General features: G+C 74.1%; 48 protein-coding genes (2 of these 48 running past the window's edge). 24 read left to right on the forward strand and 24 right to left on the reverse strand.

Annotated elements, in window-relative coordinates; translation table 11 throughout:
• From ACFVQZ_RS11050 to ACFVQZ_RS11085, 8 genes are all read left to right on the forward strand, one after another.
• Positions 1-2,165, forward strand: partial view of a hypothetical protein gene (locus ACFVQZ_RS11050; RefSeq protein ID WP_383621135.1) — the 3' portion only. The gene continues 46 nt to the left of window position 1, outside the view; 2,165 of the gene's 2,211 nt are visible here — the last part of the coding sequence; its start codon lies beyond the left edge, outside the window; its stop codon occupies positions 2,163-2,165.
• 1 nt (position 2,166) lies between these two features.
• Positions 2,167-3,417, forward strand: a complete 1,251-nt coding sequence (locus tag ACFVQZ_RS11055) for a hypothetical protein (RefSeq protein ID WP_030494589.1) — start codon at positions 2,167-2,169, stop codon at positions 3,415-3,417.
• A complete protein-coding gene (locus tag ACFVQZ_RS11060; protein ID WP_383621137.1) occupies positions 3,414-5,900 on the forward strand; it encodes a GTPase-associated protein 1-related protein in 2,487 nt (828 codons plus the stop codon). The genes ACFVQZ_RS11055 and ACFVQZ_RS11060 overlap by 4 nt, the downstream gene beginning before the upstream one ends.
• Before the next feature lie 7 nt (positions 5,901-5,907).
• The gene (locus ACFVQZ_RS11065) at positions 5,908-7,503 is read left to right on the forward strand and encodes a hypothetical protein (RefSeq protein WP_383621139.1); all 1,596 of its coding nucleotides are present in this window, start codon (positions 5,908-5,910) and stop codon (positions 7,501-7,503) included.
• Complete coding sequence (locus tag ACFVQZ_RS11070; RefSeq protein ID WP_030494592.1) at positions 7,500-7,694, forward strand: hypothetical protein; 195 nt, start codon at positions 7,500-7,502, stop codon at positions 7,692-7,694. The genes ACFVQZ_RS11065 and ACFVQZ_RS11070 overlap by 4 nt, the downstream gene beginning before the upstream one ends.
• A gap of 90 nt (positions 7,695-7,784) precedes the next feature.
• Positions 7,785-8,459: a tellurium resistance protein gene (locus ACFVQZ_RS11075; RefSeq protein WP_030494593.1), complete on the forward strand. Its 675-nt coding sequence runs from the start codon at positions 7,785-7,787 to the stop codon at positions 8,457-8,459.
• On the forward strand, positions 8,453-9,439 hold the full coding sequence (locus ACFVQZ_RS11080; RefSeq protein WP_383621141.1) for a PP2C family serine/threonine-protein phosphatase: 987 nt from the start codon (positions 8,453-8,455) through the stop codon (positions 9,437-9,439). The genes ACFVQZ_RS11075 and ACFVQZ_RS11080 overlap by 7 nt, the downstream gene beginning before the upstream one ends.
• Positions 9,436-10,773, forward strand: coding sequence for a protein kinase (locus ACFVQZ_RS11085; protein ID WP_383621143.1), 1,338 nt, complete (start codon positions 9,436-9,438; stop codon positions 10,771-10,773). Before ACFVQZ_RS11080 ends, ACFVQZ_RS11085 begins: the two co-directional genes overlap by 4 nt.
• A gap of 27 nt (positions 10,774-10,800) precedes the next feature.
• On the opposite strand, the gene ACFVQZ_RS11090 is transcribed toward ACFVQZ_RS11085, so the two are convergent.
• The 6 genes from ACFVQZ_RS11090 to ACFVQZ_RS11115 all read right to left on the reverse strand — a co-directional run bounded on the left by ACFVQZ_RS11090 (position 10,801) and on the right by ACFVQZ_RS11115 (position 15,975).
• Positions 10,801-11,139: a hypothetical protein gene (locus ACFVQZ_RS11090; RefSeq protein ID WP_383621145.1), complete on the reverse strand. Its 339-nt coding sequence runs from the start codon at positions 11,137-11,139 to the stop codon at positions 10,801-10,803.
• A complete protein-coding gene (locus ACFVQZ_RS11095; RefSeq protein WP_383621147.1) occupies positions 11,136-12,617 on the reverse strand; it encodes a hypothetical protein in 1,482 nt (493 codons plus the stop codon). The genes ACFVQZ_RS11090 and ACFVQZ_RS11095 overlap by 4 nt, the downstream gene beginning before the upstream one ends.
• 53 nt (positions 12,618-12,670) lie before the next feature.
• Positions 12,671-13,081: a peptide-methionine (R)-S-oxide reductase MsrB gene (gene msrB, locus ACFVQZ_RS11100; protein WP_030494598.1), complete on the reverse strand. Its 411-nt coding sequence runs from the start codon at positions 13,079-13,081 to the stop codon at positions 12,671-12,673.
• A gap of 15 nt (positions 13,082-13,096) precedes the next feature.
• Positions 13,097-14,494 (reverse strand): UDP-N-acetylmuramate--L-alanine ligase, encoded by a 1,398-nt coding sequence (murC, locus tag ACFVQZ_RS11105; RefSeq protein WP_383621149.1) that lies wholly within the window; start codon positions 14,492-14,494, stop codon positions 13,097-13,099.
• 118 nt (positions 14,495-14,612) lie between these two features.
• Entirely contained in the window at positions 14,613-15,083 is a 471-nt protein-coding gene (locus tag ACFVQZ_RS11110; RefSeq protein ID WP_383621151.1) for an indole-3-glycerol phosphate synthase, read from the reverse strand.
• Between the two features lie 106 nt (positions 15,084-15,189).
• Complete coding sequence (locus ACFVQZ_RS11115) at positions 15,190-15,975, reverse strand: pyrimidine reductase family protein (RefSeq protein WP_383621153.1); 786 nt, start codon at positions 15,973-15,975, stop codon at positions 15,190-15,192.
• A 36-nt stretch (positions 15,976-16,011) separates the two neighbouring features.
• Between ACFVQZ_RS11115 and zapE the strand changes: the two genes are divergently transcribed.
• The 5 genes from zapE to ACFVQZ_RS11140 all read left to right on the forward strand — a co-directional run bounded on the left by zapE (position 16,012) and on the right by ACFVQZ_RS11140 (position 21,134).
• Positions 16,012-17,097, forward strand: a complete 1,086-nt coding sequence (gene zapE / locus ACFVQZ_RS11120; RefSeq protein WP_383621155.1) for a cell division protein ZapE — start codon at positions 16,012-16,014, stop codon at positions 17,095-17,097.
• 34 nt (positions 17,098-17,131) lie between these two features.
• Positions 17,132-17,557 carry an OsmC family protein gene (locus tag ACFVQZ_RS11125; RefSeq protein WP_030494603.1) on the forward strand — a complete coding sequence of 142 codons (426 nt, stop codon included), beginning with the start codon at positions 17,132-17,134 and terminating at the stop codon, positions 17,555-17,557.
• A gap of 133 nt (positions 17,558-17,690) precedes the next feature.
• Entirely contained in the window at positions 17,691-19,064 is a 1,374-nt protein-coding gene (locus ACFVQZ_RS11130; RefSeq protein ID WP_383621157.1) for an alkaline phosphatase PhoX, read from the forward strand.
• An 84-nt stretch (positions 19,065-19,148) separates the two neighbouring features.
• Positions 19,149-20,087: a PPK2 family polyphosphate kinase gene (locus ACFVQZ_RS11135; RefSeq protein ID WP_383621159.1), complete on the forward strand. Its 939-nt coding sequence runs from the start codon at positions 19,149-19,151 to the stop codon at positions 20,085-20,087.
• Positions 20,088-20,261: 174 nt separating this feature from the next.
• Positions 20,262-21,134, forward strand: a complete 873-nt coding sequence (locus tag ACFVQZ_RS11140; protein WP_036414652.1) for a polysaccharide deacetylase family protein — start codon at positions 20,262-20,264, stop codon at positions 21,132-21,134.
• Positions 21,135-21,166: 32 nt separating this feature from the next.
• Here the strand turns inward: ACFVQZ_RS11140 and ACFVQZ_RS11145 are convergent, their stop codons facing one another.
• The 4 genes from ACFVQZ_RS11145 to ACFVQZ_RS11160 all read right to left on the reverse strand — a co-directional run bounded on the left by ACFVQZ_RS11145 (position 21,167) and on the right by ACFVQZ_RS11160 (position 23,720).
• The gene (locus ACFVQZ_RS11145) at positions 21,167-21,871 is read right to left on the reverse strand and encodes a bleomycin resistance protein (protein ID WP_383621162.1); all 705 of its coding nucleotides are present in this window, start codon (positions 21,869-21,871) and stop codon (positions 21,167-21,169) included.
• A 73-nt stretch (positions 21,872-21,944) separates the two neighbouring features.
• Positions 21,945-22,133: a hypothetical protein gene (locus tag ACFVQZ_RS11150; RefSeq protein ID WP_030494608.1), complete on the reverse strand. Its 189-nt coding sequence runs from the start codon at positions 22,131-22,133 to the stop codon at positions 21,945-21,947.
• 40 nt (positions 22,134-22,173) lie between these two features.
• Positions 22,174-22,818 carry an ABC transporter gene (locus tag ACFVQZ_RS11155; RefSeq protein ID WP_383621164.1) on the reverse strand — a complete coding sequence of 215 codons (645 nt, stop codon included), beginning with the start codon at positions 22,816-22,818 and terminating at the stop codon, positions 22,174-22,176.
• Positions 22,815-23,720, reverse strand: coding sequence for an ATP-binding cassette domain-containing protein (locus ACFVQZ_RS11160; protein ID WP_383621166.1), 906 nt, complete (start codon positions 23,718-23,720; stop codon positions 22,815-22,817). The genes ACFVQZ_RS11155 and ACFVQZ_RS11160 overlap by 4 nt, the downstream gene beginning before the upstream one ends.
• Before the next feature lie 83 nt (positions 23,721-23,803).
• Here ACFVQZ_RS11160 and ACFVQZ_RS11165 point away from each other — a divergent pair, with 83 nt between their 5' ends.
• From ACFVQZ_RS11165 to ACFVQZ_RS11175, 3 genes are all read left to right on the forward strand, one after another.
• The gene (locus ACFVQZ_RS11165; RefSeq protein WP_383621168.1) at positions 23,804-24,535 is read left to right on the forward strand and encodes a peptidyl-tRNA hydrolase; all 732 of its coding nucleotides are present in this window, start codon (positions 23,804-23,806) and stop codon (positions 24,533-24,535) included.
• Between the two features lie 82 nt (positions 24,536-24,617).
• Entirely contained in the window at positions 24,618-26,072 is a 1,455-nt protein-coding gene (locus tag ACFVQZ_RS11170; protein WP_383621170.1) for a DUF692 domain-containing protein, read from the forward strand.
• Between the two features lie 5 nt (positions 26,073-26,077).
• Positions 26,078-27,091 (forward strand): TIGR04222 domain-containing membrane protein, encoded by a 1,014-nt coding sequence (locus ACFVQZ_RS11175; protein ID WP_036414656.1) that lies wholly within the window; start codon positions 26,078-26,080, stop codon positions 27,089-27,091.
• 200 nt (positions 27,092-27,291) lie between these two features.
• On the opposite strand, the gene hemQ is transcribed toward ACFVQZ_RS11175, so the two are convergent.
• Both hemQ and hemG read right to left on the reverse strand, forming a co-directional pair.
• Positions 27,292-28,005 (reverse strand): hydrogen peroxide-dependent heme synthase, encoded by a 714-nt coding sequence (gene hemQ / locus ACFVQZ_RS11180; protein WP_030494613.1) that lies wholly within the window; start codon positions 28,003-28,005, stop codon positions 27,292-27,294.
• Between the two features lie 17 nt (positions 28,006-28,022).
• A complete protein-coding gene (gene hemG, locus ACFVQZ_RS11185) occupies positions 28,023-29,495 on the reverse strand; it encodes a protoporphyrinogen oxidase (protein WP_383621173.1) in 1,473 nt (490 codons plus the stop codon).
• A 136-nt stretch (positions 29,496-29,631) separates the two neighbouring features.
• Here hemG and ACFVQZ_RS11190 point away from each other — a divergent pair, with 136 nt between their 5' ends.
• Positions 29,632-30,687 carry a DUF4349 domain-containing protein gene (locus ACFVQZ_RS11190; RefSeq protein WP_383621175.1) on the forward strand — a complete coding sequence of 352 codons (1,056 nt, stop codon included), beginning with the start codon at positions 29,632-29,634 and terminating at the stop codon, positions 30,685-30,687.
• A gap of 9 nt (positions 30,688-30,696) precedes the next feature.
• The gene (locus tag ACFVQZ_RS11195) at positions 30,697-32,070 is read left to right on the forward strand and encodes an FAD-dependent oxidoreductase (RefSeq protein ID WP_030494616.1); all 1,374 of its coding nucleotides are present in this window, start codon (positions 30,697-30,699) and stop codon (positions 32,068-32,070) included.
• Between the two features lie 144 nt (positions 32,071-32,214).
• Here the strand turns inward: ACFVQZ_RS11195 and hemE are convergent, their stop codons facing one another.
• The gene (hemE, locus tag ACFVQZ_RS11200) at positions 32,215-33,291 is read right to left on the reverse strand and encodes a uroporphyrinogen decarboxylase (protein ID WP_383621178.1); all 1,077 of its coding nucleotides are present in this window, start codon (positions 33,289-33,291) and stop codon (positions 32,215-32,217) included.
• A gap of 90 nt (positions 33,292-33,381) precedes the next feature.
• Here hemE and ACFVQZ_RS11205 point away from each other — a divergent pair, with 90 nt between their 5' ends.
• From ACFVQZ_RS11205 to ACFVQZ_RS11225, 5 genes are all read left to right on the forward strand, one after another.
• Complete coding sequence (locus ACFVQZ_RS11205) at positions 33,382-34,098, forward strand: DUF3000 domain-containing protein (RefSeq protein ID WP_383621180.1); 717 nt, start codon at positions 33,382-33,384, stop codon at positions 34,096-34,098.
• A gap of 272 nt (positions 34,099-34,370) precedes the next feature.
• A complete protein-coding gene (locus ACFVQZ_RS11210) occupies positions 34,371-35,036 on the forward strand; it encodes a response regulator transcription factor (protein ID WP_015037008.1) in 666 nt (221 codons plus the stop codon).
• An 81-nt stretch (positions 35,037-35,117) separates the two neighbouring features.
• Entirely contained in the window at positions 35,118-36,401 is a 1,284-nt protein-coding gene (locus ACFVQZ_RS11215) for a ribonuclease D (protein WP_030494619.1), read from the forward strand.
• Positions 36,402-36,597: 196 nt separating this feature from the next.
• A complete protein-coding gene (locus tag ACFVQZ_RS11220; protein ID WP_030494620.1) occupies positions 36,598-37,812 on the forward strand; it encodes an acetyl-CoA C-acyltransferase in 1,215 nt (404 codons plus the stop codon).
• Complete coding sequence (locus tag ACFVQZ_RS11225; protein ID WP_030494621.1) at positions 37,809-39,947, forward strand: 3-hydroxyacyl-CoA dehydrogenase NAD-binding domain-containing protein; 2,139 nt, start codon at positions 37,809-37,811, stop codon at positions 39,945-39,947. The genes ACFVQZ_RS11220 and ACFVQZ_RS11225 overlap by 4 nt, the downstream gene beginning before the upstream one ends.
• A gap of 66 nt (positions 39,948-40,013) precedes the next feature.
• Here the strand turns inward: ACFVQZ_RS11225 and ACFVQZ_RS11230 are convergent, their stop codons facing one another.
• From ACFVQZ_RS11230 to ngcE, 10 genes are all read right to left on the reverse strand, one after another.
• Positions 40,014-41,099 carry a hypothetical protein gene (locus ACFVQZ_RS11230; protein ID WP_051787778.1) on the reverse strand — a complete coding sequence of 362 codons (1,086 nt, stop codon included), beginning with the start codon at positions 41,097-41,099 and terminating at the stop codon, positions 40,014-40,016.
• Between the two features lie 117 nt (positions 41,100-41,216).
• The gene (locus ACFVQZ_RS11235; protein WP_036414662.1) at positions 41,217-42,695 is read right to left on the reverse strand and encodes an amino acid permease; all 1,479 of its coding nucleotides are present in this window, start codon (positions 42,693-42,695) and stop codon (positions 41,217-41,219) included.
• Between the two features lie 214 nt (positions 42,696-42,909).
• The gene (dxs, locus tag ACFVQZ_RS11240; RefSeq protein ID WP_030494624.1) at positions 42,910-44,829 is read right to left on the reverse strand and encodes a 1-deoxy-D-xylulose-5-phosphate synthase; all 1,920 of its coding nucleotides are present in this window, start codon (positions 44,827-44,829) and stop codon (positions 42,910-42,912) included.
• Positions 44,830-45,045: 216 nt separating this feature from the next.
• Positions 45,046-46,362, reverse strand: a complete 1,317-nt coding sequence (locus ACFVQZ_RS11245; RefSeq protein WP_383621183.1) for a sugar ABC transporter permease — start codon at positions 46,360-46,362, stop codon at positions 45,046-45,048.
• Positions 46,359-47,147 carry an ATP-binding cassette domain-containing protein gene (locus tag ACFVQZ_RS11250; protein WP_383621185.1) on the reverse strand — a complete coding sequence of 263 codons (789 nt, stop codon included), beginning with the start codon at positions 47,145-47,147 and terminating at the stop codon, positions 46,359-46,361. Before ACFVQZ_RS11250 ends, ACFVQZ_RS11245 begins: the two co-directional genes overlap by 4 nt.
• 236 nt (positions 47,148-47,383) lie before the next feature.
• On the reverse strand, positions 47,384-48,448 hold the full coding sequence (locus tag ACFVQZ_RS11255) for a sugar ABC transporter substrate-binding protein (protein WP_030494627.1): 1,065 nt from the start codon (positions 48,446-48,448) through the stop codon (positions 47,384-47,386).
• A 122-nt stretch (positions 48,449-48,570) separates the two neighbouring features.
• Positions 48,571-49,782 (reverse strand): ROK family transcriptional regulator, encoded by a 1,212-nt coding sequence (locus tag ACFVQZ_RS11260; protein ID WP_030494628.1) that lies wholly within the window; start codon positions 49,780-49,782, stop codon positions 48,571-48,573.
• Positions 49,783-49,940: 158 nt separating this feature from the next.
• A complete protein-coding gene (locus ACFVQZ_RS11265; RefSeq protein WP_383621186.1) occupies positions 49,941-50,873 on the reverse strand; it encodes a carbohydrate ABC transporter permease in 933 nt (310 codons plus the stop codon).
• On the reverse strand, positions 50,873-51,802 hold the full coding sequence (locus ACFVQZ_RS11270) for a carbohydrate ABC transporter permease (protein ID WP_383621188.1): 930 nt from the start codon (positions 51,800-51,802) through the stop codon (positions 50,873-50,875). The genes ACFVQZ_RS11265 and ACFVQZ_RS11270 overlap by 1 nt, the downstream gene beginning before the upstream one ends.
• 102 nt (positions 51,803-51,904) lie before the next feature.
• On the reverse strand, positions 51,905-53,356 hold the full coding sequence (gene ngcE / locus ACFVQZ_RS11275) for an N-acetylglucosamine/diacetylchitobiose ABC transporter substrate-binding protein (protein WP_383621190.1): 1,452 nt from the start codon (positions 53,354-53,356) through the stop codon (positions 51,905-51,907).
• A gap of 512 nt (positions 53,357-53,868) precedes the next feature.
• Between ngcE and ACFVQZ_RS11280 the strand changes: the two genes are divergently transcribed.
• Entirely contained in the window at positions 53,869-54,786 is a 918-nt protein-coding gene (locus ACFVQZ_RS11280; protein ID WP_383621192.1) for an FG-GAP repeat domain-containing protein, read from the forward strand.
• A gap of 108 nt (positions 54,787-54,894) precedes the next feature.
• On the opposite strand, the gene acnA is transcribed toward ACFVQZ_RS11280, so the two are convergent.
• Positions 54,895-57,500, reverse strand: partial view of an aconitate hydratase AcnA gene (acnA, locus tag ACFVQZ_RS11285; RefSeq protein ID WP_383621194.1) — the 3' portion only. The gene runs 109 nt beyond the window's last position; 2,606 of the gene's 2,715 nt are visible here — the last part of the coding sequence; its start codon lies off the right edge, out of view — the gene reads right to left on this strand; the stop codon is at positions 54,895-54,897.

The raw sequence follows: 57,500 nt of genomic DNA on the forward strand, positions 1-57,500 counted from the left end.
GCGCCTTACCCCTCGCCCCGCTGGCCGCCGAGTACCGCGAGCTGGCCGACGCCCAGTCGGCGGCGGGGTTACGGTTCGCCGGCGAGGCACTGACGGATCCTCAGGAAGCTGCCGGTGGGCGGGTGTTCCTTTCCGTGCTCGACGGGGTCGCGCTGGGCACCCCGCGCCGGCGGACCCTGCTCGACGGGCCCGCCCTGGACGCCCTCGCCGACGCCCGGCCCGCGCACGCGCCGGTGCTGCGGCTGCTCGCCGCCCTCCGGCGGCACGACCCGGCCCTCCTCCGGCGGGTCCTCCTCTACCAGCTCGTCCCCCTCCTCCGGCAGGGCGCCACCGGCCTCGGGCTCGACCCCGACGAAGCCCGCGTCCTGGCCGCGGCGGCACCGTCCGTGCCGGTCCTGGACGCCCGGCAGCGGACCGCCGCCGAATCGCTCGCCCGGCTCTGGTCGGCGCGGCGGCTGCGCGGCTGCGCCCGCGCCGTCGCCGCCGTCGGGCCCGCGGCGCTCGCCGCCGACCCGTGGCTCGCCGCGTTCGGCGCGCGGCTGCGGCGGCGGCTCGACCTCTGCGACCGGCTGCTCGCCCAGGCCGCCGGCCCCGGCCCCGACGCCGAGACCCGCTACCTGAAGGTGCTGTCCCTCGCCGCCGACGACGACGAGGCGGTGCGCGGCCTGATCCGGCTCGGCACCGCCCCCGGCGGCGGCGACGCCGGGCTGACCGTACAGCCCGTCGGCGGCGGCGCGGTGACGCTCTCCTGGCCCGGCCGCGCCGGCGTCCGCTGGCGCGTCCTGCGCGACGGGCCCGGCCTGGACCGCCCGGAGCCGGTGCGCGGCGCCGTCGGCGCGGACGGGCCCGACTGCGCCGCCGTCGACTCCGACCCGCCGGTGGGCCACCGGGTGCGGTACGCCGCCTTCCCCGTACGGGACGGGCAGCCCAGCGGGACGCCGTACGTGTCGCGGGCGCTGCTCGTGGCACCCGCCGTCGAGGACGTCACCGTCACGGACGGGCCCGGGCGGCTCACCGTGCGGTGGCGGCTCCCCCGTACGGCCTCCGGAGTCGTCGTGGCCCTCACCGGACCCGGGGGCGACACCCGCCGCCACACCCTGGGCCGCGCCGAGGAGCACGTCTTCACCGAACTCGAACCGGGCTTCTACTCCGCGCGGTTGACGGCGCGTCACCCCGCTCCCGGCGGCGGCACCGTGGACGCGCCGGGGGTCGCGGGCAGCGGGACCGTCCACGCGTGGCCCCGGCCGCTCACCGGGCTCACCGCCGAACCCGGGCCCGAGGACGGGGTGCGGTTCGCCGGGCGGGGCGGCGAAGGGGCCGAGGTGAGGCTCGTGGTGTGGCCCGAGGGGACGGCACCCGCGCCCGGCGCCGAGCTGCGCACCGCCGACCTGCCCGCGCCGCTGCCCTGGGCCCGGTACGGCGACGACCGCTTCACCACGCCGGACCGTGCCTTCGCCGGGCTCGTCAGCGCGGTCACCGTGCTCGGCGAGCGGGCGCTCGCCGGGCCGGGCGTGCGGCTCGACGTGCCCGGGCCGGTCGGCGCGCCCCGCACCGTGCGCGAACCCGGCGGCACCGTCCGGCTGTTCTTCGACTGGCCGCCCGGCGCCGGGACCGTGCGCGCCGCCTGGGACGGCGGCGACCTCACCGCCAGCCGCAGCCGGTACGTCCGCGAAGGGCTCCGGCTGCCCCTCGGCACCGGGCCCGCGCGCGTCACGCTCCAGCCGCTCGCCCACGACGAGCGGACCGGCGGCGCGGCGACCGCCGTCGCCGTCCGCCGCGCGCCCGTCGCCGTCGACGTGCCCGGCGAGGCGGTGGTGCGGTACCGGCTGCTGACCCGGCGGCGCGGACTCGGCCGCCGGCCCGTGCCGTACGCCGTCGAGGTCAGCGCCCACGGGCACGACCCGGCCGTGCCGCTGCCCGCCTTCGTCCTCGTCCACCGGGGCGGCGACCGCGCCTCCGCCCGGCCCCGGCACCCCGACGACGGCACCGCGCTGCTCCGGGTCGACGGCGCCTCGCTCGCCGGCGCCCCGCTCCAGACCCACGGCCTCCCGCCCGCCCCGGACCTGTCCCGCCCGCCCTACGCGCTCCGCGCCTTCCTGCTGGGCGACGGCGCCGGGGCCGTACGACTCGAAGAACCCGCCCTCACGACCCTGGTGGTGCGCTGACATGACGACGGTCATCTGCCCCTACTGCTTTCACCGCGCGCAGGCCGCACGGCTCCCGTACCGCTGCCTGATGGCGCGGACCGGGCTGCGCGGCGGCACGCCCTGCGACCCCGAACGGGACGACCGCTGGGCGAGCTTCATGGGCGCGACTCACGCCCCCGCCGCCTACCTGAAGGGGCCCGTGTTCGTCGCGCCGCGCACCCTCGGCGGGCTGCGCGGGCCCGGGCCGCGCGCCGAGTGCCCGCACTGCGGGGTGCCCACGCCGGTCCGCGTCTGCGCCCACTGCCACAGCGACCTGCCCAGCGACTACTGCGAGCAGGACAGCCGGATCATCGCCCTCGTCGGCGCCAAGGCGTCCGGCAAGAGCACCTACGTGTCCGTCCTCGTCAACGAGCTCCGGCACCGCGTCGGGCAGGCGTACGGGGCGGCGCTCGCCGCCATGGGCGACGAGAGCCAGCGCCGCGACCGGGAGATGGCCGAGGACCTGTACGACCGGCTGCGGCTGCCCGACGCCACCGTCCCGTCCGCCGTCGGCTTCAACGACCCGCTGCTGTACCGGCTGAGCCTCCCCCGCAAGGCCCTCGGCCGCGACGGCAGCCGGCACACGGCGCTGGTCTTCTTCGACGCCGCCGGCGAGGACCTGAAGTCCGCCGAGGCGATGAACCGGTACACCCAGTACCTGAGCGCCGCCCACGGCATCATCCTGCTCGTCGACCCGCTCCAGCTCGGCGCCGTCCGCGACACCCTCGGCGCCGCCGAGGGACAGATGCCCGCCAAGGACATCCCCGCCCTCCAGATCGCCGCCGAGATCGCCACCCAGCTCCGCTCGCACGGCCACGGCGGCTCCCGCGGCCGGGTCGGGATCCCGCTCGCCGTCGCCGTCACCAAGACCGACACCGTGCGCGGCCTGCTCGACCCGCACTCGCCGCTGCTCGCCAACGCCCCGCACTCCGGCGGCCGGTTCGACGAGGCCGACCGGCTCGCCGTCCACGAGGAGACCCGCTCGCTGCTGGAGGGCTGGGACTCGGGGGCGCTGTGGCGGCAGCTCGAACGCGACTTCTCCGACGTGTCCCTCTTCGGGCTGTCCGCGCTCGGCGCGCCGCCGCCCGCCGACGCGCCCGCCGACGTGCCCGCCGCCGGACCCCAGCCGGTCCGCGTCGAGGACCCGCTGCTGTGGCTGCTCGCCCGGCGCGGCCTGCTGCCCGTCGCCCGGCCGCCGCGCACGCCCGGCAAGGGGGTGCCGGCCGCATGAGCCTCCCCCAGATGCACTACACCTCGGCCCCGCCCGGCCCCGACGGCTCCGGCTTCCGCTTCACCGCCGTCAGCCCCGGCGTGCCGCCGTCGGTGCTGCGCGAGGCCGAACAGCTCGTCGGGTACGAGCCGCCCCGGGACGCGCCCTCCCGCCCCACCGATGCCGAACTCGGCTCCTTCCCCGAGATGTTCGGCTTCGCCCGGCTCTCCGACGGCAGCGGGCTGCTGAGCCGCACCGTCTACACCGGCGCCGACTACAGCGGCCGGTGGGGCAACTTCCACGCCCACGCGCTCCTGGTGCCCGCCGGCACGCCGCTCCCCGGCGACCTGCCGCCGATCGCGCTGTGGGGCGCCGCCGAATGGGCCGACCGCACCCCCGAGGACGTGCCGCCGGCCCCGCTGGACCGGCTCACGCCCCGGATCCCGCCCGGCCTCGGCGGCGAACTGGCCGCCTTCGCCGCCGAGCTGGGCCCCCGGCTCGCCGCCGTCCTCGCCGACCTGCGGCGCGTCGCCGAGGACCCCGCCGCCCCGCAGGTGGTGCTCGCCGAGACCGACACCCGCGCGGTCGCCCACTGGCTGATGCTCGCCACCGGGGCGCTGCCCCGCGACGCCGCCCGGGCGCTTACCTTCACCACGTACACCCGGCGGCCCCAGCACGCCCGCCAGCAGGTCGTCGGCGTCCGCCCCGAGGACGCCCGGGCCGTCACCGGGCAGCCGCACCGCTACGCCGTCCACGACCGCGCCGACACCCGCGCCGAACCGCCCGCCACCGGGGACGTGTGGGCGCTCACCGCCGCCGCCGTGTGGGCGGCCGGCGCCGACGCGCTGTTCAAGCGCGCCCAGGAACTGCCGGGCGCCGGGCCGTTCGCCGCCGGACCGCTCGCCGCGCTCGCGCTCGCCGCCGGCGTCCCCGTCCCCGCCGGCGCGTACGCCCCGGCCGCCGCCTGGGCCACCGGCCACCCCGGCGCGCTCGGCGAGGACGAACTGGAACGCTTCCTGCGGGCCGTGTGCGCCGAGGGCCGGCCCGGCTCCCTCGCCCCCGGCGACCTCGCCGCCCTGCTCACCGCGCTGCGCGGCACCGTCCCGCTCGCCGTCACCGCCCCGATAACCGCCCGGCTCGTCGACGCGGCCGTCCGCGACCCCGCCGTCGCGCCGCCGCCGCTGCCGCCCGGCGCGCTGCCGGAACCGCACCGCTCCCGGCTCGCCGCCGGCCTCGGAGAGGCCGTCCGCGCCGGGATCGGCACCCCCGGCACCCCGCTGCCCCGCACCGCCGGACTGCTGCGGATCGCGCGGACCCTCGGCGTCGACCACGGCGACCTGCTGCCCGGCCTCGCCGACCGGCTCTGCCGGCGCGTCGTCGACGGACCCGGCCGGGACGCGGGCGACGGCACCGGGGGCGTACCGGAACTCCCGGACCTGATCGGCGAGTCCGCGCCGCTGCGGGACCTCCTGCTCGACCTGCTGGAGGCCCGGGCCGCCGACCACCCGGTGGCCGTCGCCGACGGACTGCGCACCACCCCGCTGCCGCCCGACGGCCTCGGCGCCCGCCCCCACCTGCGGATGTGCGCGGCCCTCGCACCGCACGCCGCCCGGGCCGGGAACCGCACGCCCGCCCTGCACACGCTGCTGCGCGCCTCCGGCGGCTCGCACCTCGCCGACCCGCGGCTGCTGCGCACCGCCGTCCACCTGCTCTGGCAGGACCGCGGGCCCACCGCCGAGGAGGCGTCGCAGCTGCTCGGCGAGAGCGGCCCCGAGGTCCACCGGGCCGCCGGCACCTGGGACGACCTGGTGAGCGCCGCCGTCGACGCGCCCGCCGACGACACCGCCGCCCCCACCCTCGCCAAACAGCTCCTCACCCACGGCCGCGACGCCGTCGGCCGGGCCGCCTACGGCGACCTGGCGCTGCTCGCCCACGTCCACACCCTGGAACACGCCGACACCGACCCGAGCGCCCCGCACGGCAACCTCGTCGAACGCGCCCGGTCGCTGTCCTCCCAGGCCCGCCCCGCCGCGCAGGCGCGGGCCGCGCGGGCGCTCGCCCGGCTGCTGCTGCGCGCCGACCGGCCGCCGCACGAGCTGCGCGCCCTCGCGTACAGCAACGACCCGGGCCTGATCGACGCGTACGCCGAGGCCGCCCGCTCCCCCGTCCTCACCGACTTCCTCACCGTCCCGTCCCGGCTCGCCGACTGCTACCTGGCGTGGCACTCGCACGAGAGCGCCGGGCCCGTGTGGAACCTGACCCGCCGCGAACTGCTGGAGGAGGTGCTGCGGCCCGCCGTCCGGAAGATGCCGGACGACCAGCTGCGGCTGGCCGCCGAGCACGTCGGGCGGCACGGGCCGGCCCACCGCGACCTCTTCGAGGAGTGGGCCCGGCCGTCCGGCGGCGTGAAGCAGCTCTTCCGCCGGTTCGGCGGGCGCCGGCAGGACCGGGCGCGGGAGCCGCGATGGGGCGACGTCGAACGGCCCCGGGACGGGGGGAGGTGAGCGCGCGATGGACGGCGGGGACCTGACCTGGCTGATCATCACCCTGGTGCTCGCGGTGTGGGCGGTCACCGCGGTCGCGGTGTGCGTGTTCCGGGCGTTCTGGACGCTGCTGGCCGTGACCGTGCGGACGGCGGCCGCGGCACTCGGCCCGGTCGGCGCGGGCGCCCAGGACCGGCGGATCACCGGCGTCGGCACCGAACCCGCCCAGCCGTCGTACTGGGCGCGGCAGGTGTGGATCGACACGGCCGCCGTCACCGGCGCCGGACTGCGCACCCCGTGGCGGGTGTGGCGCGACCACTGGATGCGGCGGGTCACCGCCCGGCTCCTGCAGCGGCGCCGGCCCGGCAGCGGGCGGCGCGGGGCCAACGCGTTCACCCGGGCGTGGCTCTGGCTCGCCGCCCCCGGCACGGCCGTCGGCGCCACCGCCGCCGTGCTGCTCGTCGCCGCGGTGCACGGGACGGCGCTGCTCCTCTTCGTGACGCTGGTCGCGCTGGCGGGCGGCGGCTGGGCCGCCGCCGCCGGGCTGCTGCGCGGAGCCGAGCGGGCGTGGCTGCTGCTCTTCCGGATCCGGGCGGTCTGCCCGCACCCGGGCTGCCACCGGTCGGTGCCGCTCGCCGCCCACCGCTGCCCGGACTGCGCCCAGGCCACCCACCGGGAGCTGCGGCCCGGGCGGTACGGCGTCTTCCGGCACACCTGCGCGTGCGGCGCCCGGCTGCCCGCCTCGCCGCTCACCGGCCGGAACCGGCTCGCCGCCGAATGCCCCTTCTGCGACCAGCCGCTGCCGCCGGCCGCGGCGACCACCCGGGTCGTCCACGTGCCGCTGATCGGCGCCTCCTCCTCCGGCAAGACGATGCTGGTGGCGGCCGTCACGGCCGGACTGCGGTCGTGGGAGGCGAGCGGCCGGCTCACCCTCTCCCACGGCTCCGACGCCGACCGGGTCGAGAGCGCCGCGCTCGACCGGCGGCTGCGGGACGACGACTGGGCGCTGAAGACCCAGGGCGACCAGCGGGCCTGGATGGTCCTGGTCGGCAAGGGGCGGCGGCGCCGGCTGCTCTACCTGTACGACCCGATGGGCGAGGCGCTCCAGGAGGCCCGCCGGGTGCGCGAGCAGCAGTACCTCGCCCACGCCGACGGGGTCCTGCTCGTCGTGGACGTGCTCGCCGACCGGGACGTGCGGCAGCGGATCGCCGGCGCCGACGACACGGTCGCCGCCGGGGCGCGGCCCGCCGCGCAGGGGCCCGTCGACACCTTCGCCGGGCTCAGCGGCGAACTCACCGGACGGAGGGGAACGCTGCCCGTGGCCGTCGTCGTCACCAAACGGGACGTGCTGGACCGGATCGCGTCGCTGCCCCCCGCGGGCGCCGACGTCGGCGGCTGGCTGACCGCCATCGGCGTGGGCGACCTCGTCCGGAACGTCACCCACCAGTTCGGGGCCGCCCGCTACTGGACGGTCAGCGCCTTCGCCGCCACCGGCACCGGCGCCCTCGACTCCGAGGCCCGGCGGGCCGCCGAACCGGTGCTCTGGCTGCTCGCCCGGTCCGGGCTGCGGGTCGGCGACCTGGCCGGCGCGCGGGACGGCGGGACGGGGGTGCGCGGCCGATGACCACGGTCACCCCGCGGATCTCCCGCTGCCGGAAGGCCGTCCGCGTCCTGCTGTGGACGGCCACCGGCGTGGCCCTCGCGGCGGCGGCGCTCGGCGCGGCCTACGGGCTGCCCGGGCTGCTGGAAGCGATCGGCCGGCTCGCCGGCGACGTCCCCGCCCTCTGGGAGGAGCTGACGGCCGACGACCTCTGACCCGACCGCTTCCCCCGCCCCTCTCACCTTTCCGTTTCCTTGCTCTCCCGTTCCCAGGAGGACCTCGTGACCGACCTCCCCGGCGGCGCCATGGCGAACCGCCCGGTGCACTTCATCTGGCTGCTCGACACCTCGTACTCGATGCTCGGCGAGAAGATCGGGCAGCTCAACTACGCGATCCGGGAGGCGATCCCGGAGATGCAGTCGGTGGCCCGCGACAACCCCGCGGCCCAGCTCCTGCTGCGTACCCTCACCTTCTCGACCACCGCCCGCTGGCTCCACAAGGACCCGGTGGCGGTGGACTCCTTCACCTGGCAGGACGTGGCGCCCGACGGCACCACCAACCTCGGCGAGGCGCTGCACCTGGTCGCCGCCGAACTCCAGACCCCGCCCATGCCGGAGCGGGCCCTCAAGCCGGTGATCGCCCTGGTCTCCGACGGCGCCCCGACCGACGACTGGCGGGCCGGGCTGCGCGCCGTCGACGCCACCCCGTGGGGCCGGAAGGCCGTCCGGGTCGCCATCGCGATCGGCTCGGACGCCGACCGGGGCGTGCTCCAGGAGTTCCTGGCCAACCCGGAGCTGCGCCCGCTGGACGCCAACAGCCCCAAGCAGCTCGCCGCCGCGATCCGCTGGGCGTCGACGGCCGCCGTGAAGGCCGCGTCGCAGCCGGTCGCCGGCGGCGTCACGGGCGACGGCCCGACCCGGCCCGCCGCCCCCTACGCGCCGCCGGTCCTCGCCGACGACGACGAAGACGACGTGTGGTGAGCCCCCTGGCGGACTGGGAAACACTCTGCGAGAGCGTCCAGGGGTTCGGCAAGAAGGTCAACCAGGACTGGAGCGTGGCGGAGGGCACCGGCTCGGCGGCCGACCCGCTGGTCCTCACGGTGGCGGACGGGCACGGCTCGCCCTCGTACCCCCGCAGCAACGTGGGGGCGCGGTTCGCCGCCGACCGGTTCGTCGTCCGGGGCCGGGAGTTCGCCGCCGCCCTCGCCCCGGACCGGCGCACGGGCCGGCTGCGCCGGCTGCACGACTACGCCCGGTACGAGCTGCCGGAGCGGCTGGTGCGGGACTGGCAGACCGAGGTGTGGGAGCACTGGCGGCGGCAGCCGGGCCCCGAGGGGGCCGGCGCGTCCCGGGAGGACGTGCTGCGGCTGTACGGCTCCACGCTCGTGGGGGCCGTCGTGGTCCCCGGCCTGTTCGTCGCCTGGCAGCTGGGCGACGGCGAGCTGACGGTGGTGGACGAGGACGGTCGGGTGCGGCTGCCGCTCGCCCCGGAGCGGGCCGAACTCGGCGACGAGACGGCCTCGTTGTGCCTGCCGGAGGCGTGGCGGCTGGTCCGGGTGCACTGGGAGCCGCTGCCCGACCCGGAGCGGGGGCCCCGGCTGCTGGCGCTGTCGACGGACGGCCTGTCGAAGAGCTTCGCCTCGGACGCGGGGTTCACCGCGTTCACGGCGGGGCTGTACGAGCGGCTGGCCGGCGGGGGCGTGCCGGGGATCGCCGAGGACGTGCCGCGCTGGCTGGCGGAGGCGTCCCGGCACTCCGGCGACGACACCACGCTGGCGCTCGCCCACCGCGCGGAGCGGGCCGGCGGCCCGGGGCCGGGCTGGGCGCCGGCGCCGGAGGCGGCGCCGCCGTGGGGGCCTCCGGCGGCGGGGCCCGACGGGTCCGGCACGGCACCGGAGCCGGGTTCCGGGCCGGGGACCGGCGGCACTGTGAACGACGACGAGGAGACGGAACGACGATGAGTGGCATGCTCGACAGCGGGGACACCCTGACGACCGACACCGGGGAGACGCTGGTCGTCGACCGGCTCCTCGGCCAGGGCGGGCAGGGCGAGGTCTACCGGGTGACCCTGCCCGACGGCTCCGCGAAGGCGCTGAAGTGGTACTACCCGGACAGCGCGACCCCGCAGCAGCGGCAGGTCGTCGAGGACCTGGTGGCGCGGGACTTCCAGGACGACCGCTTCCTGTGGCCGACCGCGTTCGTCGGCGCCGCCCCGGACCGCTTCGGCTATCTGATGGACGTGCGGCCGGACCGCTTCCGGGGTCTGCCCGAGCTGTTCCGGCGGACGGTCACCACCACCTTCCGCGAGCTGCTGACGGCGTGCCTGTACACGGTGGAGGCGTACCAGGCGCTGCACTCGCGCGGGATCGCCTACCGGGACATCTCGTGGGGCAACATCTTCTTCGACCCGGCCACCGGCGAGGTGCTGGTCTGCGACAACGACAACGCGGTGGTGGAGGGCGACCAGAGCGGCATCTCCGGCACCATGGGCTTCATGGCGCCCGAGCTGGTGCGCGGCGACCCGGGGGCGATGCCCGGCACCCAGAGCGACCTGCACTCGCTGTCGGTGCTGCTGTTCATGTTCCTGACGAACCATCACCCCTTCAAGGGGGCCCGGGAGCTGGCGATCCGCTGCCTGGACGAGCACGCCGAGCGCCGGCTGTACGGGCGCGACCCGCTGTTCCTCTTCGATCCGGACGACCCGGACAACCGGCCGGACCCGGTGGAGCACACGACGGTGCTGGCGCTGTGGCCGCTGGTGCCCTCGTCGCTCCAGGACCTGTTCACGAAGAACTTCACGGTGGGGCTGCGGGAGCCGTCGGCCCGGGTCCGCGAGTCGCAGTGGCGGGACGCGCTGCGGGCGGCCCGGGACGCGGTCGTCGAGTGCCCGGCGTGCGGCCGGCAGAACATGACGGACCCCGGCACGGCGACCCCCGGCACCTGCTGGAAGGACGGCACGCCGCTGGTGCTGCCGCCGCGGCTGGTGGTCACCACCCCGCCGCCCCGCACGGAGCGGCACGTCCTGCTGGGGCGGGCGGCGCGGGTCCACCGGCACCACCTGGCGGCCGAGCCGACCCGGCACGACTACTCGGACGCCACCCTCGTCGCCGAGCTGGTCGAGCACCCGCGGAAGCCGGGCCGGTACGGGCTGACCAACCGCTCGGCCGAGGACTGGACCGGCACCCGCTCCGACGGCACGAGACAGCGGATCGCGCCCGGCCAGACGGTGCCGCTGCGCTCCGGCCTCGCGCTCGAACTCGCCGACGGCGCCCGGGCGGTGGTCCGGGCGCGCTGAGCGCGGGCCCGGGGGCCGGGCCGGTGCTCAGCCGCCGAGCAGTGCCATGATCCCCTGGACGAGCGCCATGCCGCCGCCGCCGACCGTCACGTACGGCTCGACGGCGGCGAGCGCGGTCCGCACCCGGCCCCGGTCGACGGCGCGCCCGTGGCTCTCGGCCTCGGCGAGTTCGTCGCGTACCGTCTCCGCCCGGGCCAGCACCTCGGCGCCGGCGGCCTGTTCGCGCAGCAGGGCGACCAGCTGCTCGGCGAGCTCGCGGGCGGTGACCTGCTCGGCGGGCTGGTGGTAGTGGTGGTTGGTGACCCGGTTGTCGTTGCCGAAGGCGTTGCCGCTGACCGGTCCGTTGAAGTTGAAGGTGTTGCTCATGGAGCGGGAGTCCCCTTTCCCTGGGCCCACTGGCCCCCGGTGTTCTGGACGACGTTCTGGGAGCCGAAGGCGTTCCCCTGCACGATCCCGTTGAAGTTGTACGTCGACGTCGTGTTGATGATCTGCTTCGTGGAGTCGAAGGACGCACTGTCGATGTGATGGGCCTTCAGGAACCGTTCGGTGGCGACGAGGATGCCGCCCTGGAGGCGCTGGAGGTAGTCCTGGGCGTCGGCCGCGTCGCTGAAGAGCATCTGCGCGTCGTCCGCGATCCGTTCGCGGATGCTGTCGGTGGCGCCGTGGTCGTACAGCAGGTTCTTCCGGGCGATGTCCTTGCGGGCGCGCTCCAGGGCCTTCTCGCGGTGGCGGCGGCCGGTGCGGCGGGCGCCGTTGCGGGACCAGGAGCCGGAGAGGCAGCGCCACCAGATGCCGTGGGTGCCGCGCAGCAGCGTCCGGGTCCGGTCGGAGCCGTGGGCGGGGAGGGTGGTGACGGTGTAGTAGCGGGCGGCCGGCGGCGGGATGACGAAGACCATGACCTCCCAGGAGAGGCTGGGGTGGTGGAGCCGGGCCCGCATGTGGACGGAGACCACGACCCGGCCGCCGTCGCTGATCCGCTCCAGGCTCAGGTAGGTGCGCATGCCGGCGCCGGGCCGGATCAGACCGGTGCGGACCCGGTCGGGGGCGATCTGGGCGCGCGGCCGGCCGAGCGGCTGTTCGAGGAGTTCGTCGCCGAGGTAGGCGAGGTGGTCGCCGGAGACGTACAGCCGGTTCCGGGCGCGCAGGCCCTCCAGGCCGGAGATGTTCTCCATCTCGCGGGCGACGAAGGTGTGCAGGTCGACGGCGTCGAAGGGGACGACGGTGAGTTTCCGTCCCGGGTTCGCGGGGTCGTCGGCGGGCTGGGACACGTCGATGGGGTGCCAGACGACGTCCTTGAGCTTCGCGCCGTGGCCGACGAACGGGTCCCGGTGGGCGGCGCTCGCGGCGTACGGGAGGACGTTCGCCTTGGCGAGGGCCCGCAGCCGGTCCTCGGCCTCGGTCTCCACGGCCGGGACCTGCCGCTCGGGGCGGGTGTCCTCCTGGTGGGCGCGCTGGGCGGCCCGCCAGGAGGCGTCGAGGTCGCGGTGGGTGACCCACCAGCCGCCCGCCAGCGCGCCCACGGCGACGGCGGCGCCGGTCCAGCCGGCGAGCGGTCCGGCGGCGAGCCCGGCCAGGCCCAGTACGACCCCGGCCCAGAAGGCGGTGTAGAGCAGCGACAGGACCCGGTCACGGGCCTCGGCGCGCCGGACGGCGACCCGCGCGTGCCGGGCGAGCGCCACCAGGTTGATCCCCAGCGGCAGCCCGATGGCGGTCATCCGGTCGCCGGTGAGCTCCGCGTCCATGCGGTACGCGAACGCGTCGTCGAGGTGGACGTGCGCGCACAGCTTCCGCGTCACCGCGTCCTTGCGGTACGTGGGCAGCGGAGCTGATCGGCGTGCGGCCATGCGGGTCCCCCTGATCCGTCACCGGACACCCTAGGGGGACCGCCGGGGCCGTGTCAGGCCCCTTCCGCGGGCTTCAGGCGGAGCGAGATCGAGTTGATGCAGTACCGCTGGTCGGTGGGGGTCGGGTAGCCCTCGCCCTCGAAGACGTGGCCCAGGTGGGAGCCGCAGCGGGCGCAGCGGACCTCCGTGCGGACCATGCCGTGGGAGGTGTCCGCGAGCAGTTCGACGGCGTCGCTGTCCTTCGGGTCGTAGAAGGACGGCCAGCCGCAGTGCGACTCGAACTTCTCGTGCGACGTGAACAGTTCGGCCCCGCAGGCGCGGCAGGAGTACACGCCCTCGGTCTTCGTGTCCGTGTACTCGCCGCGGAAGGCGGGCTCGGTGCCGGCCAGCCGGAGCACCTGGTACTCCGACGGGGTCAGCTGCGCCTGCCACTCCTCGTCGGTCTTCTCGACCTCGTACGCCATCGTGCGTCCACTCCCTCAGTTCGCCAGGCGGGCCAGGATCAGCGGACCGAGGTCCGTGACGTCGCCCGCGCCCATGGTCAGAACGAAGTCGCCGGGGCGGGCCATTCCCGCGATCACCCCGGGGACGGCGGTCTTGTCGTGGACCGGGGTGACGTCGGCGCCGGCCGCGCGGGCCGCGTCCAGGATGAGCTCGCTGGTGACGCCCGGGATCGGGTCCTCGCGGGCCGGGTAGATGTCGAGGACCACGGAGGCGTCGGCGAGGGCGAGGGCGTCGCCCATCTCCTTGCCGAGCTCCTGGGTGCGGGAGAAGAGGTGCGGCTGGAAGACGACGAGGAGGCGGGAGCCGGCGGCGGCGCCGCGCATGGCCTCCAGGTCGGCGGTCATCTCGGTCGGGTGGTGCGCGTACGAGTCGATGACCTGGACGCCGGCGGCCTCGCCCTTGAGCTGGAGGCGGCGGCCGACGCCGGTGTAGGCGGTGAGGGCCTGGGCGAGGGCGGCCGGGTCGAGGCCCGCGCGGGCGCCGGCGGCGAGGGCGGCGGCGGCGTTGTGCGCGTAGTGGCGGCCGGGGACGGAGACGGTGAAGGTGTGCGCGGTGCCGTCGAGGGCGACGGTGACCTCGCTCTTCATCCCGTTCGGGACGATCTTCAGGATGCGGGCGTCGGCGTCCGCGTCCTCGCCGACGGTGACGATCTCCAGGTCCTCGCGTCCGGCGGCGGCGACGCGGCGGGCCAGCTCGCGGGCGCCGGCGTGCTCGCCGACGACGAGGGTGCCGCCGGGGCGGAGCTTCGCGGCGAACTTCTCGAAGGACTCGTGGATCTCGTCCATGGAGGCGTAGTTCGCGTGGTGGTCGAGCTCGACGTTGAGGACGATCGCGACCTGCGGGTCGTACTTCTGGAAGCTGCGGTCGCTCTCGTCGGCCTCGGCGACGAAGACCTCGCCGGCGCCGTGCCGGGCGTTGGTGCCGGGGCCCGCGAGGTCGCCGCCGATCGCGTACGAGGGGTCGGCGCCGAGCTCGGTGAGGGCGACGGCCAGCATCGAGGTGGTGGTGGTCTTGCCGTGGGTGCCGGCGACGGCGATCGCGGTCAGGCCGTCCATGAGGGAGGCGAGCGCGTCGGAGCGGTGCACGACGGGGATGCCCAGTTCGGCGGCGCGGACCAGCTCGGGGTTGTCGGCGCGGATGGCGCTGGAGACGACGACGGCGGAGGCGTCGTCGGCGAGGTGCTCGGCGGCGTGGCCGAGGTGCACGGTGACGCCGTGGGCGCGCAGGGCCTCGGCGGTCGGGGAGTCCTTGGCGTCGCTGCCGGCGACTTTGGCGCCGCGCTGGGCGAGGATCTTCGCGATGCCCGACATTCCGGCACCGCCGATGCCGATGAAGTGCGGCCGTTCCATGGCGGCAGGGATGGCGGGTGCCATGCGGTTCTCTCCCCGGGTGTGCGTACGACGTGACGGTCCCAGCCTAGTGGCTGGGACCGGGCGGGCCGGGAACGCGGCGCGCGTCCCCCTTGCCCGCCCGGGCCCGGCCGCCCGCCGGCTACTCGCTGTGCGCGAACAGCTTCAGGACGGGCACGCCGACCTTGTGTCGGGCGCGGGAGGCCCAGTCGCGGTGGAAGAACTCCTCCACGTAGTGCGGGGCGGTCAGGACGATCACCTCGTCCGCCTCCGCCTCCTCGACGACGGCCTTCATCTTGTCGAGGGGGTGGTCCTCGACCACCTGTCCGACCGCTTCGCAGCCCGCCGCTCTCAGGGCCCGGAGCGAGTGCTCCAGGGCCAGCTCGGCGGGCTCGCGGGCCTCCTTCCCCTCCGGTTCGTCGCCCTCCCTGGCCGCCTCCTTGAGGTCGCCCATGGCGACGTCGTCGATGGCGCGCAGCAGGAGATCGGCCTGGTCACCGCGCGGCTGCATCAGCACGATGAAGGACACGGTCTCGTCGCCGTGCAGGGTGGTGACGAATTCCACGTCCACGGACGTCAGGGGCTTCTCGATCATCAGAACGCTTGTGAACACCTCAGGAGCCCTTCTGCGGAAACCATCCTTCCCCGTGATCACACGGGGACTGCGACTGTGATTGTGCCCAGCCGACGCTAAGCGGAACGAGAAGTTCCGCCGATTGTCAGATCCGACGGTAGCGGCTGAAGAGGAAGCCGTCCTGCTCCAGCAGAGAAGCCAGCCCAAAGCGTGTCGGACGCGTGAGCGAGGGCCCGTGGGCGATGCGCTGGGCGTCCCCCGCCGTCATCGCCGGAGAGACCGTCAGACACAGCTCGTCGAGCACCCCGGCGGCGGTGAACTGGCCGAGCAGCCGGGGCCCGCCCTCGGTCAGCTGCCGCCGCAGCCCCCGCTCCGCGAGCAGCGCCACCGCCCGCGCCGGGTCCACCGCCGCCCCGTCGCCGGCGAGCAGCACCTCGGCCCCGGCGGCCCGCGCGGCCTCGATCCGGTCGGCCGGGGCGCCCGCGCCGGTGAGGACCAGCGTCGGGACCAGCGGGGAGGTGAACAGGGGGAGCGCGAAGTCCAGGTCGAGCGAAGCGGTGACGACCGCGATCGCGGGCGCGGGGCCCTGTCCGGCCGCGGCCCGCCGCCCGGCGAACACCTCCCGTGCCCGGGCCGGCCGGTACCCCTCCAGACGGACCGTCTCCGCCCCCACCACCACGACGTCGGCGAGGCCCCGGAGGGTGCCGAAGATCCGCATGTCGGCCTCGGAGGAGAGCGGCTGCGAGCGGCCCTCGTGCTGGCCGGCCCCGTCGAGCGAGGAGACCATGTTGGCCCGCAGCCAGCGCTCCTCCCCCTCCGGATACGCGTAGGCGTCGGCCAGCTCGTCGAGGGACCACTCCCGGCCGGCGTCCGCGTCGCTGACCTGGGTCTTCGAGGCTGTCATGTCCGTCACAGGGAAGAGCTGTCGCATGCCCGCAGTCTGACACGGCCCTTACAGTGGGGAACTGTGTCGACCCGTGCCCTGAACGAAGCCGCCCCCGCAGCGGCGACCCCGCTCTCGCTGTGCGCGCGCGAGCCCCACGTCCCCGCCGACCGGCTGGTCGCGGAGATGGTCCCGCCGCCGCGCTTCGACGCGGTGCGCTTCGACACGTACCTCCCGGACCCGAACCAGCCCAGCCAGTCCGAGGCCGTCAAGGTCCTCTCCGGCTTCGCCGAGTCCCTCGGCGGCGCGCACGCGACCGGCGCCGGCCGGCGCCGCTGGTTCGCCCGCAGGCCCGCCGCCCCCGCCGCCCCGCGCGGCGTCTACCTCGACGGCGGCTACGGCGTCGGCAAGACCCACCTGCTCGCCTCGCTCTGGCACGCCACGCCCGCCGAGCCCGCGCTCAAGGCGTTCGGCACCTTCGTGGAGCTGACGAACCTGGTCGGCGCGCTCGGCTTCCAGAAGACCGTGCAGACGCTGAGCGGGCACCGCCTCCTGTGCATCGACGAGTTCGAACTGGACGACCCGGGCGACACCGTCCTCGTCTCCAGCCTGCTCGGCAAGCTCGTCGAGGCCGGCGTGGCGCTCGCCGCCACCTCGAACACGCTGCCGGGCAAGCTCGGCGAGGGCCGCTTCGCCGCCGCCGACTTCCTCCGCGAGATCCAGGGGCTCTCCGCGCACTTCCGGCCGCTGCGGATCGACGGCGAGGACTACCGCCACCGGGGCCTGCCCGAGGCCCCCGCGCCCCACTCCGACCAGGTCGTCACGGAGACCGCGTACCGCGTCCCGGGCGCCTCCCTGGACGACTTCCCGCACCTGCTCGGCCACCTGGCCAAGGTCCACCCGAGCCGGTACGGCGCCCTCACCGACGACCTGACGGCGGTCTGCCTCACCGACGTCGGCCCGATCCCGGACCAGTCGACCGCGCTGCGGCTCGTCGTCCTCGCCGACCGCCTCTACGACCGCGAGATACCGGTCCTCGCCTCCGGACTCCCGTTCGACCGCCTGTTCAGCGACGAGATGCTGAACGGCGGCTACCGCAAGAAGTACTTCCGGGCCATCTCCCGGCTCACGGCCCTGGCACGGGACGCAAAGGGGCTCGTGGCGCAGTAGGTTGGGGGCCATACCCGATCGAAAGGGAGCCACCATGGCCACCGTCCGTCACGCCCACACCGTCTGGCAGGGCGACCTCCTCAAGGGCTCCGGCGTCGTCACGCTCGACTCCTCCGGGCTCGGCTCGTACGACGTCTCCTGGCCGGCCCGCGCCGAGGAGCCGAACGGCAAGACCAGCCCCGAGGAGCTCATCGCCGCCGCGCACTCCTCCTGCTTCTCCATGGCCTTCTCCAACGGCCTGGCCAAGGCGGGCAACCCGCCCACCCGCCTGGAGACCAAGGCCGACGTCACGTTCCAGCCGGGCGAGGGCATCACCGGCATCCACCTCACCGTGCGCGGCGAGGTCCCCGGCCTGGACGCGGACCAGTTCCGGTCGCTCGCCGAGGACGCCAAGAAGAACTGCCCGGTCAGCCAGGCGCTCACCGGCACCACGATCACCCTGACGGCCGAGCTGGCCTGACCCTCCCTCACCTGCCGCCGCAGGGGTCGGAATTGCGCCATCCGAGGCGCCGTGGACCCGCGCCATGGCATCACGCGGACCCCCGCGTGGTACATCAAGCGGGTCCACACCTCCTCCGGCGGGAAGGCCCCCCATGGCAGTGACACGACGTCAGATCCTGGCCCGCACCGGTGCGTCCGTCGCCGGGATCGCCTTCACCGGCGCGCTCGCCGACCTCTTCGCCGGCTCCCCCGCCGAGGCCGCGCCGCGCGGCGGCTACGGCCCGCTGCTCCCCGACCCGGCCGGCCTGCTCGACCTCCCCGCCGGCTTCTCGTACCGGGTCCTCTCCCGCGAGGGCGACCCGCTCCGCTCCGGCGAGGGCCGGGTCCCCGGCCGCTGCGACGGCATGAGCGCGTTCGCCGGCCCGCGCGGCGGCGTCCGCCTCGTCCGCAACCACGAGAACCGCCCCGACGCGCCCCTCGCCGTCCCGCACACCCCCGGCCTGGTCTACGACCGCGGCGCCAGGGGCGGCTGCACCGTCCTCGGCCTCGACCCGCACGGCGACCCGCTCCCGGGCGCGGCCGGCGAGCGCGTCGGCATCGCCGGCACCGCCGTCAACTGCGCGGGCGGCCCGACCCCCTGGGGCACCTGGCTGACCTGCGAGGAGACCGAGGACACGGCGGGCAGCAAGGGGTACGAGAAGGACCACGGCTTCGTCTTCGAGGTCGACCCGGCCGACCCGCACCGCACCGGGGCCGTCCCGCTCACCGCCCTCGGCCGCTTCGCGCACGAGGCCGTCGCCGTCGACCCGTACACCGGGATCGTCTACGAGACGGAGGACGCCTTCGAGCGCCCCTTCGGCCTCTTCTACCGCTTCCTCCCGGAGCGCCCCCTCGGCGGCACCGGCGCGCTGCGCGCGGGCGGCACCCTGGAGGCCCTGCGGGTGCCCGGCGTGCCCGACCTGTCGGTCGTGCAGGAGGCCGGGACCGTCTTCCGCGGCGTCGAGTGGGTGCCGGTGCCGGACCCGCAGGCGACGTCGACGCCCATCCGGTTCCAGGACTTCGGGCCGGGCGGCATCACCCACGCGCAGAAGCTGGAGGGCTGCTACTGGGGCGGCCGGTGCGTGTACTTCGTCTCCTCCTTCGCCCGGACCTCCGACGGCTCCGGCGCCACCCACTTCGGGCAGGTGTGGAAGTACGACCCGCACCTGCGGCGGCTCACCCTCGCCGTCGTCTTCGGCCCCGACACCGACGTCCGGCTGCCCGGCGAGTCCCCCGACAACATCTGCCTCGCCCCCACCGGCGGCCTGATGGTCTGCGAGGACGGCGACGGCGCCCAGCACGTCTTCGGGGTGAGCCGGCAGGGCGAGGTGTACGCGGTCGCCCGCAACCGCCGCGACATCGGCGAGCCGGGCGCCCCCGAGTGGGGCGAGTTCGCCGGCGTCACCTTCTCCCCCGACGGCGGGACGATGTACGTGAACTGCTACACGCCCGGCACCACCTTCGCCGTCACCGGCCCCTGGCGCTGACGGACGCCGGCGCGCTCGCGGCCCGGGCGCATCCGGCGCAGGATCGGGGGAAGGCGAGCGGCACGGCGGCGGAAGGGGCGCACGGTGGCGAAGAAGCACGGCGGGACGAAGGACGAGGCGCCGGGGGACGGCGCGTCCGGGGGCCGGGCGCCGGAGGACCGCGGCGGGCCGGACGGGTCGCTCGGCGCGGCGCTGCGGCTCCCGCCGGGCGAGCCCGTCGACCTGTCCGCGTACGACCCCCGGGCCACCCCCCGCACCCCGGACGGCGGCCCCGACCGCAAGGCCGCCGGGATCGCCGCCACCGCCGCCCTCGGCCCCCGGCTCGCCGACCTCCAGGAGCGGCTGTACGCGGCGAGCACGGCCGGCGACCGGCGGCGGCTGCTGCTGGTCCTCCAGGGCATGGACACCAGCGGCAAGGGCGGCACGGTCAAGCACGTCATCGGGCACTTCAACCCGTCCGGCTGCCGGATCCGCGCCTTCAAGGCGCCGACGCCGGAGGAGCGCGCCCACCCCTTCCTGTGGCGGGTCACCCGGTCGCTGCCGCTGCCGGGCGAGATCGGCATCTTCGACCGCTCGCACTACGAGGACGTGCTGATCGCCCGGGTCCGCGAACTGGTCCCGCGCGAGGAGGTGGAGCGGCGGTACGAGGAGATCGCCCGGTTCGAGCGCGCGCTCGCCGACGACGGGGTGACGGTCGTGAAGGTCTTCCTGCACCTGTCGTACGAGGAGCAGCGCAGCCGGCTCCTGGAGCGCCTGGACAACCCGGAGAAGCACTGGAAGTTCGACCCGTCCGACATCGAGGAGCGGATGCGCTGGCCCGCGTACCAGGAGGCGTACCAGCTGGCCATGGAGCGCTGCTCGGCGCCGGAGACGCCCTGGTACGTGGTCCCGGCGGACCGCAAGTGGTACCGGAACTGGGCGGTGAGCACGCTGCTGCTGGAGCACCTGGAGGCGATGGACCCGCAGTACCCGCCGGGCGGCTTCGACGTGGCGGAGTGCCGTCGGCGGCTGCTCGCGACCTGAGCGACCGGTCGCCGACGACCGGCGGGGGCGACCGGCGGGGGCGACCTGGGGGGCGACCGGCCGGGGGCGGCTGACGGCCTGACGGGTGACGTGGCGCGGCGCGCACCGGGGTCCGCCCCCTGAGCTTCACATGTGATCGGATAACTTCCGTTCGTGACCTTTTCTGTACGTAAAGTGGCGGCTCTCGGTCTGCTGGGCGCCGCCCTCGCCGGCTGCGGCGCGGGCGCCGGGACCCCCTCCCCGCCGTCCGCGCGCACGGCGACCGCCTCCCCCGCGACGACGGCGCCGCCGACCGCCGCCCCCGGCGCCCGGCCCGCGAAGCCGGCGCCGGCCGCACGGGCCGCCGTGCCGACGATGGCGGCCGGGCCCCAGGGCCGCACGCCCGTCTACGAGCGGCGGACCGGCGGCGGCGAGAAGGTCGTCGCGCTCACCTTCGACGCCGACATGACCGCCGACCAGGGCCCCCGGGCGGCGCGCGGCGAGCGCTTCGACAACCCCGGGCTCATCGCGACCCTGCGGCGGCTGAAGGTGGACGCGACGGTCTTCATGACCGGCCGCTGGGCGGAGGAGTACCCCGACCAGGCCCGGTCCATCGGCACCGACCCGCGCTTCGAGATCGCCAACCACTCCTACAGCCACTACGCCTTCGCCGAGCCCTGCTACGGCCTGCCGGCCGTCGCCGAGCCGGACATGGCGGCGGACGTGCAGCGCGCCTTCGACGCCTTCCGGGACGCCGGCGCCGTCAACGTCGTGCCGTACTTCCGCTTCCCCGGCGGCTGCTACGACGACACCGCCCTGCACGCCCTCGCCCCGGCCCGGGTCACGGCCGTGCAGTGGGACGTGGTCGGCGGGGACGCCTTCGCGAAGGACCCGGACGCGGTGGCGGAGCAGGTGCTCTCCGGCGTCCGCCCCGGCTCGCTGGTGGTCCTCCACTGCACCCGCAGCGCCGCCCCCGCCACCGAGCGGGCGATCCGGCGGATCGTCCCCGAACTCCGCGCCAGGGGCTACCGCTTCGTCAAGGTCTCCGAGCTGATGCGCGCGGGCTGAGCGGCCGGCCCCGCCCGAGCCCGCCGGGCCGTTCAGCCCGCGCGGAGCGCCGCCAGCCGCGCGAGGTCGTCGCGGGCGGTCCTCCGCTCGTCGGCGGAGAGCGGCACGGCGCCGGCCCGCGCCAGCGCCGCCGCGGCCGTCTCCTCGTCGCCGCGCCGCCGGGCCACGTCCGCGCTCAGCACCAGGAGGCGCAGCAGCTCGACGGGGGCGGGGCGTTCGCTCCGCGGGCGGAGCGCCCGGTCGATGACCCGCGCGGCGGCGGCCAGGTCCTCCTTGGAGTCGGCGAGCAGGGTCGCGTGGTGGAGGGCGCGGGCGAAGGTGCCGACCGGCGCGGGGTCGTGGTGGACGTCGTCCGCGATCCGCTGCCCGACGCGGAGACAGTTGCCGGCCGGGTCGGTGAGCAGGAACTGCCGCATCCCGTACGCCATGTCCCGGAGCGCCCCGAGGCGCGGCAGCCCCCGGACGGGGATCCGCCCGTACGCCTCCTTGAGCCCGGCGCGGAAGGCGGCGTACAGCGCGTCGACGTCGTCGGTGACGACGTAGCAGGTGCTCATCGAGGTGGCGGGGTCGTGGTGCCGCACCCCGAAGAACTGGAGTTCGAGGGCGCCGCGGGCGACGGCGGCGTAGGGGTTGGGGCTCTTCTGCAGGTAGGTGGTCTCGAATCCGAGGGCGGTGTAGAAGTCCAGGACGGGCTGGAGGGTGCGGCAGGGCAGGATCGGAACGGTTCGCTCGGCCATGCGCCCCAGACTACTCAAATTTGACTAGTGCGCCAGTGCTTTGCGGAGAAGGGCCCGTGCGGGGCGACGGGGGTCAGCCGGAGCAGGCGGTGCGCTCGGCCTCCCGCCACTCGCAGACCGGGCACAGCACGACGCCCTTGACCGACTCCGCGTACTCCGTCGGCTCCAGGCACAGCACGCACCGCGCGTACGGCCCCTCGGCCGCCTTCGGAGGGCGCGGCGCGGGCTCGGGGGTGCAGAAGGCACCGGATTCCGTGGTCATGCCACCGAGGCTACTCCGCGCCCGGGGCGCCGCGGCGGCGTCATTCCAGGCGCGCGGTCGCCCGGCAGGAGACCGCCGCCGCCCCGGCGGCGAGGAGCACGGCGGCGGCGCAGGCGGCCCACGGCGGGCGGGCCGCGCCCTCGGCGGCGACCAGGGCGGTGGCCGCGTGCTTCGCCGGCGAGCCGGTGGTCACCAGGGCGAGCAGCGAGCCGAGGAGCAGCACGGCCACCGACCAGCCCGGGGGCCGCACGAACGGCCGGGAGGCGAGCGCTCCGACCGCCCCGCCGGTCAGCGCGCAGGCCGTGGTGGCCAGGAGCCCGGCGAGCAGGGCGGCCGGGCCGCTCGTCCCGGCGAGGCCGCCGGTGGCGGTCACCGCGCCCGCCGCGACCGCCCCGGCGAGCGCCGGCCAGCCGGCGCCGGTGACCAGCGCGGCGAGGTGCGCGCGGGACCGGCCCCCGGCCGCGGCGGCCACCGCCCGGGCGGCGGCCGGCTCCTGCGTCAGACAGATCCGCACCGTCCAGGCCGCGACCGGCAGCAGGCCGGCCGCCGCGATGCCGAGCGACCCGAGGACGGGGTCGCCGGGCCGGACGCCGACGGCGACCAGGGCCGCGTACGCGAGCAGCGGGGCCAGCCACCGCTGGGAGCGGAGGAGAAGGGCGGAGTGGTACCGCAGCAGCGCCGTCACGCCCGCTCCCCTTCCGCGCCGCCGGGCTCGACGCGGCGCACGTGCCAGGAGGCGGCCAGCAGCACGCGCAGCAGGTCGTCGGAGGCGGCGGCGTCCACGCGGAACAGCGTGCCGCCGGCCGTCGCGGCCCGGGTGGCCCCGCCGGGCAGCGGGTCGGGCAGCGGCAGCCCCCCGGAGGCGACGACACGCACCACGCCCCGCGCCGCCGGCCGTAACACCGCCTGCTCCCCCGCCCCGACCCCGGCGGGTGCTGGAGCCCCCGGCTCCGCCCGCACCCGCCCGTCCTCGACGCGCAGGGTCGTGTCCGCCTCGCCCGCCAGCCGGCGCGGGTCGTGGTCGACGAAGAGGACCGCGGCGCCGGCCGCGACCCGCTCGCGCACCGCCCGGTCCAGCTCCGCGCGCGCCTCCGCGTCCAGGCCCGTCCACGCCTCGTCGAGGACGAGCAGCGCGGGCCCGGCGAGCAGCGCCTGCGCGACCGCCACCTTCTGCGCGCTGCCCTTCGACAGACCCGCGAGGGCCGTCCCGGCGTACGCGCCCGCCCCGAACCGCTCCAGCCACTCCCCCGCCCGGGCCCGGGCCTCCGCGCCGCCGAGGCCCTGGAGGCGGCCCAGGTGGACGAGGTAGCCGAGGGCGGTGAAGGGCAGGGCGGGCGGGAAGCGCTCGGGGACGTACGCGGTGCGGGCCGGGCGGCCGGTGATCCGGCCCTCGGCGGGGGCGTCGACCCCGGCGACCAGGCGCAGCAGCGTCGACTTGCCGGTGCCGTTCGCGCCGGTGGCCCGCACGAGCCGGCCGGGGGCCAGTTCCACGTCGACGCCGCGCAGCACCCACGGGCCGCGCGCGCCGTACCGGCGCCCGACCCCCGCGAGCCGTACGGGCCGCCGCTCCGCCACCGTCGTCGTCATGCCGCCGATCCTCGCCCGGCCGCCGCCCCGGCCACAAGATCGGACGGCGGCGACGGCCCGCGGGGCGGTGGCAGACTTGCCGGGTGAGCAGCAACGACACCGACCCGCGCACCGATCCCCGCGACGAGAAGCCGCAGTTCGTCCTCCCCCTGGTGGTGCGCATCGAGAAGGCCGCGCCGCCGTCCCGCACCGACGCCCTGGAGACCGCGGCGCGCGCCGTGCTCCGGCTCCTGACCGACGAGCGGGCGACCGGCGACGGGGAGTGGGCGCGGGCGGTCGCCGACTGGGAGGACGCCCGCATCCGCAAGGTCGTCCGGCGGGCGCGCGGCGCGGAGTGGCGGCGCGCCGGGGAGCTGCCGGGGCTCACCGAGACCGGCGAGGAGGCGGAGGTACGGGTCTTCCCGCCGATCCCGCTGGACGGCTGGCCCAAGGAGCTGGCCAAGCTCCAGGTCTCCGGCACCGACCTCGACGACCCGGCCGCGCCCGGCCCCGTCCCGGACGGCGCCGCCGTGCTGTGGTGCAACCCGGGGCTCGCCATGTCGGCCGGCAAGGCGATGGCGCAGGCCGGGCACGGCGCCCAGCTGCTGTGGTGGGCACTGGACGGCGCCGCCCGCGCGGCCTGGCGGGAGGCCGGCTTCCCGCTCGCCGTCCGCACCGCCGCCGAGGCCGACTGGCCGGCGCTGACCACGAGCGGCCTCCCGGTCGTCCGGGACGCCGGCTTCACGGAGATCGCGCCGGGCAGTGCGACGGTCGTGTCGGCGTTCCCCGGTGTCCTGGAGGCGCCCGGGGCGCCGGTGGCCGGGAACCTCAAATGAAGCTCTGAACCTCCTCCCTCCGGGGTTCGACCGGTGCCGCCGGGGTCATCACGTGGGTGACTGAGGACCGAAGGAGGGGGACATGACGGAACTCGGCATCGGCATCGGCTGGCGTCCCGAGATCGCGGACGCGGTCGGGGAACTGCCCGTCGACTGGGTGGAGGTCGTCGCGGAGAACGTGTGCGCCGGCCATCTGCCCGACGCGCTGACCCGGCTGCGGGCGCGCGGCGTCACGGTCGTCCCGCACGGGGTGTCGCTGGGGCTCGGCGGGGCGGACCGCCCCGACCCGGGGCGGCTGGCCGCGCTCGCGGAGAAGGCGGAGGCGCTGGGGGCGCCGCTCGTCACCGAGCACATCGCCTTCGTCCGGGCCGGCGGGCCGCTGACGGCGACCCCGGCGCTGGAGGCGGGGCACCTGCTGCCGGTCCCGCGCACCCGGGACGCCCTGGACGTGCTCTGCGAGAACGTGCGCATCGCGCAGGAGTCGCTGCCGGTGCCGCTGGCGCTGGAGAACATCGCCGCGCTGTTCTCGTGGCCGGAGGACGAGCTGTCCGAGGGGCGGTTCCTGGCGGAGCTGGTGGAGCGCACGGGGGTGCGGCTCCTCGTCGACGTCGCCAACCTGCACACCAACCACCGCAACCGGGGCGAGGACCCGGCGAAGGCCCTCGCCGAACTGCCGGTGGAGGCCATCGCGTACGTGCACGTGGCCGGCGGCGTCGAACGGGACGGCGTCTGGCACGACACCCACGCCCACCCGGTCCCGGAGCCGGTCCTGGACATCCTCGCCGACCTCGCCGGCCGGATCGCCCCGCCGGGCGTCCTGCTGGAGCGGGACGACCACTTCCCGGCGGCCCCGGAACTCGCCGCCGAACTCGCCGCGATCCGCGGCACGCTGACGGCGGCCCGCCGCACCGCGCGCCCCGCCGTGCCCGCGGCACGGCACGGCGCCGGCGCCGCCGCCCTCCGCGCGGGCCGCCGCCTCGCCACGGGCACCCCGCTGCACATCGGCGCGGGCGCCCGCGTCTCGGGCGGCGCGATGCCGACGGGCCGGACGCCGTCCGGTGCGCCGGCGCCGACGGCCGTCCTGGCCCGGCCCGGGGCGGGATCCGCCGAGGCCGCCGCCGCGCCCGGGGACGGCGGCGAGCGGGTGCGGCAGCGGGTCGGGGTCGGGCAGGCGGCGCTGCTGTCCGCACTGGTCGCGGGGACGCCGGTGCCGGAGGGGTTCGACGTACGGCGGATCGGGGTGCAGAGCCGGGCGCTCGCCGCCAAGCGGGCGTCCGTCGTGGCGCGGATCGCGCCGGAGCTGCCGGAGATCCTCGGCGACGGTTTCCGCCCCGCGTTCCTGGCGTACGCGCGCAGACGGCCCATGCCGGGCAGCTACCGGCGGGACGCGCTCGACTTCGTCGAGGGGCTGCTGCTGGACGGGGAGCGGCCCGAGCGGCGGGAGCTGACCCGCTGGTGGCGGGAGCGGGCCGAGGACCGGCCGCCGGGCCCGGGGTTCGTCGCGCGGGCGGCCCGGCGCGTGTTCGGGGGGCGGTGACCGGCATGGACCTGCTGCTCCTGGCGCTCCACCTGGCCGGCGCCGCCGTGCTCGTCCGGCTGTTCGTGCTGGCCCGCCGTGTGCGGCGCGGTCGCGGCGGACCGCTGCGGGACGTCTACGAGGCCGCGTTCCTCTCCGGCGGCCCGGGCCGCGTCGCCGACACGGTGCTCTCCACGATGCACCTGGACGGCCGGATCCACATCGGCGGCCCGGGGGTCGTCGCGGTCGTCCACCGGATCGCCCACGACCCGGTGGAGCAGGCGGTGCTCGACGTGCACGCGTCCGCCCCGAGCGGGTCCCTGCGGACGCTGCGCCTCGGGGTGATGACGCATCCGACGGTGCAGCGGATCGGCGACGCGCTCGCCGACCGGGGCCTGGTGAACCTGCCGGGTCCGCGGCGCGCCCTGCGGCGCTGGTGCGTCGGCCTGGCCGTGGGAGCCGTCCTGCTGTTCCCGCTCGGGATCGCGGTCACCATCGCCGAGTTCGCCATGGACGGGCCCGGCGTGCCGTTCGTCGCGAAGATCCTGCCGCTCTTCTTCGTCTGCTTCGTCACGGCGCTGATCTGCGGCACCGGCTACACCCGCCAGGCCAGCGCGGCGGGGCTCGCCGCGCTCGCCGCCTTCCGGGGCGCGTACGGGTACGGGGGGCCGAACAACGTCGCCCTCGGCGGCATCCCTGCGCTGCACGACCGGGAGCTGTGGGAGCGGCTGCGGGCCGCTGCCCGGCCCGACCGCCCGGTCCGCGGGAGCCGGGGCCGTACGGGATCGCGGTACTCCTCCGACACGACCGCCGCCACGGCGGTGGTGGTGTGGTGCGCGGGCGCGGCGACGGGCGGCGACGGCTGGGGCGCGGACTCCGGGCCGGGCGACTCGCCCTGGACGTCCTCGTCGTCGTCCTGCGGCTCGTCCTCGTCGTCGTGCGGCTCGTCCTCGTCGTCCTGCGGTTCGTCCTCGTCGTCCTCGTGCGGGGGCGGCGGGGGTTCGTCCTGCGGCGGGGGCGGAGGAGGCGGCGGAGGCTGAGCCGGCGCCGTGAGAAGTCTCAGGGGCTCTCAGGCGGAGAGAAGGGACGCCGGTGCGGCGCGCTCGCGCGCGCCGCACCCGGTGCCGGACCCGGTGTCGCTGGAGCGGCCGGCCATGGCGTGGCGGCCGTCTGATCTTCCGGGTCGAGGGGCGAACGCCCCGGCGCGGGGCCGGGACGCCACCAGGTCGTGGGGTGGCCGTCAGGCCAGGCCCGCCACCAGGTCCGCGACGCTCTTGCGGCGGCCGGTGAAGAAGGGGACCTCCTCGCGGACATGCATCCGCGCCTCGGAGCCGCGCAGGTGGCGCATGAGGTCGACGATGCGGTGCAGCTCGTCGGCCTCGAAGGCGAGCAGCCACTCGTAGTCGCCGAGCGAGAAGGAGGCGACCGTGTTGGCGCGGACGTCCGGGTAGCCGCGGGCCATCTTGCCGTGGTCGGCGAGCATCCGGCGGCGGTCCTCGTCCGGCAGCAGGTACCAGTCGTAGGAGCGGACGAAGGGGTAGACCGAGACGTAGTCGCGCGGGGTCTCGTCGGCGAGGAACGCCGGGATGTGCGACTTGTTGAACTCGGCGGGGCGGTGCAGCGCCATGTTCGACCAGACCGGCTCCAGGGCGCGCCCCAGCTTGGTCCGGCGGAAGAGGTTGTACGCCGTCTGGAGCTCGTCGCTCGTCTCGGCGTGCCACCAGATCATGACGTCGGCGTCGGCGCGCAGACCGGAGAGGTCGTACGTGCCGCGAACGGTGACGTCCTCCGCCGCCAGCTTGTCGAAGAGCTCCTGGACCTCGTCGGCGTAGCCGGCTCGGTCGGCGGGCAGGACGTCGCGCAGCTTGAAGACGGACCACAGGGTGTAGCGGATGACCTCGTTGAGGTCCTTCGCCTTCTTACCGGCGTTCGGGATCTTTTCGGGCGCACTCATACGCCTATTCTCGCCCGTCACGAGGAGTGCCCCGCACCGGGGTGCCCCGTTTCCGGCGTGGCGATGATCTCGTCGGCGAGGGCGTCGGCCGCGCGGTGCGCCGAGGCGACGCAGGCGGGGATGCCGACGCCGTCGTACGCGGCCCCGGCGAGGCGGAGTCCGGGCAGTCCGGCGAGGGCGGTGCGGGCGCGGGCGACGCGGTCCAGGTGCCCGACGGGGTACTGCGGCAGGCCGCCGGTCCAGCGGGTGACGGTGGTGGCGACGGGGCGGGCGGCGAGCCCGGTGGCGGCGCCGAGGTCCTTCAGGGAGGCGGCGACCAGGTCCTCGTCGTCGCGGTGCAGCCAGGTCTCCTCGCCGTGCCGGCCGACGGAGGTGCGGAGCACGAAGAGGTCGGGGGCGGCCTCGCCGACCCAGCGCCACTTCTGGCTGGAGAAGGTGGACGCCTTGATGGTGTGCCCGTCGACGGGCGGCACGAGGAAGCCGGAGCCGGGCAGTTCCGGCAGGTCTTCGCGGCGGAAGGCGAGCGTCACCAGGGCCATGGAGGCGTACGCGATCGCGTCGAGGAGCGCGGCGGCCTCGGGGGCGTGCGCGGCGAGGAGCCGGGCGGCGGCGGGCGCGGGGGCGGCGAGGACGACGGCGTCCGCGTCGAGGGTCCGCTCCGGGGTGACGACCCGCCAGCCGGTCCCGGCGCGGTGCAGCGCGGTCGCGGGGGTGCCGGTGAGGATGGTGCCGCCGGCGGCGCGGACGGCGTCGGCGACGGCGCCGGGGAGGGTGCCGACGCCGCCGTCGAGGCCGGCGAAGGCGGAGCCGCCGAGGCCGGTGGCGGCGCCCGCGGCGTCGGCGGGGACGGCGGCGCCGGCGGCCTGGACGGCGCGGACGGCGGCGGTGAGGGTGGGGTGGCGGCGGGCGGCCTCGAAGAGGGCGGGGACGGCGGCCCGCATCGAGATGCGGTAGGCGTCACCGGCGTAGACGCCGCCGAGGAGGGGTTCGACGAGCCGGTCGACGACCTCGCGGCCCATGCGCTCGGCGACGTACGCGCCGATGGCGGTGTCGTCGCCGAGGTCGGTGGGCGGCAGCTCCAGGTCCCGGCCGATCCGCTCCAGGGCCTCCGCGGAGAGCAGCCCCGCGACGGCCCCGGCGTCGCCGGGGACGCCCATGACGTGGCCCTTGGGCATGGGGACGAGCCGGCCGCGGGACCAGACGGATGCGGTGGTGGTGGCGGGGGCCTGGAGGCGGTCGCCGAGGCCCACGGCCTCGGCGAGGGCGACGGCCTCGGGGCGGCGGGCCAGCAGCGACTCGGCGCCGAGGTCCACGGGGGCGCCGGCGATCTCGCCCGCGAGCAGCTTGCCGCCGAGCCGTCCGCCGGCCTCGAGGAGGGTCACGCGCGCTCCGGCGGCGAGGAGCCGGCGGGCGGCGGCGAGGCCGGTGATGCCGCCGCCGACGACGACGGCGTGAGGTCCGGCGTGGGGTCCCGTGGTGTCCGCGTTCATGGGACCACTCTCTCAAATCGCCCCTCCGGCCCCGTTCCGAGGCCGGAACGTGACCGCATCGCTACCGGCGATCCCGAACCCGCGGCGGACGCCGCACGTCCTAGGGACATCCATTCCGGCGACCCTGGGGGGCTCGGTGCGCAGAGACGTCCGTACGAGAAGACCGACGAGAACGACGGGAACGACGGGAACGGGAGCCAGGGCGGCCGCGGCGCTGCTGCTCGCCGTCTCGCTGGCGCTGACGGCGGGCTGCGCCGGCGGGACGTCGGGCGCGGACGGCGAGGCGAAGGGGGCCGCGGCGGCCGGCGAGGTCGACCGCGGGCCGGACGGGACCACGGGCGGCTCCGGCGGCGCGGCGGCGGACGGGAAGGCGAACGGGAAGCCGGCCGCGGCCCGGCCGGCGGCGCAGCACCTGATCCGCACGGCCTCGCTGTCGGTGGAGGTCGAGCGGGTCGCGGAGGCCGCCGACCGGGCGCGGGCGGTGGTGGCGGCGGCGGGCGGCCGGGTGGAGTCGGAGTCCACCGAGCGCGTCGACGAGCGGTACGCCCACTCCACGCTCGTGCTGCGGGTGCCGCAGGACCGCTACGACCGGGTCCTCGCCGACCTGGCCGGCACCGGACGGCTGCTGTCCCGCGAGGCGAAGGCGGAGGACGTCACCGACCAGGTCGTGGACGTGGAGAGCCGGATCGCCACCCAGCGGGCGAGCGTGGCCCGGGTGCGGGGGCTGATGGACAGGGCCGAGCGGCTGGCGGACGTGGTCACGCTGGAGGGCGAGCTGAGCCGGCGGCAGGCGGAGCTGGAGGCGCTGCTGGCGCGGCAGAAGTCGCTGGAGGACCGGACCTCGCTGGCGACGATCACCCTCGCCCTCAGCGAGGAGGAGCGGGTCACCGTCGAGGACGAGCGGACCGGCGACGACCGCCCGGCCGTCGGCGACGCCCTGGCGGGCGGCTGGAACGCGCTGGTCGCCGTCGTCGCGTGGACGCTGGTGGTGCTCGCCGCGCTCGCGCCGTGGCTGGTGGTCGCGGTGGCGGCGTACGCGGTGTGGCGGTGGGGCGTCCGCCCGCGCCGCCGGGCCCGCGCCGCCGCCCCGGAGCCTGCGCCGGTGCCCGCGCCCGCCGCCGTACCGGCCCGGCCGGAGGCGGCGGCGGAACCGGCCGGAGAAGGACCGGACGGGGCGGGTTCGGCGCCGTAGCGTGGGCGCATGAGCGAACGACTGGTGGTCATCGGGGGCGACGCGGCGGGCATGTCCGCCGCGTCGCAGGCGCGCAGGCTCAAGGGGCCGGAGGAACTGGAGATCACGGCCTTCGAACGGGGCCGGTTCTCGTCGTACTCGGCCTGCGGGATCCCGTACTGGGTCGGCGGGGACGTCTCGGGGCGCGGGGAGCTGATCGCCCGCTCCCCCGAGGAGCACCGGGAGCGCGGGATCGACCTGCGGACCCGGACCGAGGTGACGGAGATCGACCTCGCCGGACAGCGGGTTCTGGCCAGGGACCTGGAGTCGGGTACGGAGGCGTGGACGGGCTTCGACAAGCTGGTGATCGCGACCGGCGCGCGCCCGGCCCGCCCGCCGCTGCCGGGGATCGACGCGCCGGGCGTGCACGGGGTGCAGACCCTGGAGGACGGGCAGGCGCTGCTGGACGCGCTCGCGGCTGCGGAGGGGCGGCGGGCGGTCGTCGTCGGCGCCGGGTACATCGGTGTGGAGATGGCCGAGGCGCTGCTGAACCGGGGCTACGAGGTGACGGTCCTGAACCGGGGCGAGCAGCCGATGGCGACGCTCGACCCGGACATGGGGCGGCTGGTGCACACGGCGATGGACGGCCTGGGGATCCGGACGGTCGGTTCGGCGGCGGTGACGAAGATCCTCACCGGTGACGACGGCCGGGTCCGGGCGGTGGCGACGGAGTCGGACGAGTATCCGGCGGACGTGGTGGTGCTCGGAACGGGCGTGGTGCCGGAGACGTCGCTGGCGGAGGCGGCGGGGCTGCCGCTCGGGGCGCACGGCGGGCTGCTGACCGACCTGGCGATGCGGGTGCGGGGGCAGGAGAACGTGTGGGCGGGCGGGGACTGCGTGGAGGTCCTCGACCTGGTGTCGGGCCGGGAGCGGCACGTGCCGCTGGGCACCCACGCGAACAAGCAGGGCCAGGTGATCGGCTCGAACGTCGGCGGCGGCTACGCGACCTTCCCGGGGGTGGTGGGGACGGCGGTGTCGAAGGTCTGCGACCTGGAGATCGCGCGCACCGGGCTGCGGGAGAAGGACGCGCGGGCGGTGGGGCTGCGGTACGTGACGGCGACGGTGGAGTCGACGAGCCGGGCCGGCTACTACCCGGGGGCGGCGCCGATGACGGTGAAGATGCTGGCCGAGCGGCGCACCGGGCGGCTGCTCGGGGTGCAGATCGTGGGCCGGGAGGGCGCGGCGAAGCGGGTGGACGTGGCGGCGGTGGCGCTGACGGCCCGGATGACGGTGGAGGAGATGACGGCGCTCGACCTGGGGTACGCGCCGCCGTTCTCGCCGGTGTGGGATCCGGTGCTGGTCGCGGCGCGGAAGGCGGTGGCGGCGGTGCGGGCGGCCGGATGACCCGGGCGCGCGGCGTCACGCACGGGTGACGCGGTCGCGGCCCGGGCCCCGGAGCCGGCGTCCGTCACCGGCGGGCACGGGCGGCCCGCCGGTCGGCCGCGCGGGCCGGCCGGCCGTCGCCGCCCGCCGCGCGGGCGGTCCGCCTCAGCGGGCCGTCCGCGTGTGCACGTACTCGACCAGGCGCGTCAGGGCGTCCGGGTCCATGGCCGGCATGACGCCGTGGCCCAGGTTGAAGACGTGGCCCTCCAGGTCCTTCGCGGCGGCCAGCACCTCGTCGGTCTTGGCCTCGACGACGTCGGTGGACGCGAAGAGGACGGCCGGGTCGAGGTTGCCCTGGAGCGCCTTGCCGGGGCCGACGCGGCGGGCGGCCTCGTCGAGCGGGACGCGCCAGTCGACGCCGACGACGTCCGCGCCGGCCTCGCCCATGAGGCCCAGCAGCTCGCCGGTGCCGACGCCGAAGTGGATGCGGGGGACGCCGTACCCGGCGACCGCGTCGAAGACCTTCGCGGAGGCGGGCATGACCGAGCGGCGGTAGTCGGCGGGGGCGAGCGCGCCGACCCAGGAGTCGAAGAGCTGGATCGCGGAGGCGCCGGCCTCGATCTGCACCTTCAGGAAGGCGGAGGTGATCCCGGCGAGGCGGTCGAGCAGGTCGGCCCAGAGCTGCGGGTCGCCGTACATGAGCGCCTTGGTGTGCTCGTGGCTGCGGGAGGGGCCGCCCTCGACGAGGTAGCTCGCGAGGGTGAAGGGCGCGCCGGCGAAGCCGATCAGCGGGGTGTCGCCCAGCTCCTCGGTGAGCATGCCGATGGCCTCGGTGACGTACCGGACGTCGTCGGGGGTGAGGTCGCGCAGCCGGTCGAGGTCGGCGCGGGTGCGGATCGGCTCGGCGACGACGGGGCCCACGCCGGGCTTGATGTCGAGGTCGACGCCGATGGCCTTGAGCGGGACGACGATGTCGCTGAAGAAGATGGCGGCGTCGACCTGGTGCCGGCGGACGGGCTGGAGCGTGATCTCCTTGACCAGCTCGGGCCGCATGCAGGACTCCAGCATGGGGATGCCCTCGCGGACCTTCAGGTACTCGGGGAGCGAGCGGCCCGCCTGACGCATGAACCAGACCGGGGTGTGCGGCACGGGCTCGCGCCGGCACGCCTTGAGGAACGCGGAGTCGTACGTCCGCGACTGCTGCTTCGTCTGCTGGCCCGTCGGGCTGTCCATGGCACTCACGCCCAAATCTTCGCATGTGGCCGGAAGCCGCTCGTGCCGGGCGGGTGTCCCTCCCCGCATGGCGGCCCCGTTCCGCCTACTCTTCCCCGCATGGCTGCGGCTCAGGGACATTTTTCCGATCATTCCGACGGCATTCGAGGGACGGGCGACAAGGCGGACAGTACGGCGGGGACCCCGGTGCCGGCGGCGTTCCGGAGGGCGGTGGACGCCCTGCGGACGGCCCGGCTGCGGTCCGAGATGGAGGTCGAGCCGACCCGCCCGCCGCAGCGGCTCGCGCCGTACGCGTACGCGGTGGAGGCGGCGGTCGTCGACGGCGAGGAGGACCTCGCGGACGGGCGGCTGGTGCTGCTGCACGACCCGGCGGGCCACGAGGCGTGGAAGGGCACCTTCCGGCTGGTGACGCTGGTGCGGGCGGAGCTGGAGCCGGAGATGGCGGCGGACCCGCTGCTGCCCGAGGTGTGCTGGTCGTGGCTGACCGGGGCGCTGGACGCGCGCGGTCTGGCGTACGGGGAGGCGGGCGGGACGGTGACCATGGCCGGCTCGCACTACTTCGGGGGGCTCGCGGAGCGCCGGCCGGCCACCCAGATCGAGATCCGGGCGTCGTGGACGCCGCGGGAGGGCCTGGGCGGGGTGCCGGACACGGCGGCGCACCTGGCGGCCTGGTCGGACCTGCTGTGCCAGATCGCCGGCCTGCCGCCCGCCCCGGCCGACCCGCCGGGGCCGACCGGGGCGACGGGTCCGGCGGGGACGGTGTCGGGGGCGGGGGTCGTCTCGCTGCCGCAGCGCCGGGGTCCGCAGGGGGCCTGAGCGGTCCGGGCGGGGGTGCGCCGGGGGCCCTTCGGGGCCCCTTCTCGCGTTCGTACAAGGGTCCCCCGTGGGGGTGAGAGAACGGGCGCCGCTCGTAGGATGATCGATCGCGCGTCCGAATTGCCCCAATTGTTACTCACTAAATCGTGATCTTTCCCTAAAGGCGGGCGGCCCTGCTGCCGAAGGATTCCTTGACCCCTTCAGAGCACGGGTTCGCCCCCGGCTTCTTCCCCGAGCCGGCTCCGTCCCGCCCCTTCCCCCCAGGAGGCCGAGTGTCCGTTCTGCTCGAGCAGCCCGCTAGCCTGGTCGCCTACCGCCCGAACAAGCCGACCGCCATGGTCGTCGTGGCCGACCCGCGCGTCCGCTCCACCGTCACCCGCCACCTGTGGGCGCTCGGCGTACGCGACGTGATCGAGGCGTCGTCCATCGCGGAGGCCCGTCCCCGTGTCGGCAACCCGCGCGACATCTGCGTGGCCGACGTCCACCTTCCCGACGGCAGCGGCCTCACCCTGCTGTCCGAGACCCGCGCCGCCGGCTGGCCCAACGGCCTCGCCCTCTCGGCCGCCGACGACATCGGCGCGGTCCGCAACGCGCTCGCCGGCGGCGTGAAGGGTTACGTCGTCACCGGCACGCGCACCAACATCGGCCACCCGACCCGCCCCGGCGCCGCGCCCATCGGCGCCGCGGCGGCCCGGCTCGGCCACCGCCGCCCCCCGGGTGCCCCGAGCCACCCGGGCGGCTACCGCGAGCTCTCCGGCCGCGAGGTCGAGGTGCTCCGCCTGGTCGCCGAGGGCCAGTCCAACAAGGCCATCGGCGTCTCCATGGGCCTCTCCGCCCTCACCGTGAAGAGCCACCTCGCCCGGATCGCCCGCAAGCTGGGCACCGGCGACCGGGCCGGCATGGTCGCCGTGGCCCTGCGGACCGGGATCATCCACTGACCCGGGCATGACGGAGACCCGGCGCCTGCCGACGGAACGTTCCGTCGGCAGGCGCTTGCCGTCGGCGGATACCCTTGACAGGTGACCGACGCCCAAGAGACCGCAGCAGACACCGCACTGCGCACCACCGGGGGCGGCCCCCCGGACGACGACGTCCCTGCGAATGGGCTTCCGATCCCGTTGCTGGAGCCCCGGGAGGGCATCCCGCCGGTCGTCGCGAGCGAGGACGCCCTCGCCGACGTGATCGCCGCCTTCGCCGCCGGCCGCGGGCCGGTCGCCGTCGACGCCGAGCGCGCCTCCGGCTACCGCTACGGCCAGCGCGCCTACCTCGTCCAGCTCCGCCGCGAGGGCGCCGGGACCGCGCTCATCGACCCGGTCGGCTGCCCCGACCTCTCCGCCCTCGGCACCGCCCTCGACGGCGCCGAGTGGATCCTGCACGCGGCCACCCAGGACCTCCCCTGCCTCCGCGACATAGGCATGCGCCCCTCCTCCCTCTTCGACACCGAGCTGGCCGGCCGGCTCGCCGGCTTCCCGCGCGTCGGCCTCGGCGCGATGGTCGAGTCCGTCCTCGGCTACGCCCTGGAGAAGGGACACTCGGCGGTCGACTGGTCCACCCGCCCGCTCCCCGAGCCCTGGCTGCGCTACGCGGCCCTCGACGTCGAGCTGCTGATCGACCTGCGCGACGCGCTGGAGAAGGAGCTGGACCGGCAGGGGAAGCTCGACTGGGCCCGCGAGGAGTTCGAGGCCATCGCCGCCGCCCCGCCCGCCCCGCCGCGCAAGGACCCCTGGCGCCGCACCTCCGGTATGCACAAGGTGCGCCGCCGCCGTCAGATGGCGGTCGTCCGCGAGCTGTGGACGGCCCGCGACCGGGTCGCCCAGCGCCGCGACGTCTCCCCCGGCAAGGTGCTGAGCGACGCGGCGATCGTCGAGGCGGCGCTGGCCGTCCCGGTGAACGTCGCCGCGCTCACCGCGCTGCCCGGCTTCGGCCACCGGATGGGCCGGCGCCAGCTGGAGCAGTGGCAGGCGGCCGTGGACCGGGCCCGCGCCCTCCCGGAGAACGAGCTCCCGCAGCCGGGCGCCCAGATCGCCGGCCCGCCCCCGCCGCGCGCCTGGGCCGACAAGGACCCGGCCGCCGCCGCCCGCCTCGCCGCCGCCCGGGCCGGTGTCACGGCCCTCGCCGAGGAGCTGCACCTCCCGCAGGAGAACCTGATCACCCCGGATACCGTCCGCCGCATCTGCTGGGAGCCCCCGGCCCCGGTCACCCCGGACACGGTCGCCGCCGCCCTCACCGCGTACGGCGCCCGCGCCTGGCAGGTGGGCCTGGTCACCCCCCTCCTGACCGAAGCCCTGACGGCCCGGGCCTGAACCGGTGACCCGACCCGTACCGAAGCCCTCGGCGCCTTGGCGGCGCCGGGGGCTTCGGCGTGTCCGCGGTGTGACCTTCGCCGCTTGGGCCTCAGGGGGTGGGCAGCTTGGTTACCCACAAGTAGCATGGGGGAAGCAAGCGCACGCTTAGTGGTGCGCCGCAGCAGTGCCGTCCCGCACCTGGAGGAGAGCCATCGTGCCTCGTACCGTCAGGGACGTCGTCTTCGTCGACGGCGTCCGCACCCCGTTCGGCAAGGCGGGCCCGAAGGGCATCTACCACGAGACCCGCGCCGACGACCTCGTCGTGAAGGCCATCCGGGAGCTGCTGCGCCGCAACCCGGCCCTCGACCCGGCGAAGATCGACGAGGTCGCGATCGCCGCGACGACCCAGATCGGCGACCAGGGCCTCACCCTCGGCCGGACCGCCGGCATCCTGGCCGGGCTGCCGCAGTCGGTGCCCGGCTACTCCATCGACCGCATGTGCGCCGGTGCGCTGACCGCCGTCACCTCCGTCGCCGGCTCCATCGCCTTCGGCGCGTACGACGCCGTCATCGCCGGCGGTGTCGAGCACATGGGCCGCCACCCCATGGGCGAGGGCGTCGACCCGAACCCGCGGTTCGTCAGCGAGAAGCTGGTCGACGAGTCCGCCCTCTTCATGGGCATGACCGCCGAGAACCTGCACGACCGCTACCCGCACATCACCAAGCGCCGCGCCGACGAGTACGCGGTGCGCTCGCAGGAGAAGGCCGCCAAGGCGTACGCCGACGGCAAGATCCAGCAGGACCTGGTGCCGATCTCGGTGCGCCGCACCGACGCCTCCACCGGCGAGACCGGCTGGGGCCTGGTCACCGCCGACGAGCCGATGCGCCCGGGCACCACCCTGGAGTCGCTGGAGGGCCTGAAGACGCCGTTCCGCGTCCACGGCAACGTCACCGCGGGCAACGCGGCCGGCCTGAACGACGGCGCCACCGCCTCGATCATCGCCTCCGAGGAGTTCGCCCGCGAGAACGGCCTCCCGGTCAAGATGCGCCTCGTCTCGTACGCCTTCGCCGGCGTCGAGCCGGAGGTCATGGGCTACGGCCCGATCCCGGCCACCGAGAAGGCCCTGGCCAAGGCCGGTCTGACGATCGGCGACATCGACCTCTTCGAGATCAACGAGGCGTTCGCCGTCCAGGTCCTCGCCTTCCTCGACCACTACGGCATCGCCGACGACGACGCCCGCGTCAACCAGTACGGCGGCGCCATCGCGTTCGGCCACCCGCTGGCCTCCTCCGGCGTCCGCCTGATGACGCAGCTGGCCCGCCAGTTCGAGGAGCAGCCCGAGGTCCGCTACGGCCTCACCACCATGTGCGTCGGCTTCGGCATGGGCGCGACGGTCATCTGGGAGAACCCCCACTGGGAGGGCAAGTGAGCACCACCGCCGAGCTTCTGAAGGGCGCCGCCGCGCTCTTCCCGGACGAGGTCGTCACCCAGGCCCACGTACGGCACTTCGAACTCCCGGCGAACGCCGGCCGGTTCGCGCTGATCACGCTGGACAACGGCTTCGACCACACCAAGCCGACCACCTTCGGCCCGCAGTCGCTGGCCAACCTGAACGCGGCGATCGACCAGGTCGAGGCCGAGGCCGCGAACGGTGAGATCGCCGGCGTCGGCATCACCGGCAAGCCGTTCATCTTCGCCGTCGGCGCCGACCTCAAGGGCGTCGAGCTGCTGAAGCAGCACGACGAGGCGCTCGCCATCGGCAAGGGCGGCCACGACGTCTTCAAGCGCCTCTCCGCGCTCGCCGTGCCGACCTTCGCGTACTACAACGGCGCGGCCATGGGCGGCGGCGTCGAGGTCGGCCTGCACTGCACCTACCGCACCGTGTCGAAGGCCCTCCCGGCCTTCTCGCTCCCCGAGGTCTTCCTCGGCCTGGTGCCCGGCTGGGGCGGCTGCGCGATCCTCCCGAACCTGATCGGCGCCGAGAAGGCCGTCCAGGTCATCATCGAGAACTCGCTGAACCAGAACCGCCAGCTCAAGGGCAAGCAGGTCTTCGAGCTCGGCATCGCCGACGCGATCTTCGAGGGCGCCGACTTCCTGGAGCGGTCGCTCGTCTGGACCGCCGACGTCCTCAACGGCACCGTCACCGTCGAGCGCCCGGAGATCGACCGGGGCGAGGGCTGGGACGCCGCGGTCGCCAAGGGCCGCGCGATCGCCGACTCCAAGGTGCACGGCGCCGCCCCGGCCGCCTACCGCGCCCTCGACATCATCGAGGCCGCCAAGGACGGCGACCTGCAGAAGGGCTTCGACGCCGAGGACCAGGCCCTCGCTGACCTGATCATGGGCGGCGAGCTCCGCTCCGGCATCTACGCCTTCAACCTGGTGCAGAAGCGCGGCAAGCGCCCCGCCGGCGCCCCGGACAAGAACCTGGCCCGCCCGGTCACCAAGGTCGGCGTCGTCGGCGCCGGTCTGATGGCCTCCCAGCTGGCCCTGCTCTTCCTGCGCCGCCTGGAGGTGCCGGTCGTCCTGACCGACATCGACCAGGAGCGCGTCGACAAGGGCGTGGGCTACGTCCACGGCGAGATCGAGAAGCTGCTCGGCAAGGGCCGGATCAACCAGGACAAGGCCAACCGCCTCAAGGGCCTGGTCTCCGGCGTCCTCGACAAGGCCGAGGGCTTCGCGGACGCGGACTTCATCATCGAGGCCGTGTTCGAGGAGATGTCCGTCAAGCAGAAGGTGTTCGCGGAGGTCGAGGCGGTCGCCCCGGCGCACGCGATCCTCGCCACCAACACCTCCTCGCTGTCGGTCTCCGAGATGGCCTCGAAGCTCCAGCACCCGGAGCGCGTGGTCGGCTTCCACTTCTTCAACCCGGTCGCCGTCCTGCCGCTGCTGGAGATCGTCAAGGGCGAGCGGACCGACGACGCCTCCCTCGCCACCGCCTTCGGCGTGGCGAAGAAGCTGAAGAAGACCGCGGTCCTCACCAAGGACGCCCCGGCGTTCGTCGTGAACCGCATCCTCACCCGCTTCATGGGCGAGATCCAGAACGTCATCGACGAGGGCACCCCCGTCGAGACGGCGGAGAAGGCGGTCGAGCCGCTCGGCCTGCCGATGTCCCCGCTGGTCCTCCTGGAGCTCGTGGGCCCGGCCATCGGCCTGCACGTCTCCGAGACCCTGAACCGCGCCTTCCCGGACCGCTTCACGGTCTCCCCCAACCTGAAGGCGGTCGTCGAGGCCGGCAAGCGCGGCTTCTACGTCTACAAGCCGGAGAACGGCTTCAAGCCGGAGCTCGACCCCGAGGTCGCCGCGCTGCTGAAGCAGGGCGACACCGTCCTCACCGAGCAGCAGGTCCGCGACCGCGTCCTCGACGCGGTGGCGCAGGAGATCGGCATCATGCTGGAGGAGGGTGTCGTCGCCGAGGCGCAGGACATCGACCTCTGCCTGATCACCGGTGCCGGCTGGCCCTTCCACCTGGGCGGCATCACGCCGTACCTGGACCGCGAGGGCGTCTCCGAACGCGTCAACGGCAAGCGGTTCCTCCCGCAGGGCGTGGCGAGCGTCCCCGCGTGACCCGTGTGAGCCCGTGAGAAGGGGCCGGTGGCAGTCGCCACCGGCCCCTTCTTCCGTACCGAAGCTCTACAGCCGCGTCCAGGGCGCCAGCGCCAGGCCCGGCTCCGCCTTCTGCCGGGTGACGACCACCCCGCCGTCGGCGGCCAGCGCCGCCACCGCCGCCGCGCCGCCGGCGTCGGCCGTCAGGGTCGGCGGGCCGAGCACGGGCGGGCCGGACGGGGTCCAGTGCAGGCCGGTGTCCTCCTGCTCCGTGAGGTACGCCGCCAGCGCCGCGCCGCCCTTCTCGTCGCACTGGGAGAGCAGGGTGCAGTCGTAGCCGTCGATCACGCAGCGCCCGGCGTTCAGCGGGCCGTCGCCGATCGCGTCGGCGAACGGGGTCGGCTCCAGGCCGCGGCCCGGGGACCAGGCCCGGATCTTCCCCTCGCCGTCGGCGTAGAAGAGCGTCACGTGCCCGGAGGCGCCGGTGACCGCGGCGAGGGTGCCCTGGACGACCGGGGTGGCGAGCAGCGGCTCCAGGACGGGCTTGGCGCCCTGCTCCTTCTGCACGTACCGCAGCAGCCCGCGGTCGGTGGCCGTGTACAGCTCGACGAGGCCGTCGCCGTTCACCGCGGCCACCGGATTCCGGTCGGTACGGCCGCCCTTCAGGTCCCACCAGGGGTGCCAGCCGCCGGCGTCCTTCTGGACCCGGGCGCTGACGCCGCCGCCGCGGTTGCGGACGAAGACGTGGAGGCGGCCCTTGGCGTCCACCGCGACGGCCGGGTTGCCGTACCACTCGGCCTTGCCGTTGGCGTTGCCGACGGACTTCCACTCGACGTTGGGGCGGCCGGTCTGGAACTGGACGCTGTGCACCAGCTCGACGTGGTCCTCGCCGGCCTCCGCGCCGGTGTCGGTGGGCCGCAGGCCGATCAGGTGCACATAGCGGTCGGGGCCCTGCGCGGCGGCCAGGAAGGGCAGCAGACCGCCGCCGCCGAGGTTCTCGGGGCCGGTGAACCGGCCGTCGGCGCCCTCGGTCCAGCGGACCACCTCGCCGTCCCGGGGGACGTACACGCTGAAGCGTCCTTCGGCGCCCCGGGCCAGCCAGCCGCCGTGCATTCTGGGCGCGCGCGGGGAGCCGTGGGAGGGGTCTGCGGGGGCCTGGGGTCGGTTCACCATGGGGGGATCCAGCGCTCCGGGTCGAGTGGGGTCGGGTTCCCACCGACTGTATCGGCCCGGCCCGGCCGCCCACCGCGCGCCCGCTGGTAGTCGGCCGGTGCTGCGGCGCGTACGGGGCTAGTACAGGGCGTCCTTGCCCTGCCGGCCCAACCGGCTGTGTCCGCGCCCGTACAGGAAGTACACGACGACGCCGATCGCCATCCAGACCGCGAAGCGGAACCAGGTCTCGCCCGGCAGGTTGAGCATCAGCCAGAGCGAGGCGGCGATGGACACGATCGGCAGCACCGGCACCCACGGGGTGCGGAAGGCGCGGGGCAGGTCGGGGCGGGTGCGGCGGAGCACCATGACGCCGACGGCGACGATCACGAAGGCGAAGAGGGTGCCGATGTTCACCAGGGTGGCGAGTTCGTTGATGCTGGTGAAGCCGGCCACGACGGCGATGACCACGCCGAGCAGGATGGTCGGGCGGTACGGGGTCTTGAAGCGCGGGTGCGTCTTGGAGAAGAAGCGGGGCAGCAGCCCGTCGCGGCTCATCGCGAAGAAGACGCGGGTCTGGCCGAGCAGCAGAATCAGACAGACCGTGGTGAGGCCGACGGCGGCGCCGAAGCTGATCACGCCCGCGTAGAAGGGATGGCCGGCGGCTTTGAAGGCGTCGGCGAGCGGGGCGCTGACGGACAGTTCGGTGTAGTGCTGCATGCCGGTGACGACCAGGGCGACGGCCACGTACAGCACCGTGCAGATGAGGAGCGAGCCGAGGATGCCGCGGGGCATGTCGCGCTGCGGCAGCTTGGTCTCCTCGGCGGCGGTGGCGACCACGTCGAAGCCGATGAAGGCGAAGAAGACGATGGAGGCGGCCGTGAAGATGCCCATGACGCCGAAGTTGGTGGGCTCGTACCCGAACAGCAGCTGGACCAGCGGGGAGTCCCAGTTGGAGCCGCCGCCCTCCGGGGTCACGGCCGGCGGGATGAACGGCTTGTAGTTGTCGCCGACGATGAAGAACAGGCCCGCGACGATCACGATCATGACGACGGTGACCTTGATCGCCACGACGACGGCGGTGATCCGGGCGGACAGCTTCATGCCCAGCACGAGGATCACGGTGAGCACCAGGACCAGCAGGAAGGCCAGGATGTCGAAGGTGCCCCCGGGCGCGTCCGGGCCCTCCAGCGCGGCCGGTAGGTGCCAGCCGATGTTGTCCATCAGCGAGCGCACGTAGCCGGACCAGCCGACCGCCACCACCGCCGTGCCGAGCGCGAACTCCAGGACCAGGTCCCAGCCGATGATCCAGGCCGGCAGCTCGCCGATGGAGGCGTACGCGAAGGTGTACGCCGATCCGGCGACCGGCACCGTCGAGGCGAACTCGGCGTAGCAGAGGGCGGCCAGGGCGCAGACGATGCCGGCCGCGACGAAGGCGAGCGCGGTGGCGGGTCCGGCGTTCTCCTTGGCGACCTTGCCGGTGAGGACGAAGATGCCGGTGCCGATGATCACACCGACGCCGAAGACTGTGAGGTCCCAGGCGGACAGGGACTTGCGGAGCGCGTGCTCCGGTTCCTCGGTGTCCCGGATGGACTGCTCGACCGTCTTGGTCCGGAACATTCCGGAGTCGGCCCGTGGGGGGCGCTGGTCCGTGCTCACCGTCGTACCTCCGCGTCGTCGCTGACGTCGGGTCTCTCGTGGCCCCGCGGCCGGGGTCGGGGGGACGCTGCCCGCGGTGAAGCCAGGATGCACGCGAAAGGGCCGGTCGGCACCCGGGAGGGTGAGCCGACCGGCCCAATCGTCACGTGGAGTGACGGGTCCGCCGGGGCGGGGGTCAGTCGCGGGCGGGCTCCACGGCCTGCTCGCGGGCCTCGTACCGTCCGTCGAGACGCGAGACCAGTCCGGTGACCTGGCGCGCGATGTCGGGGGCGGTCAGTCCGATCTCGGCCATGACCTCGCCGCGGGAGGCGTGGTCGAGGAAGACCGGCGGGATGCCGAAGTCACGCAGCGGCACGTCGACGCCCGCGTCGCGGAGCGCCTGGGCGACGGCCGAGCCGACGCCGCCGACGCGGCTGTTGTCCTCGACGGTGACGACGACACGGTGGTCGGCGGCGAGCGGGGCCAGGGCCTCGTCGACCGGCTTGACCCAGCGGGGGTCGACCACGGTGGTGGAGATGCCCTGCCGGTCGAGGAGACCGGCGATCTCCAGGCACATCGGGGCGAGCGCGCCGACCGAGACGAGCAGGACGTCGGGCCGGTCGGTGCCGGCCTCGCGGAGCACGTCCATGCCGCCGACCCGGCGCAGGGCGGGGACGGCGGGGCCGACGGCGCCCTTGGAGAAGCGGACCACGGTGGGCGCGTCGGTGACCTCGACGGCCTCGCGGAGCTGGGCGCGGACCTGGTCGGCGTCGCGCGGGGCGGCGAGCCGCAGGCCGGGCACGACCTGGAGGATCGACATGTCCCACATGCCGTTGTGGGAGGCGCCGTCGGTGCCGGTGACGCCGGCCCGGTCGAGGACGAAGGTGACGCCGCACTTGTGCAGGGCCACGTCCATGAGGACCTGGTCGAAGGCGCGGTTGAGGAAGGTCGCGTAGACCGCGAAGACCGGGTGGAGGCCGCCGGTGGCGAGGCCGGCGGCGGAGACCGCGCCGTGCTGCTCGGCGATGCCGACGTCGAAGACGCGCTCCGGGAACTCCTTGGCGAAGCGGTCCAGGCCGACCGGCTGGAGCATGGCGGCGGTGATCGCCACGATGTCCTCGCGCTCCTTGCCGAGCGCGACCATCTCCTCGCCGAAGACGCTCGTCCAGTCGGCGCCCGAGGTGGAGATGGGGAGGCCGGTGTCGGGGTGGATCTTGCCGACGGCGTGGAAGCGGTCGGCCTCGTCCTGGAGGGCGGGCTGGTAGCCGCGGCCCTTCTCGGTGAGGCAGTGGACGATGACCGGGCCGCCGAACCGCTTGGCGCGGGTGAGCGCGGACTCCAGGGCCTCGATGTCGTGGCCGTCGATGGGGCCGACGTACTTCAGGCCCAGGTCCTCGAACATGCCCTGGGGGGCGATGAAGTCCTTGAGGCCCTTCTTGGCGCCGTGCAGGGTCTCGTACAGCGGCTTCCCGACGACCGGGGTGCGCTCCAGGATGTCCTTGCCGCGGGCGAGGAAGCGCTCGTAGCCGTCGGTGGTGCGCAGGGTGGCCAGGTGGTTGGCGAGGCCGCCGATGGTGGGCGCGTAGGAGCGCTCGTTGTCGTTGACGACGATGACGAGCGGGCGGTCCTTGGCGGCGGCGATGTTGTTCAGCGCCTCCCAGGCCATGCCGCCGGTGAGGGCGCCGTCGCCGATGACGGCGACCACGTGGTCGTCCTTCTTCAGCAGCTGGTTCGCCTTGGCGAGGCCGTCGGCCCAGCCGAGGACGGTCGAGGCGTGCGAGTTCTCGATCACGTCGTGCTCGGACTCGGCCTGCGAGGGGTAGCCGGAGAGGCCGCCCTTCATCTTGAGCTTCGAGAAGTCCTGGCGGCCGGTGAGCAGCTTGTGCACGTAGCTCTGGTGGCCGGTGTCCCAGAGGACCTTGTCCTTCGGGGAGTCGAAGACGCGGTGCAGGGCGATGGTCAGTTCGACCACGCCGAGGTTGGGGCCGAGGTGTCCACCGGTCTTGGAGACGGCGTCGACGAGGAAGGTCCGGACCTCCGCGGCCAGCTGGTCCAGCTGTTCCGGGGAGAGCCGGTCCAGGTCGCGCGGTGTCCTGATACGGGTCAGCAGGGCCACCCGTGCCTCCTTGCGTTCTGAGCTGGTCGAGCTTGCCGATTTTGCCGAGTCTAATGTTCCGTCTTGGATCGTGGGCATCGGGCCGGGCGCAGCGGCGTCACCCGGACGGGGGATGTACGGCCCCCGTCACTGCTCCGGACGCGGCGGTGCCCGGCACCGGTTCTCCGGTGCCGGGCGAATGTGGCGCGTGCCTCACGCCCCCGTCGGGGCCGGGGGTCAGGCCCGTCCCGCGGACTTCTGGGTCTTGCGGGAGACCGAGTCGATGATCACGGCGATGAGCAGCACCGCGCCGGTGATCATGTACTGGATGGCGTTGGACTCCAGGTTGAGCTGGTTGAGGCCCTGGACGATCGACTGGAGCACCAGGATGCCCAGGAGCGCCGACCAGACCTTGCCCCGGCCGCCGAAGAGCGACGTGCCGCCGATGACGGCCGCGGCGATGCACATCATGAGCTGGTTGCCGCCGCCGAGGGAGCGGTCGGCGCCGCCGGTGGCGGAGGCGAGGAAGAGGCCGCCGATGGCGCCCAGGGTGCCGGAGATCATGAAGACCGAGATGCGGATCCAGGCGACGTTGATGCCGGCCCGGCGGGCCGCCTCGATGCCGCCGCCGACCGCGAAGACCTGCCGGCCGTAGGTGGTGCGGCGGAGCACGAAGTCGGTGACGATCAGGATCACCAGGAAGATCACCAGGGAGAGCGGCAGGCCCTTCTCCTGGTTGAAGCCGTACGCGGCGACCAGCACGAGGGCCGCGAGGACGCCGGTGCGCAGCAGGATCTCGCTGTGCGGGCGGTGCGGCAGCTCGGCGGCCCTGCGGCGGCGGGAGTCGCGCAGCTGGGCGAGGTAGAAGGCGGCGACCACGACGGCGGCGAGGCCGTAGGCGGCGGCGATGTCGGAGAAGTAGTACTTGGTGAGGTCGCCGACGAAGCTGCCGATGGGGGTGGGGATGGTGGACCGCTCGCCCATGACCCAGGTCTGGAGGCCGGCCCAGCCGAGGAACCCGGCCAGGGTGACGACGAAGGCGGGGACGCCGATCTTGGCGAAGACCAGGCCGTGGAAGGCGCCGAGGAGGGTGCCGGAGAGGATGCCGAGGAGGATCGCGAGGGAGTCCGGCATGTCGGTGGCAAGGACGCCCCAGACGGCGCCCGCGAGACCGGCGACGGAGCCGACGGCGAGGTCGATCTCGCCGAGCAGCAGCACGAAGACGATGCCGACGGCCATGATGCCGGGGCCGGCCGCGTACAGCGTGATCTGGTCGAGGTTGTACGAGGTGATGAAGTTGCCGGTCAGCGCCTGGAAGACGATGCCGATGACGAGGAGGCCGATGACGACCGGGAGGGAGCCGATCTCGCCGGAGCGGATCTTGCGCTTGAACTCCTCGACGTAGCCCTTGAAGCCCTGCTCGCGGACGAGGAGGCGGGGGTCGACGGCGGGGATCGCGGCGGCGGCCGGGGCCTCGGTGGCGGCGCCGTCGCCGGAGCCGGTGCGCGGCTCGGGGACGGGCGCCTGGTCGGTCGCCTCGGGGGTCGTGCTCACTGGGCTACCTCCGCGGTACGGGCCTGCCGGCGGGTGACGGCGTTGTCGGTGGCGCCGGTGATCGCGGCGATGATCTCTTCGTGGGTGGTGGTGGCGACCGGGAAGGTGCCGTTGTTGCGGCCGAGGCGCAGGACGGCGACGGTGTCGGCGACCGCCTTCACGTCGGCCATGTTGTGGCTGATGAGGATGACGCCGAGGCCCTGCTCGCGCAGCCGCTCGACCAGGTCGAGGACCTGGGCGGTCTGCTCGACGCCGAGGGCGGCGGTGGGCTCGTCCAGGATCACGATCTTGGGGTCGCCGACCAGGGCGCGGGCGATGGCGACGACCTGCCGCTGGCCGCCGGAGAGGGCGGCGACGGGGATGCGGACGCTGGGGATGCGGATGGAGAGGGTGGACAGGAGGTCCTTGGCGCGCTTCTCCATGGCGACCTCGTCGAGAACGCCGCCCTTCTTCAGCTCGCGGCCGAGGAAGAGGTTGGCGACGACGTCGAGGTTGTCGCAGAGGGCGAGGTCCTGGTAGACGGTGGCCACGCCGAGGGCCTGCGAGTCCTGCGGGCGGGAGATCTGGACCGGGCGGCCCTCCCACTCGATGGTGCCCTCGTCGATGGGGTGGACGCCGGCGATCGTCTTGACCAGGGTGGACTTTCCGGCGCCGTTGTCGCCGACCAGGGCGACGACTTCGCCGGCGTGGACTTCGAGGTCGACACCGGAGAGGACCTGGACCGCTCCGAATCGCTTGAAGATCCCGCGCAACGCCAGGACAGGCGTCTGGGACACGTGAACCATCTCCTTCGCCGCCCGTGCGGAGGGCGGCGGCATGTCGCGCCGTGCGGCGCCGAGTTCGAGGGGGGCTGTGCTCGTCCGGCCCCGGCGACAGCGGGGTCTGGGTCGGCCGGGGCCGGACGGGTCGGGGCGGAACCGCGGCTCGGGGCGGGCGGGTTCCGCGTCCCGCCGGGTCTGACGCGCCGGCGGGCGGGGGCGGGCGGCGCGCGGACGGAAGCCGGAGCGCGGGCCCGAGGGGCTTACTTGATGCCCAGCTCGGCGCACTTCGCGGCGAGGTCCGCGGAGCAGATGTCGGCCGCCGCGTAGATGCCGTCCTTGATCACCGTGGACTGGATGTTGGTCTTGTCGACGACCACCGGGGCGAAGAGCGTGGACTTCACGCCGTCCGTCTCGCCCTGGGCGCCGAGGTCCTTGCCCTGGAGCAGGTTGACCGCGAACTTGGCGGCCTCGGGCGCCAGCTGGAGCGGCGACTTGTAGATGGTGAAGGTCTGGGTGCCGGCGACGATCCGCTGGATGCCCGCGACCTCGGCGTCCTGGCCGCCGACCGGGATGCCCTTGATGCCGGCGTTCTCCAGGGAGGTGACGATGCCGCCCGCCATGCCGTCGTTGGCGGAGTAGACCGCGCCGATCTTGTCCTTGCCGACGGAGGAGATCGCGGCGGCCATCTTCTCGCCCGCGACCTTCGGGTCCCACTCGCCGGACGCCTCGTAGGCGATCTTGCCGACCTTGCCGTCGAGGGCGGTGTGGGCGCCCTTCTTGAACAGCGCGGCGTTCGGGTCCTTCTCGTCGCCGTTGATCATGACGATCTGGGCGGTGGCGGCCTTGGCGCCGAGGGCGGAGAGCAGGGCCTGGCCCTGGAGCTCGCCGACCTTGTTGTTGTCGTGGCTGACGTACGCGTCCGCGCCCTCGATCGCGCGGTCGTACGCGACGACCTTGACGCCCTTGCCCTGCGCCTCCTTGACCCAGGCGGCGGCCTTGGCGGAGTCGACCGGGTCGAGCGCGATGACCTTCACGCCGTCGGCGATGAGCTGGTCGAACTGCTGCTTCTGCTTCACCACGTCGGAGACGGCGTTGTTGTAGACGACCTCGCAGTCGCCGCAGGCGGCCTTGACGGCCTTCTCGAACTGCGGCTTGTCGAGGGACTCGTACCGCGCGGTCTTGTTCTCCGGGAGGAGCAGACCGATCTTGGTCGAGCTGCCCTTGTCCTCCCCGTCACCGCCGCCGGCCTGGCCACAGGCGGAGAGCGCGAGGGCCATCGAGACCGCGGCCGAGCCTATGACGACACGACGAGTCATTGCGTTCATGTGGGGTTGCCTCCCTGACGAGGCCGCGACGGTGCGGCCGAGGTGTCACGAAGTCAACTCGGCCGCAACACCGTCGTCAAGAAGTGAAAACTTAACGAGATGACAACGGTGGTTATCGTTTTCTAAGTGAAGGCAGGCGCGGAGACCGGCACGCTCGCCGGAAGCGCACTCCCCAACAGGGTCGAATCGCCCATTTCGCTGAGGACGAGGGCGAGCGCGCCCAGCACCTCCGCCCGGCCGCCCAGCGCCCCCTGGGCCAGCGACAGCTGGCGGGCCGCGCTGGGGATCGCGTACCGCCCCACCGAGTCCCGGATCGGGGCGAGCACCAGCTCACCGGCCTCGGCGAGGTCGCCGCCGAGCACGACCCGGCTCGGGTTCAGGAGGTTGCAGAGGTTGGCGACGCCGCTGCCGATGTGGCGCCCCACGTCGGCGACGACCCGCCGGCACCCGGGGTCGCCCTCGCGGGCCAGCTGCACCACCCGCTCCATGGTGAGGTCCGGCCCGTGGCTCGGCTGGAGCAGCGGCAGCACGTACCGCGCGGCGGTGAAGGTCTCCAGGCAGCCGCGGTTGCCGCAGCGGCAGACCGGGCCCGACTCGTCGAGGGTGATGTGGCCGATCTCGCCGGCCGTGCCGCCCGGGCCCCGGTAGACCCGCCCGTCGATCACCAGGCCCGCGCCGACGCCGCTCGCCACCTTGATGTACGCCAGGTCCTTGACGCCCCGGCCGCTCCCCCACACCAGCTCGCCGAGCGCGCCGAGGTTGGCGTCGTTGTCGACGTGCACGGGGACGCCCAGACGGGCGGACAGCTCCTCGGCCGGGTTGATGCCGCTCCAGCCCGGCAGGATCGACGTCGAGCCGAGCGTGCCCGAGGAGACGTCGATGGGGCCGGGGACGCCGAGGCCGACGCCGATCACCTTGCCGCGGCCGATGCCGGTGGCCTCGATCAGCCGGTTGACCAGCTGCTCCGCCCGGTCGAAGCCCTCCGCGGCGGAGGCGTCCACGTCCAGCGGCTCGGCCTCCTCGGCGAGCACCTGGTGGGCGAGGTTGCCGACCGCGACCCGGAGGTGGGTGTGGCCGAAGTCGACGCCGATGACGATGCCGGCGTCGCCGGAGAGCGAGACGCTGCGGGCCCGCCGGCCGCCCGCCGAGGTCGGCGTGACCTCGACCGTGCCGCCGTCCTTGAGCTCGCGGACGATGTTGGAGACGGTCGCCGCCGACAGTCCCGTCGCCCGGGCGATCTCCGCCTGGGTCAGCGAACCCGCCATCCGTACGGCCCGCACGACCCGCTCCAGATTGGCCCTGTGCAGCGACGTCTGCGACCCCGGAGTCTCCATCGACTCTCTCACTCCCACCGTTTTCTCCAACATGTGAACTCTAAGGGGACGCTTTCGCCTTCGCTTCCGTCAAGACCCGGAACACCCCCGCGGGGGCGCGCGGACGCACGCGAAAGCCCCCGCACGCGAACGCGCGGGGGCCTGAGAGCGCTCTGCGGCTACTTGACGGCGCCGGCCGTGAGACCGGCCACCACCTGCCGCTGGAAGACGATGTACGCGGCGAGCACCGGCAGCATCGCCATCACCAGGCCGGCGAAGAGCCCGGACCAGTCGCCCTTGTAGCCCTGGCTGACGGCGAGCTGCACCAGTCCCTGCGAGAGCACCTTGTTGTCGGGGTTCGTGTTGAGCACCGTCGGCAGCAGGTACTGGTTCCACTGCCCCAGGAAGTTGAAGATGCCGACGCTGATCAGCCCCGGCCGGGCCATCGGCAGCATCACCTGGAAGAAGGTGCGGGTGTGCGAGGCGCCGTCGATGAAGGCCGCCTCCGCCACCGAGGTCGGCAGCGTCCGGAAGAACGCCGTCAGGAAGAAGACGGTGAAGGGCAGCGAGTACGCGATGTAGACCAGGATCAGGCCGTGCAGGGTGTTCAGCAGGGCCATGTTCTGCATCACGTAGAAGAGCGGCACCAGCGCCAGGATGATCGGGAAGCTCATCCCCCCGATGAAGAGGAAGTAGAGGAACCGGTTCCCCGGGAACTCGAAGCGGGCCAGCACGTACGCCGCCATCGAGCCGAACAGCAGGGTGCCGGCGAGCGAGCCGCCGACCACCAGGATCGTGTTCAGGAAGTAGTCGCTCATGTGGGCCTGGGTCCAGGCCCTGCCCCAGTTCTCGAAGTGCAGCGCGTCCGGCAGCGACCACGGCGAGGTGAAGATCGCCCGGTCGGTCTTGAAGGAGGTCATGACCGCCCACAGCAGCGGCATCACCACCATGATCGCCCAGATGATCAGGACGCCGTGCGAGAAGACGTTGAGGACGGCGCCCTCGCTCTTCTGCTTCCCGGGGGCCTTGACCTTCCGGACCGCGGGGCCCTCGCCGGCTCGGGGCAGCGGGATCCGCGCGTCGTCGGTGGGCGGGGTGTCGGTGGTCTTCATCAGAACTCCAGCCGCTCGCGCCGGCCCAGCTTCATCACGACCGCGGCGAAGGCGAGCGTGACGAGGAGGAGCGCGACGCCGATGGTCGTGGCGTAGGCGGCCTGACCGTCCCGGAACGCCTTCTGGTACACGTACAGCGGCATGACGATGGTCGAGTAGTCGGGCCCGCCGCCGTTGGGGCCGACGGTCATGATCTGCACGACCGCGAAGGACTCCGCGCCGAGCGCGAGGATGCCCATGTAGATCCACCCCGACTGCACGGTGTCCCAGAGCAGCGGCAGCGTGATCCTGAAGAACGTGGTGAAGCGGTTCGCCCCGTCCAGCAGCGCGGCCTCGTAGAAATCGCGCGGAATGGACGCCATGCCCGCCGAGAACAGCACCACGAAGAACCCGACGGTGGACCAGACGAGGACCACCATCACGCAGATCAGGGCGAGGTCCGGGTCACCGAGCCAGTCCGGCTGGACGCTGCCGAGCCCGACCGCCTTCAGCACCGAATTGATCGCCCCGCTGTTCGGGTTGTACGCGAACTGGAAGAGCAGCGCCACGATGACGATCGACAGCACCTGCGGGAAGAAATAGACGATCTTGTAGAACGAGGAGCCGCGCACACCCGCGACCGCCGCTCCCTTGCGCCGCCTGCCGCCGACGTTCAGCATGAACGCCAGGAACAGCGCGAATCCGACCGTCACCAGCGGAAGGACGACGGCGAAGGTCAGACTGTGCTGGAGCGACTTCCAGAAGATCTCGTCCTCGAACAGCCGCGTGTAGTTGGCGAATCCGACGAATCCGAATTCGGGACTGAGTCCCGACCAGTCCGTGAGCGAGTAGTAGATGGACTGGACGAACGGCCAGATGACGAAGAGCGCGTACAGCGCCAGGGGTGCCGCCAGGAACCCCACGATGAAACGGTACTTGCCGTGCTGCATTCCTAACCGACCCCGATCTCCGGCGAAGGGCGCGCCGCGGCGCCGCGCGCCGAGGGGCCGGGGCCCGCTCCCGGTCGGCGGGAAGGGGCCCCGGCACGGCTGTCACTGGTGCTTGTAGTGCTTGATGTTCGGATCCTTGGCCGCCTCGTCGGCGAACTTCTGGATCTTCTTGATGGTCTCGGCCGGGGTGGCGCGGCCGGCCATCATCTCGCCGATGCAGGCGACGCCGATCTTCTCCTTCTGGAGGGCCACGTACCAGTCCTGGAGGCGCGGGTTGACGACGTTGGTGCCCGCCTTCTCCAGGGCCGCGACGCCGGACTTGAGGCCCGGGGAGAGCTCGATGCCGTCGGTGCCGCCGTTGAGCGCGCTGAGCGACTTCACGGACTGCGTGAAGTTCTTGGAGGACGCCTCGCTGAGCATGATGCGCAGCTGCTCCATGGCGCCCTCGGGGTTCTTCGCCTTCGCCGGGACGATGAAGGGCTCGCCGCCGGCCGCCCAAATGGTGCCGAACGGCAGCTTGTCGGAGGAGTCCAGGCCGGTCGGGGCGGAGACCGCGAGGCCGAAGTCGGCCGGCATGGTCTTGGCGGCCTCGTTCTCCACCCAGGAGCCGTTGGGGATGAAGAGCGCCTTGCCCTCGGTCCAGGCGGTCTGCGACTGGATGTGGTCGAGGCCGGGGGTGCCCTGGAGGATGTACCCCTTCTTGTAGAGCTCGTAGTACGCCTCGAAGCACGCCTTGACGGCGGGGTGCTCCCACGCCTTCGGCTCCAGGTTGTCGATGGCGTCGAGGACCTCGCGCCCGCCGACCTTGCCGATCATCGGGTAGAGCGAGAAGGGGATGTAGTACGGGTGCTTGCCCGCGTACGTCCAGGGCGCGATGCCCTTCTTCTTGGCCTTCGCGCAGAGGGCCAGCATCTCGTCCCAGGTCTCGGGGTACTTGGCCTCCAGCGAGTCGAGCGCCTTCTGCGAGTACCACACGCCGTAGACGGTGTAGGCGTAGTTGAGCATCCAGCAGGGCTCGCCGTCGAACTGGCCCATCTCGATGATGCCGGGGCGCAGGGTGTCGCGGACCTTCTTCGACGGGTCGTCGATCGAGGGCGCGTCCAGCAGGGGGGTGAGGTCGGTGAGCTGCTTCTGGCCGACGAGGACGCCCATGTCCATCTGCTCGGCGCCGGAGTTGTCGATCAGGTCCGGCGGGTTGCCGCCGTTGAAGCGGGGCTGGAGCTCGGTGGTGATCTTCTGGGTGGGGGTGAACTTGACCTTCGCCTTGGGGTACGCCTGCTCGTAGAGCTTGATCGCGTCCTTGGCGTACTGCTGGCCGAAACCGCCGTCGAAGAGGAAGAAATCGAGCTCGGCCGACTCATTGACCCCGAGCGGGTTCTTGTCGGACTTGACGCCCTTCTCGACCTTGCCGTCGTTCTTTCCGCCGCCGCCGCTGGCGCAGGCGGAAAGGAAGCCCATGGCCGGGACGGAGACCAGACCGAGAGCGGCGGAACGCTTGATCAGATCACGACGGCCGAGGCCGCCCTCGTTCGACTGGGCGGAGGTGGATCCCATGCGCAAGTCCTCGCCTTCATTCAGGACTCAGGCGGTGAACCGGTCGCCCGTACTTCGTCTCGCCACCGGCGAAGGGCCCCGCCACCGCGGTCAGTTGCTGGGTCGTGCAGGCGTCGGGCCGTCGCCGGAGGATTCCGGCGGGCTGGACGCCGACAGGTATAGTCCACTTTCCGCAGCGGGAGCAAGATCGAAAGCAGCATTCGTCAGGCATCTTTCCCGAGTTGAGACCTCGGGCTTTTCCGGGAGCCCTCCCGGACGAGCCTGCCCCGCGAAGCCGGAACACATCCCTCCGGTGCGCCTTCACCAGTTGAATGGTCCATGCGAAATCCGGCGAAGGGGACGGGGTCCGCAAGAAGGCGCCCATGGCCGGAACCGCGCGGGCACGGGCACCGTCTTCCTGTCATGTACGGACTCGCCGCCAGGTGGGGGGAAACGGGGGAAAACCCGCCGAACCGGGCCGAGTTCGGCGACCGTCCGTACTGTCCTGTTCTCATCTGGATCTGGAGATTTACGTGGCCAAGACTTCTGGCCTGAACCGCACGGGCGCGCTCGCCCGTGTCACGGTCGCGGCGGTGACGGCGGCGCTGGTCGGTACGACGACGGCGGCGGTGGCGGCGGACGCCCCGCAGCGCACCGTCGCCGGCGTCGAGCAGAACTCCGGCGCGGGCGCCTTCTCGGCGGCTTCGGCCGCCGCCGCCGCTCCGGTGAACTTCCTGCACGGCGTCAACAGCGCGGGCATCATCTGGCGCTACGAGCCGGTCGGCGGCGGGGCCATCCAGCGCCTCAACACGCAGTCCGGCTCCGGCTGGAACTACGACAAGCACTTCTCGCAGGCCGACATGGACGGCAACGGCTCCGCGAACGGTATGTACACCGTCAACAGCGGCGACCTGACCTACACCCCGTTCGGCGGCTCGCCGCGCTTCATCGGCGGCGGCTGGGGCATCTACAACGAGGTCTTCTCCGCGGCCAACACCGGCGGCGGGGCGGCCGACGACGTCCTCGCCCGCGACGGCTCCGGCGTCCTGTGGCACTACCTGGGCCACGGCAACGGCTCGCTGACCCAGCGCTACCGCATCGGCTCCGGCTGGAACCAGTACACCCAGATCGCCGGCAAGGGCGACGTCTCGGGTGACGGCCGCCCGGACATCGTCGCCCGCGACCGCGGCGGCGTCCTGTGGCTCTACAAGGGCACCGGCAACTACCGGACCCCGTTCTCCACCCGCACCCGCATCGGCAGCGGCTGGAACACGTACAACGCCCTCGTCTCCTCGGGTGACCTGACCTTCGACGGCAAGGCCGACCTGGTCGCCCGCGACGGCAGCGGCGCCCTGTGGCTGTACAAGGGCCGCGGCAGCTCCGCGACCCCGTACTCCGGCCGCGTGAAGATCGGCACCTCCGGCTGGAACGGCTTCCGCGAGATGTTCTGATCGCCCCCGGGCGCACACGGAAGGGCCCCGCTCCTCGTCACGAGGAGCGGGGCCCTTCCCGCTTGCCGCCGGATCAGCCCGGGTCGGCTTGCTACCGGATCAGCGGGGTCAGCCGCGGATCAGGTTGCGGAGCACGTACTGCATGATGCCGCCGTTGCGGTAGTAGTCCGCCTCGCCGGGGGTGTCGATGCGGACGACCGCGTCGAACTCGACACCGGTGTCGGTGGTGACCTTCACCGTGCTGGGGGTGGTGCCCTCGTTCAGCTCGGTGATGCCGGTGATGGAGAAGGTCTCCTCGCCGGTCAGGCCCAGCGAGTCGGCCGACTGGCCGGCCGGGAACTGGAGCGGGAGGACGCCCATGCCGATGAGGTTCGAGCGGTGGATGCGCTCGTACGACTCGGTGATGACGGCCTTGACGCCGAGGAGCGCGGTGCCCTTGGCGGCCCAGTCGCGGGACGAGCCGGAGCCGTACTCCTTGCCACCGAGGATGACCAGCGGGGTGCCGGCGGCCTGGTAGTTCTGCGACGCGTCGTAGATGAAGGAGACCGGGCCGCCCTCCTGCGTGAAGTCGCGGGTGTAGCCGCCCTCGGTGCCCGGCGCGATCTGGTTGCGCAGGCGGATGTTGGCGAACGTGCCGCGGATCATGACCTCGTGGTTGCCACGGCGCGAGCCGTAGGAGTTGAAGTCACGGCGCTCCACACCGTGCTCGGTGAGGTACTTGCCGGCCGGGGTGTCGGCCTTGATGGCACCGGCCGGGGAGATGTGGTCGGTGGTGACCGAGTCGCCCAGCTTGGCGAGGACGCGGGCGCCGGTGATGTCGGTGACCGGGGCCGGCTCCATCGTCATGCCCTCGAAGTACGGGGGCTTGCGGACGTAGGTCGACTCCGGGTCCCACTCGAAGGTGTTGCCGGTCGGGATCGACAGCGACTGCCACTGGGCGTCGCCGGCGAAGACGTCCTGGTAGGACTTGGCGAACATGTCCTCGCCGATGGCGTTGGCGACGACGTCGTTGACCTCGGCCTCGGACGGCCAGATGTCCTTGAGGTAGACCGGGTTGCCCTCGGTGTCGGTGCCGAGCGCGTCCTTGGTGATGTCCACCTTCATGGAACCCGCGAGGGCGTACGCGACGACCAGCGGCGGGGAGGCCAGGTAGTTCATCTTGACGTCGGGGTTGATGCGGCCCTCGAAGTTCCGGTTGCCCGAGAGGACCGAGGTGACCGCGAGGTCGTGCTCGTTGACCGCCTTGGAGACCTCCTCCGGCAGCGGGCCGGAGTTGCCGATGCAGGTGGTGCAGCCGTAGCCGACGAGGTTGAAGCCGACCTTGTCGAGGTACGGGGTGAGACCGGCCTTGTCGAAGTAGTCGGTGACGACCTTCGAGCCCGGGGCGAGGGTGGTCTTGACCCACGGCTTGCGGGTCAGGCCCTTCTCCACGGCCTTCTTCGCGACGAGCGCGGCGGCGACCATGACGTACGGGTTCGACGTGTTGGTGCAGGAGGTGATGGCCGCGACCGTCACCGCACCGTGGTCGAGGGTGTAGGTCGTGCCGTCGGGGGCGGTGACCTCGACCGGGTTCGACGGGACGGTGCTGGAGACCGCCGGGGAGTCGGAGGCCGGGAAGGACTCCTGGCCCGCCTCGTCGACCGAGTCGACGTAGTTGCGGACGTCCTGGGCGAACTGCTCGGCGGCGTTCGCGAGGACGATGCGGTCCTGCGGGCGCTTCGGGCCGGCGATCGACGGGACGACGGTGGAGAGGTCGAGCTCCAGCTTCTCGGAGAAGTCCGGCTCGGCCTGCGGGTCAAGCCAGAGGCCCTGCTCCTTGGCGTACGCCTCGACCAGCGCGACCTGCTGCGCGGAACGGCCCGTCAGCTTCAGGTAGTTCAGGGTCTCGCCGTCGATCGGGAACATGGCGGCGGTGGAGCCGAACTCCGGCGACATGTTGCCGATGGTGGCGCGGTTGGCGAGCGAGGTGGCGGCGACGCCCTCGCCGTAGAACTCGACGATCTTGCCGACGACGCCGTGCTTGCGCAGCATCTCGGTGATCGTGAGGACGAGGTCGGTGGCGGTGGTGCCGGTGGGCAGCTCGCCGGTCAGCTTGAAGCCGACGACGCGCGGGATCAGCATGGAGACCGGCTGGCCGAGCATGGCGGCCTCGGCCTCGATGCCGCCGACGCCCCAGCCGAGCACACCGAGGCCGTTGACCATGGTGGTGTGCGAGTCGGTGCCGACGAGAGTGTCGGGGTACGCCTGGCCGCCCCGGACCATGACCGTGCGGGCCAGGTGCTCGATGTTCACCTGGTGGACGATGCCGGTGCCCGGCGGGACGACCTTGAAGTCGTCGAACGCGGTCTGGCCCCAGCGCAGGAACTGGTAGCGCTCCTTGTTGCGGCCGTACTCCAGCTCGACGTTCTGCGCGAACGCGTCGTTGGTGCCGAACTTGTCGGCGATGACGGAGTGGTCGATGACCATCTCGGCCGGGGAGAGCGGGTTGATCTTCGCCGGGTCGCCGCCGAGCGCCGCGACGGCCTCGCGCATGGTGGCGAGGTCGACGACACAGGGCACACCGGTGAAGTCCTGCATGATCACGCGCGCCGGCGTGAACTGGATCTCCTGGCTCGGCTGGGCCTGCGAGTCCCAGCCGCCGAGGGCCCGGATGTGGTCGGCGGTGATGTTCGCGCCGTCCTCGGTGCGGAGCAGGTTCTCCAGGAGGACCTTCA

It is taken from the genome of Streptomyces sp. NPDC057854, assembly GCF_042797055.1.
Taxonomy (GTDB): domain Bacteria; phylum Actinomycetota; class Actinomycetes; order Streptomycetales; family Streptomycetaceae; genus Streptomyces.

Bases quoted from the DNA above. Each gene is read 5' to 3' on its own strand.
- ACFVQZ_RS11055 (WP_030494589.1), top strand. From the start codon at position 2,167: ATGACGACGGTCATCTGCCCCTACTGCTTTCACCGCGCGCAGGCCGCA.
- ACFVQZ_RS11060 (WP_383621137.1), top strand. From the start codon at position 3,414: ATGAGCCTCCCCCAGATGCACTACACCTCGGCCCCGCCCGGCCCCGAC.
- ACFVQZ_RS11065 (WP_383621139.1), top strand. From the start codon at position 5,908: ATGGACGGCGGGGACCTGACCTGGCTGATCATCACCCTGGTGCTCGCG.
- ACFVQZ_RS11070 (WP_030494592.1), top strand. From the start codon at position 7,500: ATGACCACGGTCACCCCGCGGATCTCCCGCTGCCGGAAGGCCGTCCGC.
- ACFVQZ_RS11075 (WP_030494593.1), top strand. From the start codon at position 7,785: ATGGCGAACCGCCCGGTGCACTTCATCTGGCTGCTCGACACCTCGTAC.
- ACFVQZ_RS11085 (WP_383621143.1), top strand. From the start codon at position 9,436: ATGAGTGGCATGCTCGACAGCGGGGACACCCTGACGACCGACACCGGG.
- ACFVQZ_RS11090 (WP_383621145.1), bottom strand. From the start codon at position 11,139: ATGAGCAACACCTTCAACTTCAACGGACCGGTCAGCGGCAACGCCTTC.
- ACFVQZ_RS11095 (WP_383621147.1), bottom strand. From the start codon at position 12,617: ATGGCCGCACGCCGATCAGCTCCGCTGCCCACGTACCGCAAGGACGCG.
- msrB (WP_030494598.1), bottom strand. From the start codon at position 13,081: ATGGCGTACGAGGTCGAGAAGACCGACGAGGAGTGGCAGGCGCAGCTG.
- murC (WP_383621149.1), bottom strand. From the start codon at position 14,494: ATGGCACCCGCCATCCCTGCCGCCATGGAACGGCCGCACTTCATCGGC.
- ACFVQZ_RS11115 (WP_383621153.1), bottom strand. From the start codon at position 15,975: ATGCGACAGCTCTTCCCTGTGACGGACATGACAGCCTCGAAGACCCAG.
- ACFVQZ_RS11125 (WP_030494603.1), top strand. From the start codon at position 17,132: ATGGCCACCGTCCGTCACGCCCACACCGTCTGGCAGGGCGACCTCCTC.
- ACFVQZ_RS11130 (WP_383621157.1), top strand. From the start codon at position 17,691: ATGGCAGTGACACGACGTCAGATCCTGGCCCGCACCGGTGCGTCCGTC.
- ACFVQZ_RS11145 (WP_383621162.1), bottom strand. From the start codon at position 21,871: ATGGCCGAGCGAACCGTTCCGATCCTGCCCTGCCGCACCCTCCAGCCC.
- ACFVQZ_RS11150 (WP_030494608.1), bottom strand. From the start codon at position 22,133: ATGACCACGGAATCCGGTGCCTTCTGCACCCCCGAGCCCGCGCCGCGC.
- ACFVQZ_RS11160 (WP_383621166.1), bottom strand. From the start codon at position 23,720: ATGACGACGACGGTGGCGGAGCGGCGGCCCGTACGGCTCGCGGGGGTC.
- ACFVQZ_RS11170 (WP_383621170.1), top strand. From the start codon at position 24,618: ATGACGGAACTCGGCATCGGCATCGGCTGGCGTCCCGAGATCGCGGAC.
- ACFVQZ_RS11175 (WP_036414656.1), top strand. From the start codon at position 26,078: ATGGACCTGCTGCTCCTGGCGCTCCACCTGGCCGGCGCCGCCGTGCTC.
- hemQ (WP_030494613.1), bottom strand. From the start codon at position 28,005: ATGAGTGCGCCCGAAAAGATCCCGAACGCCGGTAAGAAGGCGAAGGAC.
- hemG (WP_383621173.1), bottom strand. From the start codon at position 29,495: ATGAACGCGGACACCACGGGACCCCACGCCGGACCTCACGCCGTCGTC.
- ACFVQZ_RS11195 (WP_030494616.1), top strand. From the start codon at position 30,697: ATGAGCGAACGACTGGTGGTCATCGGGGGCGACGCGGCGGGCATGTCC.
- ACFVQZ_RS11205 (WP_383621180.1), top strand. From the start codon at position 33,382: ATGGCTGCGGCTCAGGGACATTTTTCCGATCATTCCGACGGCATTCGA.
- ACFVQZ_RS11230 (WP_051787778.1), bottom strand. From the start codon at position 41,099: ATGGTGAACCGACCCCAGGCCCCCGCAGACCCCTCCCACGGCTCCCCG.
- ACFVQZ_RS11235 (WP_036414662.1), bottom strand. From the start codon at position 42,695: ATGTTCCGGACCAAGACGGTCGAGCAGTCCATCCGGGACACCGAGGAA.
- ACFVQZ_RS11250 (WP_383621185.1), bottom strand. From the start codon at position 47,147: ATGGTTCACGTGTCCCAGACGCCTGTCCTGGCGTTGCGCGGGATCTTC.
- ACFVQZ_RS11255 (WP_030494627.1), bottom strand. From the start codon at position 48,448: ATGAACGCAATGACTCGTCGTGTCGTCATAGGCTCGGCCGCGGTCTCG.
- ACFVQZ_RS11260 (WP_030494628.1), bottom strand. From the start codon at position 49,782: ATGGAGACTCCGGGGTCGCAGACGTCGCTGCACAGGGCCAATCTGGAG.
- ACFVQZ_RS11265 (WP_383621186.1), bottom strand. From the start codon at position 50,873: ATGAAGACCACCGACACCCCGCCCACCGACGACGCGCGGATCCCGCTG.
- ACFVQZ_RS11270 (WP_383621188.1), bottom strand. From the start codon at position 51,802: ATGCAGCACGGCAAGTACCGTTTCATCGTGGGGTTCCTGGCGGCACCC.
- ngcE (WP_383621190.1), bottom strand. From the start codon at position 53,356: ATGGGATCCACCTCCGCCCAGTCGAACGAGGGCGGCCTCGGCCGTCGT.